The 56,568-nt window shown below is 67.6% G+C and carries 55 protein-coding genes and 4 pseudogenes (1 of these 59 running past the window's edge); 25 read left to right on the top strand and 34 right to left on the bottom strand.

Features of this window, described 5'->3' with window-relative positions; translation table 11 throughout:
• Positions 1–239: 239 nt before the first annotated feature.
• From ACT86A_RS19630 to kstR, 7 genes and pseudogenes are all read right to left on the bottom strand, one after another.
• Positions 240–1,049: an enoyl-CoA hydratase/isomerase family protein gene (locus ACT86A_RS19630; protein ID WP_445093618.1), complete on the bottom strand. Its 810-nt coding sequence runs from the start codon at positions 1,047–1,049 to the stop codon at positions 240–242.
• Positions 1,050–1,102: 53 nt separating this feature from the next.
• A pseudogene (locus tag ACT86A_RS19625) lies at positions 1,103–1,234 on the bottom strand (acyl-CoA dehydrogenase family protein); the annotation flags it as partial.
• A 50-nt stretch (positions 1,235–1,284) separates the two neighbouring features.
• Entirely contained in the window at positions 1,285–2,154 is an 870-nt protein-coding gene (locus tag ACT86A_RS19620) for a metal ABC transporter permease (protein WP_445093617.1), read from the bottom strand.
• A gap of 179 nt (positions 2,155–2,333) precedes the next feature.
• Positions 2,334–3,134, bottom strand: a pseudogene (locus ACT86A_RS19615) (metal ABC transporter ATP-binding protein); the annotation flags it as partial.
• A 175-nt stretch (positions 3,135–3,309) separates the two neighbouring features.
• The gene (locus ACT86A_RS19610; protein ID WP_445093616.1) at positions 3,310–4,134 is read right to left on the bottom strand and encodes a metal ABC transporter solute-binding protein, Zn/Mn family; all 825 of its coding nucleotides are present in this window, start codon (positions 4,132–4,134) and stop codon (positions 3,310–3,312) included.
• Positions 4,135–4,360: 226 nt separating this feature from the next.
• Positions 4,361–6,934 carry a trehalose-phosphatase gene (otsB, locus tag ACT86A_RS19605; RefSeq protein ID WP_445093615.1) on the bottom strand — a complete coding sequence of 858 codons (2,574 nt, stop codon included), beginning with the start codon at positions 6,932–6,934 and terminating at the stop codon, positions 4,361–4,363.
• A 255-nt stretch (positions 6,935–7,189) separates the two neighbouring features.
• On the bottom strand, positions 7,190–7,840 hold the full coding sequence (gene kstR / locus ACT86A_RS19600) for a cholesterol catabolism transcriptional regulator KstR (protein ID WP_445093614.1): 651 nt from the start codon (positions 7,838–7,840) through the stop codon (positions 7,190–7,192).
• 144 nt (positions 7,841–7,984) lie between these two features.
• Between kstR and ACT86A_RS19595 the strand changes: the two genes are divergently transcribed.
• From ACT86A_RS19595 to ACT86A_RS19570, 6 genes are read left to right on the top strand one after another with little or no spacing between them, the layout of a single operon-like run.
• Positions 7,985–10,201 (top strand): acyl-CoA dehydrogenase family protein, encoded by a 2,217-nt coding sequence (locus ACT86A_RS19595; protein ID WP_445093613.1) that lies wholly within the window; start codon positions 7,985–7,987, stop codon positions 10,199–10,201.
• 25 nt (positions 10,202–10,226) lie between these two features.
• Positions 10,227–11,291, top strand: a complete 1,065-nt coding sequence (locus ACT86A_RS19590; protein WP_445093612.1) for an acyl-CoA dehydrogenase family protein — start codon at positions 10,227–10,229, stop codon at positions 11,289–11,291.
• The gene (locus ACT86A_RS19585) at positions 11,276–12,544 is read left to right on the top strand and encodes an acyl-CoA dehydrogenase family protein (RefSeq protein ID WP_445093611.1); all 1,269 of its coding nucleotides are present in this window, start codon (positions 11,276–11,278) and stop codon (positions 12,542–12,544) included. The genes ACT86A_RS19590 and ACT86A_RS19585 overlap by 16 nt, the downstream gene beginning before the upstream one ends.
• 18 nt (positions 12,545–12,562) lie before the next feature.
• A complete protein-coding gene (locus tag ACT86A_RS19580; protein WP_445093610.1) occupies positions 12,563–13,495 on the top strand; it encodes a bifunctional MaoC family dehydratase N-terminal/OB-fold nucleic acid binding domain-containing protein in 933 nt (310 codons plus the stop codon).
• On the top strand, positions 13,492–13,911 hold the full coding sequence (locus tag ACT86A_RS19575) for a MaoC family dehydratase (RefSeq protein WP_445093609.1): 420 nt from the start codon (positions 13,492–13,494) through the stop codon (positions 13,909–13,911). The genes ACT86A_RS19580 and ACT86A_RS19575 overlap by 4 nt, the downstream gene beginning before the upstream one ends.
• Positions 13,904–15,088, top strand: coding sequence for a lipid-transfer protein (locus ACT86A_RS19570; RefSeq protein ID WP_445093608.1), 1,185 nt, complete (start codon positions 13,904–13,906; stop codon positions 15,086–15,088). Before ACT86A_RS19575 ends, ACT86A_RS19570 begins: the two co-directional genes overlap by 8 nt.
• Positions 15,089–15,168: 80 nt before the next feature.
• Here the strand turns inward: ACT86A_RS19570 and ACT86A_RS19565 are convergent, their stop codons facing one another.
• Positions 15,169–15,687 carry a quercetin 2,3-dioxygenase gene (locus ACT86A_RS19565; RefSeq protein ID WP_445093607.1) on the bottom strand — a complete coding sequence of 173 codons (519 nt, stop codon included), beginning with the start codon at positions 15,685–15,687 and terminating at the stop codon, positions 15,169–15,171.
• A 41-nt stretch (positions 15,688–15,728) separates the two neighbouring features.
• Positions 15,729–15,986, bottom strand: a pseudogene (locus ACT86A_RS19560) (hypothetical protein); the annotation flags it as partial.
• Between the two features lie 516 nt (positions 15,987–16,502).
• On the opposite strand from ACT86A_RS19560, the gene ACT86A_RS19555 reads away from it, so the two are divergent.
• Entirely contained in the window at positions 16,503–16,940 is a 438-nt protein-coding gene (locus ACT86A_RS19555) for an NUDIX hydrolase (protein WP_445093606.1), read from the top strand.
• Between the two features lie 13 nt (positions 16,941–16,953).
• On the opposite strand, the gene ACT86A_RS19550 is transcribed toward ACT86A_RS19555, so the two are convergent.
• Positions 16,954–17,532 (bottom strand): TetR/AcrR family transcriptional regulator, encoded by a 579-nt coding sequence (locus ACT86A_RS19550; RefSeq protein WP_445093605.1) that lies wholly within the window; start codon positions 17,530–17,532, stop codon positions 16,954–16,956.
• Between the two features lie 62 nt (positions 17,533–17,594).
• Here ACT86A_RS19550 and zapE point away from each other — a divergent pair, with 62 nt between their 5' ends.
• Positions 17,595–18,620, top strand: a complete 1,026-nt coding sequence (gene zapE, locus ACT86A_RS19545; protein WP_445093604.1) for a cell division protein ZapE — start codon at positions 17,595–17,597, stop codon at positions 18,618–18,620.
• Between the two features lie 235 nt (positions 18,621–18,855).
• Here the strand turns inward: zapE and chsH3 are convergent, their stop codons facing one another.
• Both chsH3 and kstD read right to left on the bottom strand, forming a co-directional pair.
• Entirely contained in the window at positions 18,856–19,752 is an 897-nt protein-coding gene (chsH3, locus tag ACT86A_RS19540; RefSeq protein WP_445093603.1) for an enoyl-CoA hydratase ChsH3, read from the bottom strand.
• Positions 19,753–19,885: 133 nt separating this feature from the next.
• Entirely contained in the window at positions 19,886–21,586 is a 1,701-nt protein-coding gene (gene kstD, locus ACT86A_RS19535; RefSeq protein ID WP_445093602.1) for a 3-oxosteroid 1-dehydrogenase, read from the bottom strand.
• Between the two features lie 113 nt (positions 21,587–21,699).
• On the opposite strand from kstD, the gene ACT86A_RS19530 reads away from it, so the two are divergent.
• The 6 genes and pseudogenes from ACT86A_RS19530 to ACT86A_RS19505 form a co-directional block, all read left to right on the top strand.
• Entirely contained in the window at positions 21,700–23,325 is a 1,626-nt protein-coding gene (locus tag ACT86A_RS19530) for an FAD-binding protein (RefSeq protein ID WP_445093601.1), read from the top strand.
• Between the two features lies 1 nt (position 23,326).
• Positions 23,327–24,112, top strand: a complete 786-nt coding sequence (locus ACT86A_RS19525; protein ID WP_445093600.1) for a 2-keto-4-pentenoate hydratase — start codon at positions 23,327–23,329, stop codon at positions 24,110–24,112.
• 10 nt (positions 24,113–24,122) lie between these two features.
• Positions 24,123–25,061: an acetaldehyde dehydrogenase (acetylating) gene (locus ACT86A_RS19520; RefSeq protein WP_445093599.1), complete on the top strand. Its 939-nt coding sequence runs from the start codon at positions 24,123–24,125 to the stop codon at positions 25,059–25,061.
• Between the two features lie 12 nt (positions 25,062–25,073).
• Entirely contained in the window at positions 25,074–26,120 is a 1,047-nt protein-coding gene (gene dmpG / locus ACT86A_RS19515; protein WP_445093598.1) for a 4-hydroxy-2-oxovalerate aldolase, read from the top strand.
• A 69-nt stretch (positions 26,121–26,189) separates the two neighbouring features.
• Positions 26,190–27,671 carry an AAA family ATPase gene (locus ACT86A_RS19510; RefSeq protein WP_445093597.1) on the top strand — a complete coding sequence of 494 codons (1,482 nt, stop codon included), beginning with the start codon at positions 26,190–26,192 and terminating at the stop codon, positions 27,669–27,671.
• Between the two features lie 98 nt (positions 27,672–27,769).
• A pseudogene (locus ACT86A_RS19505) lies at positions 27,770–27,876 on the top strand (4-hydroxy-2-oxovalerate aldolase family protein); the annotation flags it as partial.
• A gap of 41 nt (positions 27,877–27,917) precedes the next feature.
• On the opposite strand, the gene ACT86A_RS19500 reads toward ACT86A_RS19505, so the two are convergent.
• The 3 genes from ACT86A_RS19500 to ACT86A_RS19490 all read right to left on the bottom strand — a co-directional run bounded on the left by ACT86A_RS19500 (position 27,918) and on the right by ACT86A_RS19490 (position 29,263).
• Complete coding sequence (locus tag ACT86A_RS19500) at positions 27,918–28,154, bottom strand: hypothetical protein (protein ID WP_445093596.1); 237 nt, start codon at positions 28,152–28,154, stop codon at positions 27,918–27,920.
• Positions 28,155–28,265: 111 nt separating this feature from the next.
• Positions 28,266–28,712 carry a DNA-directed RNA polymerase subunit beta gene (locus ACT86A_RS19495; RefSeq protein ID WP_445093595.1) on the bottom strand — a complete coding sequence of 149 codons (447 nt, stop codon included), beginning with the start codon at positions 28,710–28,712 and terminating at the stop codon, positions 28,266–28,268.
• 236 nt (positions 28,713–28,948) lie between these two features.
• Positions 28,949–29,263 carry a hypothetical protein gene (locus tag ACT86A_RS19490; RefSeq protein WP_445093594.1) on the bottom strand — a complete coding sequence of 105 codons (315 nt, stop codon included), beginning with the start codon at positions 29,261–29,263 and terminating at the stop codon, positions 28,949–28,951.
• Positions 29,264–29,436: 173 nt separating this feature from the next.
• Here ACT86A_RS19490 and ACT86A_RS19485 point away from each other — a divergent pair, with 173 nt between their 5' ends.
• From ACT86A_RS19485 to ACT86A_RS19475, 3 genes are all read left to right on the top strand, one after another.
• Positions 29,437–30,867, top strand: coding sequence for a CYTH domain-containing protein (locus ACT86A_RS19485; RefSeq protein WP_445093593.1), 1,431 nt, complete (start codon positions 29,437–29,439; stop codon positions 30,865–30,867).
• Positions 30,868–30,967: 100 nt separating this feature from the next.
• A complete protein-coding gene (locus ACT86A_RS19480) occupies positions 30,968–31,183 on the top strand; it encodes a type II toxin-antitoxin system VapB family antitoxin (RefSeq protein ID WP_445093592.1) in 216 nt (71 codons plus the stop codon).
• The gene (locus tag ACT86A_RS19475; RefSeq protein ID WP_445093591.1) at positions 31,180–31,593 is read left to right on the top strand and encodes a PIN domain nuclease; all 414 of its coding nucleotides are present in this window, start codon (positions 31,180–31,182) and stop codon (positions 31,591–31,593) included. The genes ACT86A_RS19480 and ACT86A_RS19475 overlap by 4 nt, the downstream gene beginning before the upstream one ends.
• A 19-nt stretch (positions 31,594–31,612) precedes the next feature.
• Here ACT86A_RS19475 and ACT86A_RS19470 read toward each other — a convergent pair whose 3' ends face one another.
• The 7 genes from ACT86A_RS19470 to hsaA all read right to left on the bottom strand — a co-directional run bounded on the left by ACT86A_RS19470 (position 31,613) and on the right by hsaA (position 36,902).
• Positions 31,613–32,017, bottom strand: coding sequence for a type II toxin-antitoxin system VapC family toxin (locus ACT86A_RS19470; RefSeq protein WP_445093590.1), 405 nt, complete (start codon positions 32,015–32,017; stop codon positions 31,613–31,615).
• A complete protein-coding gene (locus ACT86A_RS19465) occupies positions 32,014–32,286 on the bottom strand; it encodes a type II toxin-antitoxin system Phd/YefM family antitoxin (protein ID WP_445093589.1) in 273 nt (90 codons plus the stop codon). The genes ACT86A_RS19470 and ACT86A_RS19465 overlap by 4 nt, the downstream gene beginning before the upstream one ends.
• A gap of 130 nt (positions 32,287–32,416) precedes the next feature.
• Positions 32,417–33,238 (bottom strand): HAD family hydrolase, encoded by an 822-nt coding sequence (locus ACT86A_RS19460; RefSeq protein ID WP_445093588.1) that lies wholly within the window; start codon positions 33,236–33,238, stop codon positions 32,417–32,419.
• A 114-nt stretch (positions 33,239–33,352) separates the two neighbouring features.
• A complete protein-coding gene (hsaB, locus tag ACT86A_RS19455; RefSeq protein WP_445093587.1) occupies positions 33,353–33,925 on the bottom strand; it encodes a 3-hydroxy-9,10-secoandrosta-1,3,5(10)-triene-9,17-dione monooxygenase reductase subunit in 573 nt (190 codons plus the stop codon).
• A 20-nt stretch (positions 33,926–33,945) separates the two neighbouring features.
• Entirely contained in the window at positions 33,946–34,851 is a 906-nt protein-coding gene (gene hsaC, locus ACT86A_RS19450; RefSeq protein WP_445093586.1) for an iron-dependent extradiol dioxygenase HsaC, read from the bottom strand.
• Entirely contained in the window at positions 34,851–35,729 is an 879-nt protein-coding gene (gene hsaD / locus ACT86A_RS19445; protein WP_445093585.1) for a 4,5:9,10-diseco-3-hydroxy-5,9,17-trioxoandrosta-1(10),2-diene-4-oate hydrolase, read from the bottom strand. The genes hsaC and hsaD overlap by 1 nt, the downstream gene beginning before the upstream one ends.
• Before the next feature lie 9 nt (positions 35,730–35,738).
• Positions 35,739–36,902, bottom strand: a complete 1,164-nt coding sequence (hsaA, locus tag ACT86A_RS19440) for a 3-hydroxy-9,10-secoandrosta-1,3,5(10)-triene-9,17-dione monooxygenase oxygenase subunit (protein ID WP_445093584.1) — start codon at positions 36,900–36,902, stop codon at positions 35,739–35,741.
• A 280-nt stretch (positions 36,903–37,182) separates the two neighbouring features.
• On the opposite strand from hsaA, the gene ACT86A_RS19435 reads away from it, so the two are divergent.
• From ACT86A_RS19435 to ACT86A_RS19425, 3 genes are all read left to right on the top strand, one after another.
• Positions 37,183–38,370, top strand: coding sequence for a 3-ketosteroid-9-alpha-monooxygenase, oxygenase component (locus ACT86A_RS19435; RefSeq protein WP_445093679.1), 1,188 nt, complete (start codon positions 37,183–37,185; stop codon positions 38,368–38,370).
• Positions 38,370–38,702, top strand: coding sequence for a hypothetical protein (locus tag ACT86A_RS19430; protein ID WP_445093583.1), 333 nt, complete (start codon positions 38,370–38,372; stop codon positions 38,700–38,702). Before ACT86A_RS19435 ends, ACT86A_RS19430 begins: the two co-directional genes overlap by 1 nt.
• A gap of 187 nt (positions 38,703–38,889) precedes the next feature.
• The gene (locus ACT86A_RS19425) at positions 38,890–39,708 is read left to right on the top strand and encodes an MBL fold metallo-hydrolase (RefSeq protein ID WP_445093582.1); all 819 of its coding nucleotides are present in this window, start codon (positions 38,890–38,892) and stop codon (positions 39,706–39,708) included.
• 51 nt (positions 39,709–39,759) lie between these two features.
• Here ACT86A_RS19425 and ACT86A_RS19420 read toward each other — a convergent pair whose 3' ends face one another.
• The 8 genes from ACT86A_RS19420 to ACT86A_RS19385 all read right to left on the bottom strand — a co-directional run bounded on the left by ACT86A_RS19420 (position 39,760) and on the right by ACT86A_RS19385 (position 48,314).
• Positions 39,760–40,512, bottom strand: a complete 753-nt coding sequence (locus tag ACT86A_RS19420; RefSeq protein ID WP_445093581.1) for a DUF427 domain-containing protein — start codon at positions 40,510–40,512, stop codon at positions 39,760–39,762.
• A gap of 260 nt (positions 40,513–40,772) precedes the next feature.
• On the bottom strand, positions 40,773–42,014 hold the full coding sequence (locus ACT86A_RS19415) for an MFS transporter (protein WP_445093580.1): 1,242 nt from the start codon (positions 42,012–42,014) through the stop codon (positions 40,773–40,775).
• On the bottom strand, positions 42,014–42,469 hold the full coding sequence (locus ACT86A_RS19410; protein ID WP_445093579.1) for a MarR family winged helix-turn-helix transcriptional regulator: 456 nt from the start codon (positions 42,467–42,469) through the stop codon (positions 42,014–42,016). Before ACT86A_RS19410 ends, ACT86A_RS19415 begins: the two co-directional genes overlap by 1 nt.
• Before the next feature lie 146 nt (positions 42,470–42,615).
• Positions 42,616–43,671, bottom strand: coding sequence for an acyl-CoA dehydrogenase family protein (locus ACT86A_RS19405; protein ID WP_445093578.1), 1,056 nt, complete (start codon positions 43,669–43,671; stop codon positions 42,616–42,618).
• Positions 43,668–44,699: an acyl-CoA dehydrogenase family protein gene (locus ACT86A_RS19400; protein ID WP_445093577.1), complete on the bottom strand. Its 1,032-nt coding sequence runs from the start codon at positions 44,697–44,699 to the stop codon at positions 43,668–43,670. Before ACT86A_RS19400 ends, ACT86A_RS19405 begins: the two co-directional genes overlap by 4 nt.
• A complete protein-coding gene (locus ACT86A_RS19395) occupies positions 44,696–45,838 on the bottom strand; it encodes an acyl-CoA dehydrogenase family protein (protein WP_445093576.1) in 1,143 nt (380 codons plus the stop codon). Before ACT86A_RS19395 ends, ACT86A_RS19400 begins: the two co-directional genes overlap by 4 nt.
• Complete coding sequence (locus ACT86A_RS19390) at positions 45,838–46,743, bottom strand: enoyl-CoA hydratase (RefSeq protein WP_445093575.1); 906 nt, start codon at positions 46,741–46,743, stop codon at positions 45,838–45,840. The genes ACT86A_RS19395 and ACT86A_RS19390 overlap by 1 nt, the downstream gene beginning before the upstream one ends.
• Entirely contained in the window at positions 46,743–48,314 is a 1,572-nt protein-coding gene (locus ACT86A_RS19385) for a FadD3 family acyl-CoA ligase (protein WP_445093574.1), read from the bottom strand. Before ACT86A_RS19385 ends, ACT86A_RS19390 begins: the two co-directional genes overlap by 1 nt.
• Before the next feature lie 75 nt (positions 48,315–48,389).
• On the opposite strand from ACT86A_RS19385, the gene ACT86A_RS19380 reads away from it, so the two are divergent.
• The 5 genes from ACT86A_RS19380 to ACT86A_RS19360 are packed head-to-tail and all read left to right on the top strand — an operon-like array spanning position 48,390 to position 53,131.
• On the top strand, positions 48,390–49,631 hold the full coding sequence (locus tag ACT86A_RS19380; protein WP_445093573.1) for an acyl-CoA dehydrogenase family protein: 1,242 nt from the start codon (positions 48,390–48,392) through the stop codon (positions 49,629–49,631).
• Positions 49,628–50,458 (top strand): SDR family oxidoreductase, encoded by an 831-nt coding sequence (locus tag ACT86A_RS19375; protein ID WP_445093572.1) that lies wholly within the window; start codon positions 49,628–49,630, stop codon positions 50,456–50,458. Before ACT86A_RS19380 ends, ACT86A_RS19375 begins: the two co-directional genes overlap by 4 nt.
• A gap of 52 nt (positions 50,459–50,510) precedes the next feature.
• The gene (locus tag ACT86A_RS19370) at positions 50,511–51,269 is read left to right on the top strand and encodes a hypothetical protein (protein ID WP_445093571.1); all 759 of its coding nucleotides are present in this window, start codon (positions 50,511–50,513) and stop codon (positions 51,267–51,269) included.
• Positions 51,270–51,313: 44 nt separating this feature from the next.
• On the top strand, positions 51,314–51,922 hold the full coding sequence (locus tag ACT86A_RS19365; RefSeq protein ID WP_445093570.1) for a TetR/AcrR family transcriptional regulator: 609 nt from the start codon (positions 51,314–51,316) through the stop codon (positions 51,920–51,922).
• A gap of 9 nt (positions 51,923–51,931) precedes the next feature.
• Positions 51,932–53,131: an acetyl-CoA C-acetyltransferase gene (locus tag ACT86A_RS19360; RefSeq protein WP_445093569.1), complete on the top strand. Its 1,200-nt coding sequence runs from the start codon at positions 51,932–51,934 to the stop codon at positions 53,129–53,131.
• Between the two features lie 299 nt (positions 53,132–53,430).
• On the opposite strand, the gene ACT86A_RS19355 is transcribed toward ACT86A_RS19360, so the two are convergent.
• The 4 genes from ACT86A_RS19355 to ACT86A_RS19340 form a co-directional block, all read right to left on the bottom strand.
• The gene (locus ACT86A_RS19355) at positions 53,431–54,525 is read right to left on the bottom strand and encodes an NAD(P)H-dependent flavin oxidoreductase (protein ID WP_445093568.1); all 1,095 of its coding nucleotides are present in this window, start codon (positions 54,523–54,525) and stop codon (positions 53,431–53,433) included.
• 198 nt (positions 54,526–54,723) lie between these two features.
• A complete protein-coding gene (locus tag ACT86A_RS19350; RefSeq protein ID WP_445093567.1) occupies positions 54,724–55,482 on the bottom strand; it encodes a CoA-transferase subunit beta in 759 nt (252 codons plus the stop codon).
• A gap of 41 nt (positions 55,483–55,523) precedes the next feature.
• On the bottom strand, positions 55,524–56,399 hold the full coding sequence (locus ACT86A_RS19345) for a CoA transferase subunit A (RefSeq protein WP_445093566.1): 876 nt from the start codon (positions 56,397–56,399) through the stop codon (positions 55,524–55,526).
• A 49-nt stretch (positions 56,400–56,448) separates the two neighbouring features.
• Positions 56,449–56,568: the final stretch of an enoyl-CoA hydratase family protein gene (locus ACT86A_RS19340; RefSeq protein WP_445093565.1), read on the bottom strand. Its footprint extends 645 nt past the window's final position; the window shows 120 of its 765 coding nt (coding positions 646–765); the start codon falls outside the window, past its right edge; its stop codon occupies positions 56,449–56,451.

The following is a 56,568-nucleotide window of genomic DNA, read 5'->3' as shown; positions in this document are numbered from 1 at the left end:
CAGCCCTACAGCGGGGTCGAGCGGGAGGTGAGTTCGGCGCGCGAGCGTGGCGTCCGGCGTAGTCCGTCATCAGCCGGTGGCGGGTCGAACGGAGGCGGAAAGGGCGCCGGTCGGTCCATCGGCAGCCGGGCCGGCGGAGGCTGAGGTAGCCCCCGGAAAGGCGAGTCCGCCGAAGACCGGGGTAGCCGGAGAAGGCGGCCGGATGTAGCCGTGCTGGGGGGCGAAGGCGAGGTAGCCGCCTAGTCCAGGCTGGGCCGTTCGTGTTCACCGGTTGCGTCCCAGGCGGGCCATTCCGTGCTGACACTGCCGGACCAGCTGGGCTGGCGGCGGTCTCGGAACGCGGCCATGGCTTCACCACCGTCGACGCTCTTGGCGGCGTGCTGGTTGAGCTCGGTTTCCAGCTGACCGACCATGGTCGGGTTCATCCTGAGCCCCTCCCATAGCAGCCGCTTGGATAGCGCCACCGGTAGCGGGGCCGAGCCATTGGCTATGTCGTGCGCGACGGCTAGCGCGGTAGGTAGCACCTCGCTGCCGGGCAAAGAGTTGTTGGCCAGGCCCATCGCCTTCGCTTCGTCGCCGTCGAAGGTGCGTCCGGTCAGCATGATGTCGGCGGCATTGGCCATGCCGATCAGGCGGGGCAGCGTCCAGTGGGCGTAGCCGTCGGCCAGGACACCACGGCGGACCTGGTTGAGTCCATAGACCGCGTCGCGCGCCATATACCGCAGGTCGCACTGCAGGGCGAGGGCCAGACCGATGCCGACCGCGTGTCCGTTCACCGCCGCGATCACGGGTTTGCGCACCCGCCACGGGGGCGGATCGATCGTCGCGCTGACCTCGCCGACCCGGCTGGATAGGTCCGCGCCCGCGCAGAACGCGGGCGGGGTTCCGGTGACGACGACGGCACGGATGGCGTCTTCCACATCGCAGCGCTGCAGCGCGGCACCCAGTTCGGCGGCCATCGTGGGGGTGAAGGCGTTCTGCTGAGCAGGCCGGTTGAGCGTGAGCACGGCGACGCCCTTGGTGACGTCGACGTGCAGTTCCGAACTCATGCCACAGGATGTTAGCCGACCGGGGCAGCCGGTCCCAGGTCGGAAAACCTCTGCTATCCGCACCGGACCTGCCACCCGATCGCACATATGCGCGGACCGTCGCGCAGCCGGAAGGCCCGCATGCCCCGGAAGATCATCTGGACCACGGCAGCGTCGCTGATGCCGATTCGGCCGAGCACCCGCACGCCGGTCGGCGATCGAACTCTCGCGCCGCGCTGATCGAGGATGCGGTGTGTCAGCGGGCGCGCGCGAGTTTGCGGTTGCGGGTGGCGAGTACGCGGCAGCCGAGGTAGATCGAGAACGAGATCGTGGTGACAAACGTCGATACCGGGACGCCCGGAGCCAGCGACAGCAGGATGCCGCCGACCGCGGCGGTCTCGGCGAACACCACGGCGAGTACGGTGGCCCGCAGCGGATTCGCGGTGAGCTGGGCCGCGGCGGCGGCCGGTGTGATCAGCAGCGCGAGCACCAGCAATGCCCCGACGATCTGCACGCCGAATGCCGCCGTAACACCGAGCAGCACGGCGAACACAATGGACAGCGCCCGTACCGGGACACCACGTGCCACGGCCACCTCCGGATCGGAGCTGGCGAACAGCAGCGGCCGGTAGACGAACGCGAGCACCGCGAGCACTCCCGCCGTGCAGACGGCGAGCAGCCCGAGACCATTGTTGCCGACGCTGACCACCTGGCCGGTCAGCAGCGAAAACTTCGAGCCGGCCCGGTCCGGTCCGAGCCACAAGAACAGCACCGACAGACCGAGCCCGAACGAGAGCACCACCGCGATCACCGAGTCGCGCTCGCGCGCACGGGTGCCCAGCAGACCGAAGAGCACCGCCGCGACCACGGATCCGGCGATGGCGCCGAGGCCGACTCCGACACCGGCCAGCAGCGCCGCCGCGGCGCCGGTCAGCGACAGCTCGCTGGTGCCATGGACGGCGAAGGACATCTGCCTGCTGATGATGAGCGGACCGATCACCCCGGACAGCAACCCGAGCAGCGCCGCGGCCAGCAACGCCTGCTGGACGAAGCCGTAGGACAGTAGGTGCGCGGTGGTGCCGAAGTCCAGCATCTTGGTGAGGACGCCGGAAAGCTTGTCGATCACGGACGAACTCCGCTCGAATCCGGGTGTGCGGCCGGCAGGGCGGCATTGCTGCTGCCGATGAGGTCGGCGCCACCATTGGCGGAAACAGACTCGGCGTCACCTGAGGTCGCCGGGGCGGTGGCGCCGGCGGACGAGGGCGGTGTGGTTGTCGCCGCTGACGTTCGCTGGACTTCGGACACACTGTGTGCGAACCCGTCGCCCGCCGCACCGTGGCAGTGTCCGCCCGCGGAGCCGAGCGCGTCCATGGTGTCGCCGGTGCCGACGACCACCAGACGCCCGCGCACCCGCAGGACGTCCACCTCGGTGCGGTACAGCTCGGACAGGACCGCCGAGGTCATCACCTCGTCCGGTGTTCCGATCCGGAATTGCCCGTCGACCAGGTACAACACCCGATCCACCAGCGGCAGGATCGGATTGATCTCGTGCGTCACGAACAGCACGGCGGTGTCGTGGGTTCGCCGCCGCCGATCGATCAGTTCGGCGACCAGTCGTTGATTGGCCAGGTCCAGGCTCAGCAGCGGCTCGTCGCACAACAGCACCTTGGGATCGCCGACCAGCGCCTGCGCCACCCGCAGCCGCTGCTGCTCGCCGCCGGACATGGATTCCAGTGGCGCGTAAGCGAAGTGCTCCGCGCCGACGTCGGCGATCGCCGCCGCTACCCGGTGCTTGCGTTCGGCGCGGGATCGCAGGCCGAGCCCCCACCGGTGTCCGTCGACGCCCAGACCGACGAGGTCCACCCCGCGCAGCTGCACCCCGGCGTCGATCGTCTTCTGTTGCGGCACATAGCCGATGTCGGGGTTGCCGGTGCGTGCGGGGGAGCCGGCGATCCGTGCCGTACCCGCACTGAGCTGGAGCTGGCCGAGCAACACCTTCAACAGAGAGGTCTTGCCCGATCCGTTCGGCCCCAGAACGGCGACGAACTCACCCGGCGCAATGGTGAGATCCAGTCCCTGCCAGAGGGGTCGGTCGCCGAAGGACATTCGGGCCGCTTGCAGCAGCACGGCGGCTGAGCCGTTCGCGCGGCCCGGTCGGTACCGGTCCGACTGGTCGCTGTGCTCGGCCGGTGCGGCTACCCGGCTGATAACGCCCCCTCGCCCGCGCTCGGCGTCGTCACGAGCATGAGCTGCTGTGTCTATTGTTCGCTCGGTCATCTGCTCAGCCCAATGCGGAGGCCAGCGCCTGCGCGTTCTTCGTTTGCCACTGAATGTAATCCGCTCCGGCGGGCAGGGTTTCGGTCACTTCGACCACGGCGATGCCCGCGGCTTGCGCGGTGGCGCGCAGGTCGTTGGTGATCTTGTCCTGGGTCTGCGTGTTGTAGATCAGCGCGCGCACCCGCTTACCGGCGAGCAGGTCCTTGGTCGCCGCGACGGCTGCCGGCGCCGGGTCGGTCTCCTGCTCGATGGCCTCCTGGAACTCGTGCGGGGTGCGGTCCTCGGCCCCGGCGGCGACCAGCAGGTAGTGCGCCAGCGGTTCGGTCTGTAGTACCGGCGTTTTCGGGTGCTGGGCGGCGAGCGCGGCGGTGATCGCGGTGACCGCCGCGAGTCGGTCCTTGAACGTTTTCGCGCGTTCGGCGTACGCCGCGGCTTTGTCCGGTTCCAGTTCGCCGAGCTGGGTCGCGATCCCGTCGGCCACCACCCCGACGGTGCGCACGTCGTACCAGACGTGCTCGTTCTCGTCGCTCTTGTCGACCCGGGAGGCGAACGCGTCCACGGTGCGCTTGTTCGTGCCCGCCAGCGCTTTCTCGGCGAACCGGTCGTAACCTCCGCCGTTGTAGATCACCAGGTCGGCGTCGCTGAGCTGGGCCGACTCCACGGCCGAGGTCTCATGCGAGTGCGGGTCGGCGGACGGGTCGGTGATCAGCGATCGGACGGTTGCGTCCGGGCCGGCGATCGCGGTGGCGATATCGCCCCAGACGTCGGTGGAGGCGACGACGATCGGCCGGTCCGGGACGCTCGCGGTACCGCAAGCGGCGAGCGTCATGGCTGAGACGACCCCCACGGCGAGGCCTGCGCATGTCATGGCGAATCGGGTGTTCACGTGGGGGTACTCCTGACAGTCCAGCAGATCATAATGGTAATCGTTACCGATTAACCTTAGCAAAGCAGGTCAAATCGCCGAATGAAGTTCCAAAGGCGAAGGGCCCGTGAACGATTCCTCGTTCGCGGGCCCTTGGGCCTGCGTGCGGTCAGGCCAGCCTTGCGCGCGGTCAGACCAGCGCGGCCTCCACGGGCTGTCCGAGCAGCTGCGCGCACCGCAGCAGGCCGAGGTGGCTGTAGGCCTGCGGGTGGTTGCCGAGCGAGCGTTCGGCAACCGGGTCGTACTCCTCGCTGAGCAGTCCGGTCGGGCCGGCGACGTCGACCAGCTGGGCGAACAGCGCCTCGGCGTCGGAGCGTTTCCCGATCAGCAGGTACGCCTCGACCAGCCAGGCCGCGCAGAGGTGGAACCCGCCCTCGCCGCCGGGTAGGCCGTCGTCGTGGTGGTAGCGGTACACGGTCGAACCGCTGCGCAGCTCGGCTTCGGTCGCCACGACGGTCGCGGCGAACCGCGGGTCGGACGGATCGATCAGGCCGCTGAGCCCGATGTGCAGGGTCGCCGCGTCCAGGTCGGTGCCGTCGTAGGCCGCGGTGTAGGACTGCACCTCGTCGTTCCAGCCCTTGGCCTTCACCTCGTCGGCGATGGTGTCGCGCAGCACCGCCCAGTCCGGGTCGGCCTTGCGGTCGAACTTCTGCGCCAGGGTCAGTGCGCGGTCGATGGTCAGCCAGCCCATCACCTTCGAATACACGTGGTGGCGAGGGTTGCCGCGGATCTCCCAGATGCCATGGTCGGGCTCCTGCCAGCGCCGCTGCACCGCGGAGACCATGGCGCACACCAGCTCCCAATCGGCGTCCGGCAGCACGCCCGCCGGATCGGTGACGCCGCGCAGCTCCCTGGCGTGCGCGAGGGTCGCGATGAGATCGACGATCGGACCGAACACGTCCAGCTGCACCTGCATGTTCGCCGCGTTGCCGACGCGCACGGGGCGGGAGCCCGCGTAGCCGGGGAGCTGGTCGATCGACGCCTCCGGCGGCAGTGTCTCGCCGTAGAGCGTGTACAGCGGGTGCAGGCGCTCGGGACCGGGGATCGTCTCCAGCACCCGGTGCACCCACCCGAGGTAATCCTCTGCCTCGGCGAGCGAGCCGAGCGACACCAGCGCCGACGCGGTCAGCGCCGCGTCGCGCAGCCAGCAGTAGCGGTAGTCCCAGTTGCGCACGCCGCCGATGTCCTCCGGCAGCGAGGTGGTGGCCGCCGCGAGGATCGAGCCGGACGGTGCGTGCACCAGACCGCGCAGGGTGAGCGCGGAGCGCTTCATCAGGTCCGGCTTCAGTGGGGGGAGGGTGAGCTGTGCGGCCCATTCCGACCAGTAGCGCTCCGCCTCCCGTCGCCGCTCGGCCTCACTGGTCTGGGCGGGTTCGAGATCGGGTGTGCCGCAGCGCAATTCGAGCACGATCGGACCGCGAGACGGGTCGACCACGGCCCGCGCGGACTCATGCGTCCCGTCGGTGACGATCTCCCACCGCACGCCGGGGGAACGCAGCACGATCGGATCGTTGGTGCCGTACACCCGCAGGCCGCCCTCCTGCGCTTCCAGGTTCACCGGAACCTGGCCGAACTCCGGCCGCGGGGCGAACGTGACCACCGCTTTCGCATGGCCGGTGATCACCCTGGTCAGATCCGTGCGGGTGGGCGCGGCGTCGTGTGGCAGGTAGTCCACCACTTGCAAACTGGCCCACCGGGTTTCGACGGTCATCGTGCCGTCGACATAGCGCTGCGAGAGCGGAAGCCCGGGCCGCTCCGGCCCGATGGTGAAGTGACCGCCCTGCGGGCCGCCGAGCAGGTGCGCGAATACCGCGGCCGAATCCGGTTCCGGGTGGCAGAACCAGGTCACCGTGGCGTCCGGGGTGAGCAGTGCGACCGAGCGCGGGCTGGCCAGCATGGTCAGCCGCTCGATGCGCGGCGCGCTCGCGCCGGCCAGCCAGGTACGCCGCTCCTCCAGCAGGAAGGCGAGCGCCCAGGAAACGGCCTCGGTGCTGTCCACCCGGAATTTGGCCAGGCTCTCGCCCTCGCCGACCTTGATGCCGACGTCCGGACCCGACAGCACCCGGAACGCTTTCTCGTCCGTGACGTCGTCACCGAAGAACACCGCGGCCGAAGCGCCCGCCTGGTGTCGCACGGTGTCCAGCGCGGTGCCTTTGTCGGTCTGCACCACGGCCAGTTCGATGACGGCCTTGCCCTCGGTGACCTGCACGCCGAACCAGCACGCGGGGCCGAGCCGGACCTGCGACAGGGCGCGATGCCCGATCTCGGGGCTCGCGTTACGCACGTGCAGCGCCACACTGGCCGGTTTGATCTCGACCGTGACGCCGGGATTGTCCGCGGCGATCTGATTCATCGCGGTCTGCAACTCTTGGAGCAGATGCTTGGCGTTGCTGTCGATCGCGTGCACGAAGCCCACGTCGAATTCCGAGCCGTGGCTGCCGATCAGTTGCACTTCGACCGGCAGGCGCGACAGCGCCGCGAGATCTCGCAGCGCGCGCCCCGAGATCACGGCGGCGGTGGTACCGGTGAGGCCGGCGAGTGCCCGTAACGCACTCACCGATTCCCGATGGGGGAAGGCTTTGGCCGGGTCGGACACGATGGGCGCGAGTGTCCCGTCGTAGTCCGATGCGACCAGAAGCCGTGGCACGCGCGCGACCGTCGACAGTGCACGGCGAAGTTCCAGTGGCAGATCCTGTGCGCTCACGCATCCAACCTAGTGATCGGAGGATTTTTTCAGGGGGCGGCCAAAACAATACTGGGTTGAATTTGTGGCACAGAAGAGCGCCGCTGCACCTGCGCACGATAACGCGCATGTCGACCCTGCGGCCGAGGGGTCCGCCCAGCTTGCGGCTATGGGATCGGAGCCGGTGCGCTCAGTCGCAGTACAGGAGCGATTCGCGCGCGGCGCAGCGGCCGGGCGTTGAATTCGCTGAAGATGCGCTGACGTTGCCTGCTTCCTTTACTGGTTGCGTTCGCCGAGCAGGAGGTCGACGGTCAGTTCCAGGCGCTCGGTGACGTCGGTCGCGGAGGCGCGCCGGGTCAGCCAAGCGACCAGATTGGACAACCACACATCGCTGATCACCCGCGCGATGGCCAGTTGCCGTTCGGTGGGCTCGCCGTCGTTCATGGCGCGCGCGAACACTCGGTCCATCACCTTGCCGACCCGGTCCACCTCGGCGGCGGCCGAAGCGTCGGCGAACATGAAGGCGCGCGTCATGGCCTCGGTGAGCAGCGGGTCGCGCTGCATCATCCGGGTGATCTGGGTCAGCAGCCGGTGCATGCGCTCCTGGGGCGTCTGTCCGGCGAGCGGCTTGCGTCTGCCTTCGATCTGCTCGAATTCGCGCGACAGCGCGGAGACCAGCAGGTGCACCTTCGAGGGGAAATACCGGTACAGGGTGCCGACCGCGACGTCGGCGCGCTCGGCCACCGCGCGCATCTGGACGGCGTCGTAACCGCCTTTGGAGGCCAGGGCCAAGGTCGCGTCCAGAATCCGCTTGCGCCGATCGCGCTGCGCCGCCGAGCTCAGTTCGTCCTCACTGAGCGTCGTGACCGTGGCGGCGGGTAGTGCCGCGCCCGGGTCGGCCGGCTGTGCACGGGACGGACTGGCCATCGCTGAAAGTCCTCTCCGGGAACGTCGTTTCGTCGGCCGCGGGTGCGGCCGGCCGCGACGGAGATGGTCTCTTGACTTCCGCCCGGCTAGGATATTAGAACATGTTCTAGGTGTGGGAGTCACGCCGGAGAGGCGGTATGGACTGTGACCATCGCCACCACTGACGAGCATAAAGCCGTTCAGGAGTCGATCTGCGGCTGGGCGGCGACGGTCGGTCCGATTGCAACAATGCGGACCGGCTCGGCCGACTTCTGGCGCGCCTACTGGCCCGCGCTCGCCGAACTCGGAATCTTCCGGGCCGCGGTGGACCAGGACGCGGGTGGCGCCGGTGGTTCGGTCACCGACCTCGCCGTTCTGCTGGAGCAGGCGGCGCACGATCTGGTCGGCGGCCCTGTGCTCACCACGGCGTTGGCCAATCTGATCACCGCGGGAAACCTCGCCGAAGACCTGCCCTGCGGTGTCGCGCTCGGCTTCGTCGTCGGCTCGACGGTGCGCGTACCCGCCGCGCGCGAGATGTTGTTGCTGACAGGTACCTGGGATTCCGTGCTCGGCGCCGCGCCGGGCACCGCCGTGCTGCTCCCGGTGGAACTCCCGCACGGCCGGCGCTGGTGCCTGGTCCCGCCCGACGCCGACGGTCTTCGGCTGGAACCACTCGCGCCGCTGGACCTGAGCACGCCCCTGGCGCGGGTGCAGTGCACGGGCCTGCGCGTGCCCGCCGAGCGGGTGTTCGTCGCGCCGCACCCGGCCGAAGGTCTGCTCGTCGCGCTGGTCGCCGCCGAACTGGCCGGTCTCGCCGGGTGGTGCTTGGAGACCGCGGTCGAATACGCCAAGGTGCGCGAGCAGTTCGGCCGCAAGATCGGATCGTTCCAGGCGGTCAAGCACATCTGTGCCTGGATGCTGTGCCGCACCGAGCTCATCCGCGCGGTCGCGGGTGATACCGCGGCGGCCGTGGACGAGGGCGGCGCGGAACTGCCGGTCGCCGCCGCCATCGCGGCGGCGATCGCGTTGGACGCGGCGGTCGACACCGCCAAGGACTGTATCCAGGTGCTCGGTGGGATCGGCTTCACCTGGGAACACGACGCGCACCTGTATCTGCGCAGGGCGGTGGCGCTGCGCCAGCTGCTCGGCGGCTCGGCGCGCTGGCGGGCCCGGGTCACCGAGCTGACCCGCCATGGCTCGCGGCGCACCACCGGCGCCGACCGGCTCGGCGCGGACACTTTTCGCGGCATGCGCGCGGCCCTCGGTGGTCACGCTCCGCTAGCGCCTGCGGCCCCGACCGCTGACGCTGCGGGTGTAACCGCCGACAACGTTCCCGAATTGGCCGCGAAGATCGTGCGGATCGCGGCGCTGCCCGCCGATCAGCAGCGCCAGGCGCTGGTGCGGGCGGGGTTGGTCATGCCGCACTGGCCGCCGCCCTACGGACGCGGTGCCGATCCCATGACTGGGCTGATGATCTCCGCGGAACTGCGCCGCGCCGGGCTCGCCGCACCGGACCTGGCTATCGGTGGCTGGGCCATCCCCACCCTGCTGCGACACGGCACACCGGAGCAGATCGACCGGTTCGCCTGGCCGACCCTGTACGGCGAGGTTGTCTGGTGCCAGTTGTTCAGTGAACCGGAGGCGGGTTCGGACCTGGCCGCGCTGCGCACCACCGCGAAAAAGGTGGCTGGCGGTTGGGTGCTGCGCGGGCAAAAGGTGTGGACTTCGCTGGGTGACGAAGCGAATTGGGGAATTTGTTTGGCTCGCACCGATCCGGACGCGCCGAAGCACCGCGGAATCACTTATTTCCTGGTCGACATGCACAGCAGCGGGCTGGATATCCGCCCGCTGGTGCAGATCACCAGGGAAGCGCGATTCAGTGCGATTTTTCTCGACGATGTATTCGTACCGGACGACTGTGTAGTCGGCGCGGTGCACAACGGCTGGAAAATCGCCCGCTCGACGTTGTCGACCGAGCGGGTCGCGATGGGCGGCAACGGCATCGGGCCGATACTCGAGGAAATGATCGCGAAAGCGCCCGCAACGGGTCCGGGCGCGGAGCTGGTGAACGACCGGCTCGGCCGATTCGTCGCAGAGGCGACCGCCGGGCTTTTACTCGAGCAACGCGCCACGCTGAACGTGCTGGTCGGCGCGGACGCGGGTGCGCAGAGTAGCGTACGGAAGTTGGTCGGGGTGCGCCACCGCCAAGCGGTCGCGGAATTCGCTGTCGAGATGGCAGGGCCCATCGGTGCGCAGGATGTCGATGTGGTGAAGGAATTCCTGCTCACGCGTTGTCTGTCGATTGCTGGTGGAACCGAGCAGATTCTGCTCACCGTGGCCGGTGAGCGGATTCTGGGGCTGCCTCGTGACGCGGATAACTAGTCATCGAGACAACTGGGAGAAAAGCGTGGATTTCACCAGGGACGAGGGCCAAGACGCGGTGGCCGAAGTCGTCGTGAGCTTGATGGAGCACGAACCCGCACGCGATATGGAGTTGTGGCCGAGACTGGTCGACTCCGGCCTGCTCGCCGTTCCGCTACCGCAGCGCCACGGCGGCGACGGTATGGGTTTGCTCGAGGTGGCCGTGCTGCTCACCGAGCTGGCCACCGACGCTGTCGCCGTGCCCGCCCTGCCTACGCTCGGCTTCGGTGTGCTGCCCCTGGTGGCTTCCGCGCCCGAGAGCGTCCAGGCGCAGGTACTGCCCGAGGTCGCCAAAGGCACCGTGCTCACGGCGGCGCTGAACGAACCGGCGGCGCCGTTCATCGACAAGCCGGAGACCATCGCGGTCACCAGCGGCAAGACGGTGCGCGTCACGGGATGCAAGATCGCCGTGCCCTACGCGGAACAGGCGCGCTGGCTGCTGGTGCCGACCAATGCCGGTATCGCGCTGATCGACGCGGATGCCGAGGGGCTCACCATGACGCCGACGCCGGTCTCCGGGGGCGTTCCGGAGTGCACCGTTTTGCTGGACCAGGTGGAGATTCCCGCCGCCCAGCTGTGGCCGACCGGGCTGGGCGAGCTGCACCGGCTGGCGCTCGCCTCGATCGGTTCGGTGGCCGACGGGTTGCTCAAGGGTGCGATCATCCTGACCGCCGAGCATCTGCGTACCCGCAACCAGTTCGGCAGGCCGCTGGCGCAGTTCCAGGCGGTGGCCCAGCAGATCGCCGACCTGTACATCATCTCGCGCACCCTGCACGTCGCCGCGGCGTCGGCGAACTGGGCTCTTGCCCAGGTTGATTCGACCCAGCAGCACCGCGAGCGCACCGACGACGATCTGGAGATCCTGGCCTACACCGTGGCCGCGGAACTGCCCACGGCCATGCAGAAGTGTCATCACCTGCACGGCGGCCTCGGCGTGGACATCACCCACCCGATGCATCGCTACTACTCGCAGGCCAAGGACATCGCCCGCTGGCTCGGCGGGGCGTCGTTCCGGCTCGATCGCCTGGGGACGCGATGTTCATCGACTTGACCGCCGAGCAGCACCGGTTGCGGGACGAATTGCGTACCTATTTCGCCGATCTCGTGACTCCCGAGCAGGCGGCCGAGATGGCGGTGAACAGGCACGGCGACGCGTACCGCGCGGTGGTGCGAAAGATGGGGCGCGACGGCTGGCTCGGCGTCGGTTGGCCGAAGGAATACGGTGGTCAAGGCTTTGGGCCGGTCGAGCAGCAGATCTTCGTCAACGAGGCGGTCCGGGCCGATGTCCCGCTTCCCCTGGTGACGTTGCTGACGGTCGGTCCGACGTTGCAGCAGTTCGGCACCGAAGCACAGAAGCAGCGGTTTCTGCCCGGAATCCGCACCGGTGACATCCATTTCGCGATCGGCTACTCCGAGCCGGAGGCCGGCACCGACCTGGCGTCGCTGCGCACCGCCGCGGTGCGTGACGCCGAGTCCGGGGACTGGATCGTCAACGGGCAGAAGGTCTTCACCACCGGCGCCCATGAGGCGGACTACGTGTGGCTGGCCTGCCGCACCGGCTCGCCCGAATCGCGCCACCGCGGCATCAGCATCCTGATCGCCGCCACCAGCGACCCCGGCTACTCGTGGACCCCGATCCTCACCTGCGACGGCGCCCACCACACGAACACGACCTACTTCGACAATGTGCGGGTGCCGGCGAACATGCTGGTCGGCGCGGAGAACGAAGGCTGGACGCTGATCACGACGCAGCTCAACCACGAGCGGGTGAGCCTGGGTCCGTCCGGCAAGATCGAGCAACTCTACGACCGATTGCGCGACTGGGCGCAGTCGCACGGCGTGCTCGGCGAGCTGGACGTGCGGCGCTCGCTCGGGCGCATACACGCCATGGTCCGGCTGAACGAACTGCTGAACTGGCAGGTCGCCGCTGCATCTGATGGGCGGACCCCCGCGTGGTCACGCTCCGCTGCCGCCTCCGAGCCCGTCGCTCCCGCCGCTGGGTCTGATGGGCGGCGTCCGCGGGGCCCTCGCTCTGCTACCGATGGTGACCAGGCGCAGGTGATCGCGGACGCCTCGGCGACCAAGATCTTCTCCACCGAATCGCTGCAGCAGGCGGGCCGGCTCGCCGAGGAGGTCCTCGGCCGCTACGGCGACCCAGCCGAGCCGGCGACCGCGGCATTGTCCACCTGGCTCGATCGCAGGACCAAGCAGAACCTCGTCGTGACCTTCGGCGGCGGCGTCAACGAAGTGCTGCGCGAGTTGGTCGCCTCGTCCGGCCTGCGGTTGCCGCGAGTCCCCAGATAGTCAGCGAAGGAGTCGCGCGTGCCGGAAACCAGCCCTGCGGAAGCGATCATCGCCGCAGCCGAGAGCATCCGGGCCGCGGGCGAGTGCGCGCCCCGTTTCGGGCGTGATCCGGTGAACCAACCGATGATCAACAATTGGGTCGAGGCACTGGGGGACACCAACCCTATTTACGTCGACGAGGCGGCGGCTCGCGCCGCGGGACATCCCGGCATCGTCGCCCCGCCCGCCATGGCACAAGTGTGGACCATGTTCGGGCTCAACGGTTCCCGGCCTGCCGACGATCCGATGGGCGCGGCCACCGAACTGCTCGACGCCGCGGGCTACACATCCGTCGTCGCGACCGACTGTCAGCAGACCTACCATCGCTATCTCAATGTCGGCGAACAGGTTTCGGTCTCCAGCAGGCTTTCCGATATCCGCGGCCCGAAGCGAACCGCGCTGGGCGAGGGGTGGTTCGTCACCTTCCGGACCATCTGGCGCGTCGGTGACGAGGTGGTCGCCGAGATGCTGTTGCGGCTGCTGAAATTCGCGCCCGGCGCCGCGACACCGAAACCCGCGGGCGAGCGGGTCAAGCCGCTGGTTTCGTCCGATACCGAATTCTTCTGGCTGGGAACAAAAGTCGGCGAGTTGCGCATTCAGCGGCTGCCGGACGGATCGCTGCGGCATCCGCCCATCCCGGCCATCTGGCAGGACAAGGCGAAGCCGACCGAGTACGTGGTCGCGTCCGGGCGCGGCACCGTGTTCAGTTACGTCGTGCATCACGCGCCGGAGGTGCCGGGGCGGCAGGTGCCGTTCGTGGTCGCGCTGGTCGAACTGGATGAGGGCGTGCGCATGCTCGGGGAACTGCGCGGTATCGACCCCGCCGACGTCCGGGTGGGCCTGCCGGTCGAGGTGGGCTTCGAGAAGCTGGACGACGAGGCGACGCTACCGATCTGGCAGGCCGTCTCGTGAATACCGCGAGGCAACCGCAGGCCGTCCGGGTCGGCACCGTGCTGCCCGAACTGGTGATCACCGCCGATCCGACGTTCGTGATCAGCACCGCCCTGGCCACCCGGGATTTCCAGGACGTCCACCACGACCGGGACAAGGCCGTCGCCCGCGGCTCCAAGGACATCTTCGTCAACATCCTCACCGACACCGGCCTCGTGCAACGCTTCGTCACCGACTGGGCCGGTCCCCGCGCGATCGTGAAATCGCTCGCGTTGCGCCTGGGCGTGCCGCTGTACGCGGGGGACACGTTGACCCTCACCGGTACGGTCACCGCGCTGGAAGACGACGACATTCACGTCGACGTGGTCGGCAAGGACAGCCTGGGTGATCACATCACGGCGACGGCGGTCATCGCGTTGCGGAGGGTTGATGACTGAGCAGGGCATTGCCGGCCGCGCGGCCATCGTCGGCATCGGCGCCACCGACTTCTCCAAGGACTCCGGGCGCAGCGAACTGCGGTTGGCCGCCGAGGCGGTCACCGCCGCGCTGGCCGACGCGGGACTGACCACGGCCGATGTGGACGGCCTGACCACCTTCACCATGGACACCAATACTCAAGCCGCGGTGGCCAGGGCGGTCGGGATTGCGCGACTGACCTTCTTCAGTCACATCGGCTACGGCGGCGGCGCTGCCTGCGCCACCATTCAGCAGGCCGCGATGGCGGTGGCGACCGGTGTAGCCGACGTGGTGGTTGCCTATCGCGCGTTCAACGAGCGTTCGGTGTCGCGGTTCGGGCAGTTCGCCACGGCGCTGGCCGGCACGCCCACCTCGTCGGGGATCGACGCGGGCTGGTCCTATCCGCAGGGGCTGGGCACACCGGCTGCGCAGGTGGCGATGGTCGCTCGCCGCTACATGCACGTCTACGGGGCCACCAGCGCGGATTTCGGCCGCGTCGCGGTAGCCGACCGCAAGCACGCCGCGGTGAATCCGGCCGCGTTCTTCTACGGCAAGCCGATCACGCTGGCGGACCACCAGAATTCCCGCTGGATCGCCGAGCCGCTGCACCTGCTGGACTGCTGTCAGGAGTCCGACGGCGGGGTCGCGATCGTGGTTACCAGCGTCGAGCGCGCCCGCGACCTGCCGCAGCGGCCCGCCGTGATCGCCGCGGCAGCCCAAGGTTGCGGCACCGACCAGTACGTGATGACCAGCTATTACCGCGACGCCATGACCGGTCTGCCGGAGATGGGCTTGGTCGGCGACCAGTTGTGGGAGCAGAGCGGGCTGCGTCCCGAGGACATGCAGGCCGCCATCCTCTACGACCACTTCACCCCGTTCGTCCTGATGCAGCTGGAGGAACTCGGCTTCTGCGCCCGCGGCGAAGCGAAGGACTTCATCGCCGACGGCGCCATCGAGATCGGCGGACGCCTGCCGCTGAATACCCACGGCGGACAACTCGGCGAGGCCTACATCCACGGCATGAACGGCATCGCCGAAGCCGTCCGGCAGATCCGGGGCACTTCGGTCAACCCGGTCGAGAACCTGGAGAACATCCTGGTCACCGCCGGCACCGGTGTGCCGACCTCTGGCCTTGTCCTGTCCGCCGACTCCACATAATCGAGCCCTCGCCTGTCGCGGCGGTGCCGGCGGCGCTGCAGGTCACGCGACCAGCTCGGCCGCTACCCGGAAAGGCTCCGTCATGCCCCAGGGAGTGTCCCGGGCGGTCCAAGCAGAGTGATATGCCGCTTTGCGGCGGCGGTTTGCATCCGTTCTTCGAGGTTCGGAAAGGAGGAGAGGTCTTTAGGTGCTAAAGTCCTGCGCTCTGCTGGGACCGACATCTCGATGACAAATTTTTCGAAACCGGCGGGAGCGAGGATTGTGATCCACCTCGCTTCCTGGTCGGGTGACACCTGGAAGGTATGTGGGACGTGACGCGGCAGGAGGATGAAGTCACCTGGGTGCAGGGTCGCCGTGAAGTCGGCTGCCCAGAAAGTCACTGAGCCTTCCAGGATGAAGAAGCACTCATCTTCATCATCGTGCTCGTGAAGGGGCGGTTGGCCATTGGGCTTGGTGTGAGTATGGAAGAGCGTGAACCGGCCCTCTGTCTGCTCACCAGTTGCGATGATCTCGGTGAGATCACCGAAAAACCACCGACTGTCACGTTCCTCCGCACGCACCACGAGTCGCCGGTCAGTCGATGGTTCACTGTTTGCCATATTTATCTCCATTACTTGTGTGCCGGAAGAAGATTGAACATTTAGCCGGGGCTACGGCATTCTCGTTGAGCAGCCTGTGAACTGCAGATTTCCGGTGTGAGTAGATGCGCGCCGCGGGTTAGGTAGAACGCTGTGGCCCGGCATGCCTCGGCGACGTCGGTGGCCCCGCCGAGCCGGTGCAGGTTCACCGCCGCGTTCCGCAGCGCCGCCATGACCTGCCGGGTGGTCCCGGTCCTCACGGCGGACCTGTCCTGGTCGAAAGTCACATCACGGATATGGTGGATGGAATTCTCGATTCCCCTCTCGGCTAGTGCGGATGCACACGGTGAAAAGAATGCAGTCGGGTTTTATGCAACGCATTGCCTGTCCCATGGTCAAGCGGGCGTTTCGCGGCGCGAAACAGGTCGGCCACCCGGGTCTCCAGCAGAGCGGTGCTGCGTTCCTCAAAGGTCATGTATCTTGTTGCTGGTCTTGATGGTTCGGATGTGGTCGAGGTGGGTTCTGCCGAAGGTTCTGGTTGCGGTCCCGCAGGTTGCGTTGGAGGAAAGGAAGATTCGCAAGCTGGCGGGGTTTGTCATGCGCCCGGTGATTGGTTCGATGGCGTCGACCGCGGTCGTGGACGACGAGCAAGGACCCGTACTTCGTCCCAAAAGAACCCACATCGTTGGTCTCTACACGCAGCCACCCGCCAGGCTACCGCCGCCCTCAACGCCCGCGCACGACCCTGGATCTGGGGACGCCCCGCACCAAAACCCCGCACCCTACGCCGCCGCTTTATCTACCACCTTTGAGGAACGCAGCATTAGGTTGAGGCGGTGGTGGATCGGCATCTGGTGGACGTGCATGTCCTGTTGCTGCGCGGCGCGGACGTGTTGCTGAGCAGGAGGCGCAGCTCGGACGAGTTCGACGGCCTGTGGCATCTGCCCGCGGGGAAGCTCGACGCGGGAGAATCGGCGATCGCCGCCGCGGCTCGGGAGGCGTACGAGGAGCTCGGCGTCGGTATCGACCCCGCCGACCTGCGGCACATCCACACCGCGCATGTCGTCGCACCCGGCCGCGAACCACGCATCGGTCTGTTCTTCGAAACCCGCCGCTGGTCCGGTGAGCCGGTGAACCGCGAGCCCGACAAATCCTATGAGCTCCGCTGGTTCTCCCGCACCGACCTGCCGGAAGCCCTCATTCCCTATTCGAGGGCCGGCATCCAGGGCTATCTGACCGGAATCGCCTACAGCCAGCGCGGCTGGCCCCGGTGAGTCGGACCACGGCTCAGACGGTCAAATGCGGGAGGAGCAGCCGGGTGAGCTGGTCGATGCTGGCCGGTGTGTTCGCCGGGAGTCCGGTGCGGTTGCCCGCGAAGCGATCGAAGACCCCGCCTTCGATGACAGCCACCAAGTCGTCGGCGCGGGCGCCGGGATCGGCAGCTCCCATGGCGCGGAACAGGTCTGTGGCGCGCTCGGTGGAGAAGAGGCAGCGCGCGAGTCCGGCGTGCAGGTCGCGGTCGTCCAGCAGGTCGATGAGCAGGGCGTGGCGGGCGATCAGCTGATCGCGCCGATCGGCCAGTAGCCGGTCGAGCCGGCCGGCGATAGCCGCGGCGACCGATTCGGGCGTGGGCGTGCCGGTCGGCGTGAGCGCAGCGGCGGTGAATTCGTCCCGGGAGCGACTGGTGATCCGCTCCACGATGGCCTCGATGAGCGCGCGTTTGGTGCGGAAGTAGTACGAGGCCGATCCCGCGGGCAGTTCCAGCGCGCTGTCGAGTGCTCGGTGCGTGAGCGCCCGCAGACCCCGGGTCGCGATCAGCGCTATGGCTGTGTCGATGAGGAGTACGCGCCGGTCGCTTGTGGACATGATCACCTTTCCTGGTCACCGTTCGGACCTGCCTCTACAAATGTAGAGGAAGAGGAGGTGTCATGAAAACCGATGTGATCCAGTGGGACTGCGACCAGGCTCGGGCGGCGGCGCGGTTGCGGGAGCTGCTCGATCAGCGCGGCAAACCGATCCGGTGTCGTCGCGGCGTCTACCTGCACGGTGGGCCGGGCCGTGGCAAGACCATGCTGATGAACCGGTTCTTCGCCGAGGTGAATTCGGAACGTAAGCGGCGCTACCACTTTCACCAGTTCTTCGCCCGCTTGCACGTCGCGGTGCGGGAATCCGGCTCGATCGACGCCGCGCTGGCCGCGCTGCTCGGCGATGCTCGGCTGATCTGCTTCGACGAATTCCACGCCCACGACATCGGCGACGCGATGCTGATCGCGCGGCTGTTGGACGCGCTGTTCGCCCATCGTGTCGTCTTGGTGGTGACGTCGAATTACGCGCCGCATGAGCTACTGTCCAATCCGTTGTTTCACGACCGGTTCGTGCCGTCGATCGAACGAATTCTGGCGCGCATGGATGTGGTGTCGGTCGACGGCCCGGTCGACTATCGTATGCTGAACTCCCGCACGCATTCCCGGACAGGATTCGCGGCCGGACGATACATCGTGGCTCCGGGGCGATACACGTCGTGCGGTGCCGAAGCCGCGCTTTTTCGCGGCGCTGAAGACGCCGACGGGGGACAACCGGTCAATGGCTCGGCCGTCGAGATAGTTATCGGTGCGCGCAGATTTCGCGCTATTGCCGCTGATGGGGTGCTTGCCGTAGATTTCGCCGACTTGTGTGGCGCCCCGACATCCGCGGCTGATTATATTGAACTTGCGCAACGCTTTCAGCGGTGGGAAATCCGAGATGTTCCGCTGCTGAGCGAAGTTCCGCCGGACCATGTGATGCGGTTCGTGAACGTGATCGATGTTCTGTATGACGCCGATTGTGAACTCATGTTGGTAGCGCCCGTGCCGGTTGGCGAGCTCGTCCGAGACGTGCGGGGAGTACCGGATATCGCGCGTTTGCAGAGCCGGCTTTGTGCATTGTCCCGATCCGGGCCCGCCGTGACTCGGTAGCCGCCGTTCCAGGGTCGAGCCGCGATGCCATCATTACCGGCGCCGTTGGTGGCCCGTCCTTATCGTGGCGCTGTTCGCCCGGGTGATCCAGGGCCTGGCTGCCAGGCGGGCAGAGGTCGATGTCAATGCACTACGCCCGGAGGATGTCCGGCGTGGCACCGGCATCTGATCAGACAGTGTGCGGCGCGGCGTCGGCACGCGCGGCTGTCCTAGCTGCGTCCTACATCGACCCTTCCTATAGGTCACCCTTCGGGTGCGCCCGGCGTTCGGCGGGCTGGAAGCGCAGGGTGACGTCGTTGAGGACCGGTGCGTCGTCGCGCTCCACGACCGTCGCCGCGACGGTCAGTGTGTTGTCCTGTCGCCAGATGCGGGTGCGGATTGTTTCGCCGGGGTAGAGCACGCCCGCGAATCGGGCGCGGAACCCGGTGACCCGGCTCGCGTCGGCGTCCAGCGCAGTGTCTATCGCGGCTTTGCAGACGATTCCGTAGGTGCACAGTCCATGCAGAATGGGGGCGGGAAAGCCGGCCGCGCGGGCGAATTCGGGGTCGGAGTGCAGCGGATTGCGGTCACCGCACATCCGGTAGAGCAACGCCTGCTGGGGCAGCGTCGGTGTGGTCAGGTCGAAATCCGGTGCGCGGTTGGGCAACTCGGACTTGGTGCGGGGGCCGCGTTCGCCGCCGAAGCCGCCTTCGCCTTTAGCGAAAATAGCTGACCGCGTTGTCCACAGGGGCGCTCCATCGGAACCGGTGACGGTGTTCTCCTGCACCACCACCGCTGCCGAGCCCTTGTCCCAGATCTCCGTGATCCGTCCGGTGCTGGTCGCTTTACCCGCGGCGGGAATCGGCCGATGCACTTCGATCTCTTGGTGGCCGTGCACCACCTTCGCCAGATCGATGTCGATGCCGGGGAAGCTCACCTTCGGCCTCCCGGTCTCGTGCAGCGTCGGCGCCACAGTGGCGAAACTCGGCAGCACCTGCGGTTCCCGATCGTCGAGGTAGCGCAGCTCGGCGAGGTCGGTCCAACGCGCACCCGCGCCGAGGGCGAGGTGATAGAGCTGCACGTCGGAGGGCGTCCAGGTGAACTCCCGGCTGGGCAATCGCGCACCGAGCGCGATCTTCGGGTCGATAGGCATCAGAACTCCTTGTGCATGATTGTGGACGAATCCAGACTGCCCGTGTTTCGCCGACACACACGCTCCACGACGGCGTCACCGCGGACCGATGCGGCTGATGCCGCGTACTTGCGGCCGGGAGCCCGACCCGCCCTCAGGCCCCGGCAGCGGCCGCAGCGTGCCGCGCCTTCTTACGTTCGGCGATATCCAGCACCGCCAGATAACCGAAGGTGAGTGCGGGACCAATGGTGGCCCCGGGGCCCGCATAACTGTGGCCCATCACCGGGGCGCTGACATTGCCGCAGGCATAGAGGCCCTCGATGACGGTTTCGTCCGCACGCAGCACCCGGGCGGCGGTATCGGTGACCAGGCCACCTTTGGTGCCGAGGTCGCCGGGCACCATCTCGGCGGCGTAGAACGGTCCCTTCCCCAGCGCCGCCAGGCACGGGTTCGGCTTGACCGTCGGATCACCGTAATACTTGTCGTAGGCGCTGTCGCCGCGATGGAAGTCCTCGTCCACGCCGACGGCCGCGAAGCCGTTGAACCGTTCGACGGTCGCGGCCAGGTTCGGCTCCGGTATGCCGAGCTTCGCGGCCAGTTCGGCCAGCGTCGGCGCCTGCACGATGCGGTCGTTTTCCATCCAGCGGGACGGAAACCGCCGGCCGGGCCGCAACCCCGCGAAGATGTAGCGGTCGCGGTAGCGCTGGTCGAACACCAGCCAGGCGGGCAGGTTCTCGCCCGGTCCATCGCCTCGACCGTACTGGCCGCCGTACATCGCGTGCACGGCCTCGACGTAGGGCGCGGACTCATTTCCGAAGCGCTTCCCGTCGGCGTTCACGACGATGCAGCCGGGTAGGTTGCGTTCCGCCAGACAGAACCAGGGCTTGCCGCCCTTGAAGATCGTCGGCCCCCACCAGGCGTCGGCCATGGTATCGACGGCCGCGCCGAGTTCGAGACCGGCGTTGATGCCGTCGCCGGTGTTGGCGGCCGCGCCGGTGGTCCATTCGCTGGTGATGGGCTCGCGCTGGTAGGCGTGCCGCATCTGCGCGTTGCGCTCGAAGCCGCCGCTGGCCAGCACGACGCCGTAGCGTGCGGCGACGCGGATGCTCGCCCCCTCGTGTTCGGCCTCGATCCCGGTGACCCGCTCGTCCTCGACGAGCAGCCGGGTCAACGCGGTGTTCAGCAGCAGCGGCACATCCGCGTCCAGCAGTCCCTTGCGCAGCGCCGCGACCAGCGCCTGTCCCATGCCGAGGAGGTGTTTGCCGGTGAGCCGGGCCCAGGCGGTGCGGGCGGCGATCCGGATAGCGCGCAGCAGGCCGCGCGGATGCCGCCGGATGAGGTTGAGCTGCCTGAAATCGGCCTGGGTGACCACGACGTTGCGCGGCGCGCTGCTGTAGGGCGGTTCCAGATCGAACCGCGCCGAACCGAGAACCTTCGCGTCGAACGGCTTCGGTTCGCACGAGCGTCCTTCGGCCCGGCCGCCCGGCGCCTCGGGGTAGTAGTCGCAATAGCCCGGCACCCAGCGCATTTTCAGCGGCGTGTGGTCGAGTACGAAGTCGAAGGCTTCGGCGCCGCGGTCGATGAAGGTGTCGATGCGTTCGGGGGGTACGACGTCGCCGATGATGGCGTGCAGGTAGGTCCGCGCGTCTGCACGGTCGTCGGGCCGACCGGACGCGCGCAGCGCCTTGTTGCCCGGGATCCACACGCCGCCGCCCGAGCGTGCCGTCGACCCGCCGTAGTGCGCGGCCTTTTCGATGACCACCACGCTCAGCCCGAGATGGGCCGCGGTGAGGGCAGCGGTCAGGCCGGCCGCCCCGCTGCCGACCACCGCCACGTCGTATTCCCGATCTTTCATGTAGAACACGTTATAGAATGGACGCGCTATTGGTCTATGTTGTGTGGCAGATGGCTTGCTCGACATTCCATTTGCCGAGAAACTTGTTTCAATTTGAGACCGGAGTGCAGGACATGGCCCTCGATTGGGACCTGGCCGCGGACGTTGTCGTGGTCGGATATGGCACCGCGGGTGCGGCGGCCGCCCTGGAAGCGACGGCGGCGGGCGCCCGGGTGCTCGTCCTCGAGCGGTTCGCGGGAGGCGGTGCGTCGGCGCTGTCCGGCGGCATCATTTATGCGGGCGGTGGCACCTCGGTGCAGCGCGAGGCGGGAGTCGAGGACACCCCGGAGGCGATGTATGCCTATCTGGAACGCGAGGTCGGCGACGTGGTCACCGCCGAGACGCTGCACCGGTTCGTCGATGAGAGCCCAGCCCTGATCGAGTGGCTGAAGGGGCATGGCGTTGCTTTCGACGCCTCGCTGTGCCCGTACAAGACCTCCTACCCCAACGATCACTACTACCTGTACTACTCCGGTAGCGAGAGCTCTGGCGCCTTCCGGGATATTCCGGCCGCCCCGCGCGGACATCGGGTGAAAGGCCGGGGCGCTTCGGGTAAGCAGCTCACCGGCGCGCTCGCCGCCGCAGCTTCCCGGCTCGGCGTGCGCGTCGAAACCCGTACGCGTGCAACTCAATTGATAACCAATAGCGCCGGTTCGGTGATCGGCGTCGAATGCCATACGCTGCGTGACGCGCCCGGCCGAGTTCGGGACCGCTACACCCGCATGGCGAATGTCGCGGCCAAACCGGGTATCTACTATCCGCCGCTGCGCCGACTGCTGGAACGGCGTTTGGCCGGGCTGGAACGGCGGTATGGCACCACGATTCGCGTCCGCGCCCACCGTGGGGTAGTGGTCAGCGCGGGCGGGTTCATCGCCAATCGCGACATGGTGCGGCAGTACGCACCGGCCTATCGCGGAGGTCTTCTGCTGGGCACCACAGCTGACGACGGCGGCGGCATCCTGATGGCACAGCAGGTCGGTGCGGCCGTCGACCGGATGGACAACATCTCCGCGTGGCGATTCCTCTTGCCGCCCAGCGCTTTCACCCGTGCCCTCTTGGTGGATGCCGCTGGTCGCCGGGTCATGGACGAGACACGCTACGGCGCCGCTATCGGTCACGCGCTGATCACCGAACACGGCGGAAAAGGGTGGCTTTTGGCCGACAACGCGCTGATGCGCACCGCGATCGGGCAGATCGGCAAGCAGAGCACGTGGTTCCAGCGCGGGCAGTTCGAGACCATGCGGCGCACCGCGATTCACGGCGTCACGCTCGAGGAGGCCGCGACCAAGGCGGGCATCGACCCCGCTGGGCTGCGAGCGACGGTCGAGGCGCACAACACCGCGATCGCCAGCGGCGCCCCCGATCCGGTCGGCAAGCCCGCCGAGTTCACCCAGCCGGTGGGCACCGGCCCGTTCTGGCTGTTGGATGTGGGCATCAAACCGAGCCGGACCAATCCGTGCCCCATGCTCACCCTCGGCGGCGTCGTCGTGGACGAGCGCACCGGCGCGGTCAGGTCGACCGAAGGTGCGGACATCCCGGGACTTTTCGCGGCCGGGCGAACCGCGATCGGTGTCTGCTCCGAGTCCTACGTCAGCGGTCTGTCGCTGGCCGACTGCGTCTTCTCCGGCCGCAGGGCGGGCCGGTCCGCGGCGGGCGAGCAGGTCACAGCGGTCGATCGAGCAACTGTGGAAGGGGACTAGCGTGCTGTCGGACGCGATACGAACCGAACTGGCCAACGAACTCGAGCGCGCCGAGCGCGAACGGGTAGCGATCGATCCGCTGATCGCCAGGCACCCCGGCATCGACGTGGTCGACGCCTACGAGATCCAGTTGATCAACATCCGGCGCAGGCTCGATAGAGGCGCCCGCGTGGTCGGGCACAAAGTGGGCCTGTCCTCGAAAGCCATGCAGCAGATGATGGGCGTCGATGAGCCGGACTACGGGCATCTGCTCGCGGAAATGGAAGTGTACGAAGATGTTCCGGTCGAAGCGGGCCGCTACCTGTTCCCGCGCGTAGAGGTCGAGGTCGGCTTCGTGCTCGGCGCCGACCTGCCGGGAGCGGACTGCACCGAGCAGGACGTGTTCGCCGCCACGGCCGCCGTCGCGCCCGCGATCGAGCTGATCGACTCGCGGGTCAAGGACTGGAACATCGGCCTGGTCGACACCATCTCGGACAACGCGTCCTCGGCCGGTTTCGTGCTCGGCGCCCAGCGCGTGGCGCCCGCGCAGATCGACGTCACAGCGATCGACGCGGTGCTCACCCGTAACGGTGAGGTGGTCGCCGAGGGCCGCAGCGACGCCGTACTCGGCGACCCCGCGATAGCGGTCGCCTGGCTGGCGCGCAAGGTGGCGGACTTCGGCGTCCGGCTGAAAGCGGGTGACATCGTGCTGCCCGGCTCGTGCACCCGCGCGATCGATGCCCGCCCGGGCGACGCGTTCCGCGCCGAGTTCGCCGGACTCGGTTCTGTCCGTCTGCAATTCAGCTAGGGAGGCTGTCGTGTCCGCGAACAGGACCGTCACCGCCGCGATCGTCGGGTCCGGCAATATCAGCACCGATTTGCTCTACAAGCTGCTGCGTTCGGAGAAGATCCAGCCGCGCTGGATGATCGGGATCGACCCGGACAGCGAAGGCCTGAAGCGGGCGCGCGGGCTCGGGCTGGAAACCTCGCACGAGGGCGTGGACCGACTGCTGGCGCAATCCGAACTGCCCGACCTGATCTTCGAGGCGACCTCGGCGTACGTGCACCGCGCCGCCGCGCCGCGCTATGCCGAAGCGGGCATCCGCGCCGTCGACCTCACCCCGGCCGCCGTCGGTCCCGCCGTCGTGCCGCCGGTGAACCTGGGCGCGAATCTCGACGCGCCGAACGTCAACATGATCACCTGCGGCGGTCAGGCGACGATCCCGATCGTCGCCGCGGTGTCGCGGGTTGTTCCGGTGCCGTACGCGGAGATCGTCGCGTCGGTGGCGTCGGTCTCGGCGGGCCCCGGAACACGCGCGAACATCGACGAGTTCACCAAGACCACCAGCCGCGGTGTGCAGACCATCGGCGGCGCGGCCCGGGGCAAGGCGATCATCATCCTCAACCCGGCCGAGCCGCCGATGATCATGCGCGACACCATCTTCTGCGCCATCCCGGAAGACGCCGACACCGACGCGATCGCCGAATCCATCCACCGGATGGTCACCGGCATCCAGCAGTACGTGCCCGGCTACCGCCTGCTCAACGAGCCGCAGTTCGACGAGCCATCGGTGGTCTCCGGCGGCATGGCGAAGGTGTCGGTGTTCGTCGAGGTGGAGGGCGCGGGCGATTTCCTGCCCCCGTACGCGGGCAACCTCGACATCATGACCGCCGCCGCGACACAGGTCGGCGAGATCATCGCCGAACAGATCTGTGCACAGCGCGGCGACCAATCGGACACCACGGCCCGGGTGTAAGGAGCTTTCGAAATGACCTTTTCAGCGGAACTCGACATCCGCGTCACCGATACCTGCCTGCGCGACGGATCGCATCACAAGCGCCACCAGTTCACCGGCACGGAGGTCCGCGACATCGTGGCCGCGCTGGACGGCGCGGGCGTCCCGGTGATCGAGGTGACCCACGGCGACGGTCTCGGCGGCTCGTCGTTCAACTACGGCTTCGCCAAGACCCCGGAACAGGAACTGGTCACCATCGCCGCCGAGACGGCGAAGCGGGCGAAGATCGCCGTACTGATGCTGCCCGGCGTCGGGGTGACCGAGGACATCAAGATCTCGCAGGACAACGGCGCGTCGATCTGCCGGATCGCCACGCATTGCACTGAGGCCGATGTGTCGATCCAGCATTTCGGCCTGGCGCGCGCGCTCGGGCTGGAGACCGTCGGGTTCCTGATGATGTCGCACACCCAGCCGCCCGAGGTGCTGGCGGGGCAGGCCCGCATCATGGCCGACGCGGGCTGCCAGTGCGTCTACATCGTCGACTCCGCCGGAGCATTGGTGCTGGAACAGGTTTCCGACCGCGTCGCCGCGCTGGTCGCCGAACTCGGCAGCGACGCCCAGGTCGGTTTCCACGGTCACGAGAACCTCGACTTGGCCGTCGCCAACTCCATCTACGCCATCCGCGCGGGCGCCACCCAGATCGACGGCAGCACACGCCGTTTCGGTGCGGGCGCGGGCAACACACCCGTCGAAGCGCTGGTCGGCGTGTGCGACAAGCTCGGCATCGGGACCGGCATCGACTTCTTCGCCATCGCCGACGCCGCCGAAGACGTCGTCCGCCCAACCATGCCGCAGGAATGCCTGCTCGACCGCCAGGCGCTGATGATGGGCTACGCGGGCGTCTACTCCAGCTTCCTCAAGCACGCCGAACGTCAAGCCGAACGCTATGGCGTCTCGGCCGCTGAAATGCTCGTGCGTGCGGGCGAGCGCAAGCTGGTCGGCGGCCAGGAGGACCAGCTCATCGACATCGCCCTGGAACTGCGGCGAGAGCAGGCGACCGTCACCGGCCTGACCGGATGACCTGCCGTCGACTGCGTGGACATTAAGAGTAGTACAGTTATCATAAGTGCATTACTCTTGGGAGGTCGCGTGCGAAAGCCGTCGGATATCTTCGATCGCGACCGGGAATGGGAGGCGCTGGCCCGGTTCGTCGAGGATCCCACACCGGGTGCGTCTCTCGGTGTGGTCTCCGGTCGCCGCAGGCAAGGCAAGAGTTTTCTGCTCGAGGCGGTCTGTGAAGTCGCCGGCGGCTTCTACTTCTCCGCGCAGGAGGCGACCGACGCGGAATCGCTGGCCGCGATCGGGGAGGCGCTCAGCCACCACCTCGATCTTGTCGCTCCCTTCACCCCGGCGAACTGGGGGCAGGTGATCGACGTACTTCTGCGCATGGGCCGCGCGGGGAACACGCCCGTGGTGATCGATGAGTTTCCCTATCTGGCCAGGGCGAATCCAGCTCTGCCTTCGATTGTTCAGGGGGCGTACTCGCCGAGACGCGCCGAGCGCACCGCTTCTCGCACCCGGTTGCTGCTGTGCGGTTCGGCGTTGTCCTTCATGGGAAATTTGCTTTCGGGAAATGCCCCGCTGCGCGGCCGCGCAGCACTCGAGTTGCCGGTCACCACATTGAATTACCGGCGCGCAGCGCAGTTCTGGGGAATCGATGATTCGCGGCTGGCTCTGCTCGTGCATTCGGTGGTGGGCGGAACACCGGCGTATCGGACTGAGATGATCCGCTACGACGCGCCCGCGGATCTCGCGGATTTCGATGACTGGGTGGTTCGAGCGATCCTGTCCCCCGGAAGCCCGATGTTCCTCGAGGCGCGGTACCTGCTCGCCGAAGAGCCCGATCTCCGGGATGGCGCGCTCTATCACTCCGTGCTCAACGCGATCGCCGCCGGCAACACCGGCCGGGGCGGCATCGGCGGCCACGTCGGCCGCCCGGTGAACACGCTGGCGCACCCCTTGACCGTGCTCGAGGACGCCGGTTTCATCACCCGCGAGGCCGACGCCTTCCGCGCCAACCGCAGCGAATTCCGGATCGCCGAACCGCTGGTCACCTTCTATCACGCGATCATGCGGCCGTTCTGGCCTCAGCTGACCTTAGCCACGGACACCGGTCGGATCTGGCAGCGGGCGTCGCATCGGTTCGCCAGCAACGTGATCGGTCCGCACTTCGAGCGAATCTGCCGCGAGTGGGCCATGCTTTTCGCCCAGGAGAGCACCGGCCGCAATCGGCTCGGCGACTTTCCGGTGCGGGTTTCGTCCGGCACGGTCAATGATTCGGCGAACCGTACGACACACGAGGTCGACGTTGTCGCGATCGGTCACGCCGATGACGGCCGCCCACCGCTGCTCGGCATCGGGGAGGCGAAATGGAACGAGGTGATGGGCCTCGGCCACTTGGACCGGTTGCGGCGCATTCGCGAACTGCTCGCCGCGAGCGGGAAATTCGATCTCACCGGTATGCGCTTGCTCTGCTATTCCGGCGCGGGATTCAGCGCAGACCTGCAACGGGCCGAGCGGGAAGGTGAGGTCGAGTTGGTCGGGCTGGACGAACTATATGGCCGCTGGTGAACGCGCGAAGTCAGCTCGCCATCGCGGGCATGCCGTGTGGAGAATGGCAACGGTGATCGGCCCTTTCCGTGCGGTGCCCGGTTCGTCAGCCATGTGGTCGATCCCTGATGATGGGCTACGCGGGCGTCTACTCCAGCTTCCTCGAGCATGCCGAACGGTAAGCCGAGCGCGCTACAGCGTCTCGGCCGCCGAAATGCTCGTGCGCCGCTGCTGCCGCCGATGACCATCGGCAACCGGCGGCCGGTATCAGCGCACAATCGCGGGCAGGCGGTGCGGGGCGAGCAACGGCACGGTGGTCGGCAAGGTCCGCGTCAGCATCCAGGGCTCCGGGGCGGGCGCGGCGGCAACAGCCGGTTCGGTCGAGTGCCCGCAGTGTGGGCAGTGCGATTCCGGACAAACACGGTCGAGGCGGCGCTCCAGCACCGCCATACCGACGAAGTAGCAGGCCGCTGTCCATACGGTGGCGGCGAAAGCAATGAACATCGGGCAGTCCCCCTTGAAAAGAGCGTGGTGCGAATATCTCTCGGCGACGTCGCAGAGAAAGAACGTCGTCATGCGCGACCGGTTCACCCGCGCGACCTGTGTCGGCCATGCTCATCGGCCCATACCCGCAGGGCCGTGACTACCGTGTGACCCGACGGGCGAAACATGTTGCGCGGAGGCTCTATCCAGTGCCGTATGCCTCCAGCCGCCGTGGGCGATGGCAGGGCGATCACCGCCCCCGGTATGGGCGATGGTGACATTCGATCGCCACAGTTCGGCGAACATCGCCACGTCGGCGAGTTCGATATCGGGATCGGTCAGAAATGTCCATCGGCCCGACCGCGGATGCGCGACGATCGGCCCCAGCGCGTCGCCGCGACTCTGTATGTGGGCCTTCACCCGCTGCCCCAGCCGAATCGGCATGGTGACGCCCCACACGCTGCCCGTGCGCAGGATGATCCGGCCCAGTTCAGGTGGGTCGATGACGGCGGGTAAGCCGCAGATCCGCCGGTAGTAGAGGCATCGGGATTGCGGGGTGTCCCCGAAACCGGTCGTCATCGCGATAGCCATAGCTGTTCACACCTCAATCTGGGGTAGTCGGTGTTGCCGTCGAGCACCAGGTGCGCGGCAAGGTGGGGTGAATGACTTCGCCGCCAGTGATGGAGAAAGTTCTCGGCGGCGGTCCGGCAGGCGCACGCGTCGACCGTTTCGCCGGAGCTGTAGGTGAAGCGGATGTGCAGGTCGTCCTCATCCGGCCGCGGCGACGCCGAACGCGGCGGCGTTCGCATGGGTGGTCACCGCGCGGCGCCGTCGGTGTGATTCGCGCCGAATAGGTCGAGCGGGAACCGCCTGGAGCGTCCACCTGAGCGCCAGGGCGAGGCAACCATGGCACGCCCGACAGCCTCGAGCAGCGGCACCCGCAACAGATCGGCCAACCCCTTCGCCTCACCCGTGATCTCCGCGATCCGCATGGCGGCTACCGCCTGCTCCAAGTCGAACGTCCGCCCCGGCATGGACGAAACCACCCACGCCCCTTGCCCGACCGATCGGGCCTGGTGGTCGGTGTAATCGCTGGTCATCAGCGCGCCACGCACTATCTGTATCGCCATCGCTCCCCGATTCTCAGTCCAGCATGCGCGACGCCTTTCGGGCATGGTGGACAGTGCATCCAGTAAGCCAAGGCGCGCATGGATTTTCGATCACACAGCGGGGATATCACCGGCCGACCTGATAATCTCGCGGTGAGATAAACCCTGGTGGGGGGCTCAGGACGGGGGAAGTCGTGCATGGATCCGCGTTCAGGCCGGTCGTCGTCCCCACCGAAATTTGGGCGCGTGAGGAAGCCCGGCGTCTTCTCGCCGATCGTGATGTCGCCGGTATCCTCCGGCTGGTGCAGCAGCACACCGGCGTCAGCCAGCAACGCCTGGCTACCGCGCTGGCCATCTCCCAAGGCCGGATCAACGAACTGATCAACCGGCGCCGGCAGGTCACCAGCCTCAGTTCGTTCCAGCGACTGGCCGACGGCCTGGGGATGCCGGACCCAGCCCGGATCGCCCTGGGACTCGCACCCCAGAACGACCACCCGACCACGTCGGCCGATCACATCGAGATCACCCGCACCTACCCGACCCAGGCCGACGCCGCCGAGGACATCCGCACAGCGGTCCGCAATGCGGCCACCGTCGATGTCATGGCGGTGCGCGGGCTCGGCATCCTGGGATTGAAGGACTCACTCCTACGCGAAGTCATCCCGGTCGACGCAAGGCTACGCGCACTTCTGCTCGACCCCGACTCAGCTGCCGCCGCCTACCGCGCGCAGGAGATCGGCGAATCGGCCGAGTCATTCTCCGCCGGTATTCGTCTGTCCCTCTCACGATTGCGTGAATTGGTCGCTGCCGGACGCCGAGTCGAGGTCTACCTCTACGATCACGTGCCGGTATGGCGAATCATCAGCGTCAACGGGCCCCGCGGAATCATGTTCGTCTCTGCATTCACCGACCACCGCGAAGCCCATGCGTGCCCGACCCAGCGGATCGAACCCAACCCGGCGGGATTCTGCACCACGCCTTTCGCCGAACCGTGGAACAGGCCATCACCACCGCACACCGCGTCGTCTGACCAGCCACAGAGAGGCAGCACCGTGATCGAGGCCGAATACAAAGCCAGGTTGACGAACCCAGGCCGGGTTCGCGCCGCCCTACGCGAGCGAGTCACACCCGATGTCGTGTCCTACCAGGACACCTACTACGACACCCCAAGCGGCGACCTCGACCGCACCGGCCGTGAATTCCGGCTCCGCACGGTGGAAGACCCCTCCGGCAGTCGCCGACATGTGCTCACCTTCAAAGACCCCGCCGTCGATGAGGCGACCGGGTCCAAACCCGAATTCGAAACCCCCGTCGCCGATCGTGACGCCATGCGCGACATCATCGCCCGGCTCGGATACCAGCCCGCCCTGGCCTTCACCAAACGATGCGAAAACTTCGAGTTCACCGCCGTCGGCAGGCACATGCTCGCCACCATCGCGGAGGTCCCGGAAATCGACGGCACCTTCCTCGAATTGGAAACCCGAGCCGAAGAACCCGACCTGCCCCAGGCCTTCACGGACCTACGTACAGTCCTCTCCGAACTCGGCGTCACCTCCGAAGAACTGACCAACGAGCTGTACACCGACGCGGTCCGACAGGCACGCCATCCAACGGATGTTCGCTGATGTCGCGAAGGGATCGGCGGGGTGAGATCCGGGCCTTCTACAGCAGTGCCTGCTGGTGATATCAATTGTTCAGTCTCAGATATCGCTCGGGAGGTGCCGCGTGACTCGGACCGTGATAGACCTCGATGACCAGCTTGTGGCCGATGTCTCCAAGGCGCTGGGCACAAGAACGACGAAGGAGACGGTGAACGCGGCGCTTCGTGAGGTGCTGGAAACGCGTCGCCGCGCGCTGGCTCTCACTCGTCTCCAGGATGCCGTCGCAGACGGTGCGTTCGATCTGGATGTCCTCGGGGACAAGCGGAAATACCGTCGGTGAGCGCGGCTGAGTTCCTCATCGACACGAGCGCTCTGGTCCCGCTCGTCAGAGGTGACGACGAGGCACGCGTGTGGCGGCGCGCCGCCGCTGCCGGACTGATTGCGATCTGCCCGATCACCGAACTCGAGTTCTTTTTCAGCGCACGCTCCGTAGCCGACCGTGAGCGAGCGGTGGAAGACATGCGGTCGCTATTCGGTTGGGAGCCGGTCGATGATCGTGCGTATGACCGGGCCTGGACCGTGCAGGGAGAACTGACGAAACGAGGGCTGCATCGCAGCGCCGGCCCGGTCGATCTGGTGGTGGCCGCTGCCGCCGAGCTGCGAGGGTTGACGTTGCTGCATCGAGACCACGACTTCGATTGCATTGCCGGGGTGACCGGCCAGCCCCATCAGTGGCTCGGTTCCAGCTAGTGCGCCGGAATTGCTCGAGCTAGACCGCGACGATCTCGAGCATGCTTTCCAGCCCGCGAAAATCCGCGCTGTTGCGGGTGTAGAGCGGTAGTCCGCGTGCTGACGCGATCGCCGCGATGAGCAAGTCCATCCGGCGGGGCCGCGGGTCGCGTTTCGCTGTCAGGGTGAGTGCTACCAGGGTGCCGTAGCGTGTCGCGGCGTCCTCATCGAATGGCAGCGGATCGAAATCCACGAGGGCGGCGCCGAGTTGCTCCGATCGTGCTGCCCGGGTGGCGGTGTCCTTCGCCATCGCAACGCCTTGGTGCAACTCGGCCAGCGTGATCGCCGTGATCTCGGGTAATTCGGGCAGGACCGCCGGATCGAGCGCGTACAGGTCGATGTACGTGCAGGTGTCGAGTACACCCGAGGTGTGCCGGTCGCTCATGAACGCGATCCCCAAGCGTCGTCGCCGATGCGATCTTCCGTTCCGAAGAACTCGTCGGCCTCTTGTCGCATTCGGGTGTAGTCGACGCGCGGAAGTTTGCGATGCCGTTCGACGAGCTCTTCGGCGCTTCGGCGGCGCTGGCGGCCGACTGGTCGCACCTCGGCCACCTCGACTCCGTTACGGGTTACGCGAAACGTCTCCCCGGCCTCGACGGCATTCATGACCGCCGCAGAGTTGTTGCGGAATTCCCGCTGCGTGATCACCTTCATGCTGAGATTGTAGCCCCGTGTAGCTCGATGGGCTACGGGCGGCCTTCCCGGTGATCTTGATGCATGGACTACATACCGTCGCGATGGTCTTGCTACCGCTGGGCGACGGGCGCGCAGTGGTGAGCGAAGGTCAGAACCACCGGGTCAGGAGTGTGGCCAGGCCATCCTCGCCGACCGGTGGGCAGACTTCGTCGGCTACAGCCCGAACAACGTCGGGAGCATGCCCCATGGCTACCCCGTGGGCTGCCCAGGCGAGCATTTCCAGATCGTTGACACCATCGCCGACCGCGAGGGTCCCGCTTGCTGGAGCGCCGAGCTGAACGCGCAGCTTCTCCAGTGCGGATGCCTTGGTCACCCCCGGCGGGGTAGCGACCATCCACGGTCCGTCCAGGCTGATTGCATACTGCATCCATGGCGTCGGCGTCGATGCGAGAACGGCGGCAAGCTCAGCACTGGTTCGTCCCCGCCAGTGCACGGTCAGCCGGGTGGTAGGGGTCGAGACCAGTTCGCTGAAGTCGACTCGGCGCTCCGTGCTGCTGATCTCCGGACGCATATCGGTGTGCCCGGTCGTGCGATCGCCGACACCGGCCTCCTCGGCGATGAACACCGCACCAGGGAGCAGCTCACGCAGCACCGCAACCGGTTCGGCCAAGTCGAACGTGATGCGGTCGACAATCCTACCGGTAGCGGCGTCGATCCAGACCGCACCGTTCGAGCAGATCGCGATGCCTGCTGACAAGTCGAGTTCGGTCAGAAACGGCAACACCGACAACACCGGCCGCCCGGTGGACAACACTACGTGCACGCCGGAACGCAACACTGCTGTGAGAGCCGCACGCACCCCAGGGCTGATCGTGGTATGCGAAAGAAGCGGGTGCGCCCCTTCCGCACAGATCGTGCCGTCGATATCCAGAGCAACCAGATCCGGCCGCCAACCCGCAGGGGGAATCATCTTGCGAAACCTGAGCAGTAGCTTGCGGGTTTGTCATGGCAGATCTCGGGATCGGGAGTGATCCGGCTGCGTAGAGACATCCTTCGACTGTAGTGAGCGTGGTAGTCCGCCGGCCTACAACCAGGTGTCCAATGTCGTCGTGGTGAGGAAGTGTTCGAGGTCGGCGCGCCAGGGGGCCGGGGTGGTTTTCTCCGGTTCGATGGCGGTGTACTGGCCGCGGTAGAACAGCAGAGGGCGGCCGGTGGTGGTCGTTTCTGAGAGGGTCCGGACTCGGCCGATGACGATGTAGTGGTCGCCGCCGTCGATGGCGCTGGCGACTTCGCACTGGATGGTGGCCAGGGCGTTGTCCAGGACCGGAAGCTCCAGGTCGGAGGCGTGCCAGGCCGCGCAGGCGAACTTGTCGGTTTCGCGGGAGCCGAAGCGGGCGCACAGTTCGCGCTGGTGTTCGGCGAGGACGTTCACGCAGAAGCGCCCGGATTTCTCGATCGCCGCCCAGGACCGGGACGCCTTGGTGGGGCAGAACAGCACCAGCGGTGGTTCGAGGGAGAGGGCGGCGAAGGATTGGCATGCGAAGCCGATCGGCATGTCGTCGCCGTCGAAGGTGGTGATCACGGTGATGCCGGTGCAGAACTGCCCCAGCACATTCCGGAACCGCCGTGGATCGATCTCGAATCCGTCCGCGGTCATCGTCTCGCTCGTCCGCTCGGTCACCGCTGCCGTTGTCCGATGGTGAAGTCGTGACCCCACAGGCTCACCGCCGTGGATTCCCGCGCGATCCAGTTGTGATCGTCCACTGCCAATCCCTCACAGCCGAATTCGACGTCGAAGTCGCCCGGCGTCTTCATGTAGAAGGAGAGCATCTTGTCGTTGACGTGCCGTCCGAGCGTCGCCGACATCTCGACTTTCCGGCGCAGCGCGCGGTCCAGGGTCAGCCCGACGTCGTCGGCGTTCTCCACCTCGAGCATCAGGTGGACGATGCCGCTCGGCGTCGGCATGGGCAGGAATCCCAGCGAGTGGTGGCGCGGATTGCAGCCGAAGAAGCGCAGCCAAGCGGGCTCGCCGTCGGCGGGCCGACCGACCAGTTGCGGTGGCAGCCGCATCGAGTCGCGCAGCCGGAAGCCGAGCACGTCACGGTAGAACTCCAGCGCCGCTTTGTCGTCCTTGGTCGAGAGCACCACGTGCCCGAGCCCCTGCTCCTCGGTGACGAACTTGTGCCCGTAGGGACTGACTACCCGGCGATGCTCCAGCGCCACACCGTGGAACGCCTCGAGCGTGTTGCCGGAGGGATCGTCGAACGTGATCAGCTCGTACACCCGGCGATCGGCCAGTTCGGCGGCCGCGCCCTCCTTGTAGGGCACTCCAGCCGCGTCCAGCCGGTTGCGGACGTCCTGCAACTCCTCGGCGTCGGCGGTCTCCCAGCCCGAGACCTGCAGCCGGTCCTGCTCGCCGGGGACGATCACCAGCCGGGCCGGAAACTCGTCCATGCGCAAATACAGTGCTTCGGGATCGGCGCCCTTGCCCTCGACCAAGCCGAGAACTTTCAGCCCGTACTCCCGCCAGGCGGCCATATCGGTCGCCTCGATACGTAGATATCCCAGTGCGCGGATTCCCATCACTCCTCCTTGACGCCTGCGAGGAAATCGATGGCCAGCCGGTTGAACTCGTGGAACTTCTCCAGCTGTGCCCAGTGCCCGCAGCCGCCGAAGACGTGCAACTGGGCGCGCGGGATCAGCTTGGTCGCCACCAGCGCGCCGTCGAGCGGGTTGACCCGGTCCTCGCGACCCCAGATCAGCAGCACCGGCTGACGCAGCTTGTAGGCGTCACGCCAGAGCATTCCCTTCTCGAAGTCCGCGTTCGCGAACGATCTGCCCATGGCGCGGGTCGCGGCCAGGGCCTGTGGTGTGCCGGCCGAGGCGAACCGCTCGTCGATCAACTCGTCGGTGACCAACGACTGGTCGAAGACCATGATGCGCAGGAACGCCGCCAGGTTCTCCCTGGTCGGCTCGTAGCTGAACTTGGCAAGCAGTTTCACACCCTCGGTCGGGTCGGGCGCGAACAGGTTGGTGCTCAGGCCGCCCGGGCCCAGCAAGACCAGTTTTCCGGCCCGGTCGGGGTAGTCGAGCGCGAAGCGCACCGCCGCGCCGCCGCCGAGCGAATTGCCCAGCAGGTGCACCCGCGAAGTGATCCGCACGTGGTCGAGCAGGTCTTTCAGCGCGGACGCGCTGTGCACGAAATACTGCGGATGCTCGGTCGGCTTGTCCGAGCCGCCGTATCCCGGCTGGTCCACGGCCAGCACATGGAAATGCTCTGCCAGCACCGGAATGTTGCGGGCGAAGTTCGACCATGCGGACGCGCCCGGCCCGCCGCCGTGCAGCAGGACGATTGTCGGCCCGTTGCCGACGCCCGCCTCGTGATAGTGCAGCCGCAGGTCCGGGCGCACCTGCGCGTAGCTGGAGGTCGATTCGGCGGTGAGTTCCGCGGTTGAGGTCACGACCGCCTCCTACACCATGCCGTCGGTGACCGGAAGACCGAATTCGTGCGTGCCGTACATCAGGTACGCGCGCTCGGGGTCGTTGGCCGCGTGCACCCGCCCGGCGTGCGCGTCACGCCAGAAGCGTTGCAGGGGAGTGTCATTCGCGAGCGCGGTGGCGCCGGAACTCTCGAACAGCTTGTCGATGGCGGCGATCGAGCGGCAGGTGGCGCGCACCTGGTCACGCCGGGCTCGCACGCGCAAGTCGAACGGTATCTGCTTGCCCGCGACCAGCAGTGCGTATTCGTCGGCCACGTTGCCCGACAGCTGCCGCCAGGCCGCGTCGATGTCGCTGGCAGCCTCGGCGATGCGCACCTTGGCGAAGGGGTCGTCCTTGGTCTTCTCGCCCGCGTAGGCCGCGCGCACCCGCTTGCCCTGGTGCTCGACGTGCGCCTCGTAGGCGCCGTAGGCCATGCCGACGATGGGCGCGGAGATGGTGGTGGGATGGATGGTCCCCCAGGGCATCTTGTAGACCGGATCGGTGTTCTGTTCCAGCCCAGGAGATCGTAGTTCGGTCATGGCGCGAAAGCTCAGGAACCGGTACGACGGCACGAAGATGTTCTCGACCACGACGGTATTGGAACCGGTTCCGCGGAGACCGACCACGTTCCAGACGTCATCGATGCGGTAATCGCGGCGCGGGATGAGGAAGCTGCCGAAATCGACCGGTCTGCTGTTCTTGATCACCGGGCCGCCGAGCACCGCCCAGCTCGCGTGATCGCACCCGGACGACCAGGCCCACGCACCGCTGACGATATACCCGCCGTCGACAGCCGTGCCCGCGCCCATGGGTGCATAGGAGGACGAGATCCGCACCTCGGTGTCCTCGCCCCAGACATCTTCCTGTGCCTGTTGTGGGAACAGCGCGAGATGCCAATTGTGCACGCCCACAATGCCGGCCACCCACCCGGTGGAGCCGCACGCGGCGGCGATCTTGCGCACGGTGTCGTAGAAGACCACCGGATCGGCGGCGTGACCACCCCACTGCTCGGGCTGCAGCAACCGGAAGAAGCCGGTCTCTTGCAACGCCTTCATGGATTCGTCGGGGATGCGCCGCAGGTCCTCGGCCTCCTGCGCGCGTTCGCGCAGCATCGGCAACAGCGCTTCGACCCGTTCGGTCACTGCTCGCGTCATCTCGGGACCCGCTCCTGCCTGGTCGGTGGACAACCGAAGTCGTTCGCCTCTGAGATTAGAACAGGTTCCTATTTATGTCGAGCACCGGTGCCGGCTGCGGGTCGGGTGTGCGCTCATGCGGGAAGTGGGGTGAATCGCTGGCGTCCGAGGCGGCAATTTTGTAACGTGTTCTAGTATAGCGGGAGGAAGGATCGCGATGGCAGTTACCTCACCGCCACCGAGCGACGGGCCCGGCGGCAGCGTGCGCAATCACGGCGGAACCAGCGCGGCGGCCCGTCCGATGCCGCGCAGCTGTGCGCGGGTGCGAGAGCTGGACGTCGGCTCCGTCCCCACCCGGTATGCGCGGGGATGGCATTGCCTGGGTTTGGCCGAGACCTTCCGAAACGGCAAGCCGCACGCGGTCGACGTGTTCGGCGGCAAGCTCGTCGTCTGGGCCGATAGCAACGGTGAACTGCGGGTGCTGGACGCCTACTGCAGGCATATGGGCGGCGACCTGAGCATGGGCGAGGTCAAGGGCGACGACATCGCCTGCCCGTTCCACGACTGGCGCTGGTCGGGGATCAGCGGCAAGTGCACCGCGATTCCGTATGCGCGCCGCGTGCCGCCGTTGGCCCGCACCAGGAACTGGACAACACTGGAGCGCAACGGTCAGTTGTTCATCTGGCACGACGTCGAGGGCAGCCAGCCGCCACCCGAGGTCACCATTCCCTACATCAAGGGCCCCTATACCGACGCCGACGGCAACCCGGCCGAGGAATTAGACGGCCGGTGGACCGACTGGACCTGGAACTCGATGCTGATCGAGGGCGCCAACTGCCGCGAGATCATCGACAACGTGGTGGACATGGCTCACTTCTTCTACATCCATTTCGCCTTCCCGACATACTTCAAGAACGTTTTCGAGCGCCACATCGCCACCCAGTTCCTGGAGACCAAGGGCCGGCCGGATATCGGCATGGCCGCCAAGTACGGGGGCGACACGCTGCTGAAGTCCGAAGCCTCCTACTACGGCCCTGCGTACATGATCAATCCGCTGGTCAACATCTACAGCGGTTACGAGGTCAAGAGCGTGCTGATCAACTGTCACTACCCGGTCACCCAGAACTCCTTCGTCCTGCAGTGGGGCATCACCCTGCAGAAGCCGCAGGGCGTCGACGGTGCCGCCGCCGACCGGCTGGCGAAGAAGATGACCGAGGGCATCAGCGTCGGCTTCCTACAGGACGTCGAGATCTGGAAGCACAAGTCCAAAGTGGACAACCCGCTGCTGTGCGAGGAGGACGGACCGGTTTACCAGCTGCGTCGCTGGTACGACCAGTTCTACGTCGATCTGGCCGACGTCACCGAGAAGATGACCCAGCGCTTCGAATTCGAAGTGGACACGACCAAGGCCAACGAGGCGTGGACGGCCGAGGTTGCCGAGAACCTCCGTCGCAAGCGCGGGGCCGCGGAAACCGAGGCGGGCGTCTGATGGCCGCCACCTGGGCGAAGGCAGCCGATTTCGCCGACCAGCCCGCTCGGCGAGCCGAACTGCGCGCCCAGACTGTGGCCGACGAACACCGGTATCTGGAGGAGGGCCTGACCCCGCTGCGGTGTCAGGCCTGCCGCAATCAGGTGCTGGTGCGCAAGAGCAGTACGCACCAGACGTCGGTGCAGTGGACCGGTGACCCGGCCGAGCACTGCCCGGTTTTCGCCGAACCGAGCGCGAGCGGCTACCAGCCGGGCCGCCCGGAAACCTGCCCTCAGCTGGAGCGCACCATCGCCTGGGCGGTGCACGAGGGCATCCTCGAAATCCCGGAATAGGCACCGCCTTCGGCGATCGGTCGGCCTGTTGATCGCCATGACGGCGAGCGTCGGTGTCGCGGCCGAGTCAGGATCGGGCTATGTTGACCGGAGTGACGCCGACCGGAGTGACGCCGACCGTAACGACACAGACCTTCGTGCCGGATCGGATCGGTCCGATCCGGTGCCGCAGGAGGGAGTTTCCGCGATGCTGGTGCGCCATCTGGACTGCGCGATGATGTGCCCGGTCGGCGGACGCGCGCTGCTCGGCAGTGGGGGCCTGTTGAGCGGCAGGTTGGTCGGACACTGCCTGCTCATCGAGACCGACGATGGACTAGTGCTGGTGGACACCGGATTCGGGATGGCCGACGTGCTCGACCGCAGCAGGCTCGGCTTCGGCACCGCGCAGCTGTTGCGGCCGCAGTTGCGTCCCGAACTCACCGCGCTGCACCAGATTCGCGCGCTCGGCTATCGCCATGCGGACGTCCGCCACATCGTGCTGACCCATTTGGACCTCGACCACGCGGGCGGCCTGTCCGATTTCCCCGACGCTACCGTGCACGTCTTCGCTGACGAACTCGATGCGGCGACGCAGCGGCCGACGATCGGCGAGCGCTGGCGCTACCAGCCGCGGCAGTGGGAGCACGGGCCACGCTGGCTCGCCCACGAGACCGGCGCCGACTCGTGGTTCGGTTTCACCGCGGTACCGGTGCTCGAGGACATCCTGCTGATTCCCCTGATCGGGCACACTCGCGGGCACAGCGGCGTCGCGATCCGGCAGAGCGACGGGTGGCTGCTGCATTGCGGCGACGCCTATTTCCATCACCGCCAGCTCGAGTCGGCCGATGCGCGCCCACCGGTCGGGCTCGGGCTCTTCGAGGTGCTCGCCGGCACCCTGGGGCGTGAGCGGGTGGAGAACCTGGAGCGGCTGCGGACGCTGCGCGCCGAACACGGCGACCGGGTCCGGATGTTCTGCGCGCACGATCCGCATGAACTCACCGCGTTCGACGCTGCGCCGGCCCGCTGAATCCGCTCCGGCCGGCCGGAAATCCGCGAAATCGGATGAACCCGGGGCCGCTCAGCTGAACGGTGAGCGGGGGCGCTCCTGGAGTTCGCCGTCCAGGTAGATGTCGACCTTTTCGTTGTAGAAGCACACCAGCCCGGCCACCTTCTGGCTCTCGGGCAGCGGGGTGCGGTAACCCCACACGTAGTCCGGGTATTCCTTGCCCTCGATGCGGACCGACCAGTAATCGGCGGTGCCTTTGTACGGGCAGCTCGTATGGGTGGCCGACGGGTGCAGCAGATCCATGCGAACGTCCGTCATGGGCAGGTAATACCGTGCGGGCAAACCGGTTTCGAACAGGATGCGCGGCGCGTGCGAGTCGGCGACCGGCACGCCGTCGATCTCCACCCGCACATGCCGCGAGCCGGCCAGGATGTCGACGCGCGAGTACGGATCGCGCGGGTGGACGTAGATCGGCTCGTCCTCCTCGAACCACTCGTCCATCGCGCCCCACTCCAACCGGACCAGGTCACGCAACTCGGGGATCGGCGAATCGTGATACCGCAGCGCCGCCGCACCGGCGGTCGTGCCGTCCACCGAGACGTCGTACACGGTCGCGTCGCCACGGCTGGGGGAGTGCTGGGTGGTTCCGTGCGGTTCGAGCTTCGCGCGCAAATCCGCGACCGGCAGATAGTAGGTCGGGTAGTGCGGGCCCTCCCATACGAGCACCGGCCTGATGCTGTCGGCCACCAGGAATCCACCCAGATAGACCCGCACCCGCTTCTGGCTGGTCTCCACGCGCACGCGGCCCCGCTTCGCTTCGGTCATACCTCCTGACCGTACTCCGCCAACGGACTTCCTACCGGCGGGCTTTGCATAGTTTTGCGTCGAAGTCACCGGTACACACACATGCATGTAAAAGTATGCGTACAACTCGCCTCGACGGTGGACTGCTCCGGTTGGGGCGCACTGCTGCCTCTATCCGATCCGAAGCACAGACCTGATCCAGCAGGAACAGATGGTTCTCCGGTATGTGGATGCGTACGCGTGCGATCACGCGCTCGATACGTTGCCTCGGATCACGGCGGTTAGTCGTCGCCGACGGTGATGGCCTGGGCTTCCTCGACGCTGTGCGGGGCGGGGTCATGGTCGTCGATGTGGGCCAGGACCGAGCGGCCGGCCAAGAGGACGACGACCGATGCCGCCGTGCCTGCCGCGCCGACCCAGAACGGCAGCGCCATGCTGTGCTCGCCGAGTTTGCCGGCGAGGTAGGGCGCGGCGGCGCCGCCGGCGAAGCGGACGAAGCTGTAGGCCGCCGAGGCGGTGGACCGCTCGACCGGTGCCGAGACCATCACCGCTTCGGTGATCAACGTGTTGTTCACGCCGAGGAACAGACCGGCCAGCACAGTGCCCGCGATCAGCACCGGCTTGTGCTCGGCGAACATGCCCATCACGGCCAGATCCGCCGCGAACAGGCCCAGCGACACTCCCATCATCGGCAGCGAACCGAACCTGCGCTGCAGCCGAGGAGCCAGAAACACCGACGCGATCGCCAGCAGCACACCCCAGCCGCAGAAGATGAAGCCGATCGCGTGGGCGTCCATGTCCAGCGGGAACGGGGTGTACGCGAGCAGGGTGAAGAAGCCGTAGTTGTATAGCAGGGCAGTGATGCTCACGATGAGCAGCCCGCGATGGCGCAGTGCCCGGAACGGCGCGGTGATCGAGGTGCGGTGGGTGGGCTGGGGGCTTTCCGGCAGCAATGTGACAATGCTGACCAGTGCGATCGCCATCAGCACCGAGACGCCGAAAAATGGTCCACGCCAGCTGATTCCCCCCAGCGCGCCACCGACCAGCGGTCCGGTCGCGATTCCGATACCGAGTGCCGCCTCGTACAGGACGATCGCGCGGGCGACACCGCCGCTGGCCGCACCGACGATGGTGGCCAACGCGGTGGCGATGAACAGCGCGTTCCCCAGACCCCAGCCCGCCCGGAAGCCGACGATCTGGGCGACCGTGTTCGACATCCCGGCCAGCGCCGCGAACACGATGATGACGGCGAGCCCGGCCAGCAGCGTCTTCTTGGCGCCGAAGCGGCTGGACACCACGCCGGTGACCAGCATGGCCACGCCCGTTACCAGCATGTAGCTGGTGAACAGCAGCGACACCTGTGACGGCGAGGCGTGCAACTGTTCGCCGATCGGCTTCAGAATCGGGTCGACCAGGCCGATCCCCATAAAAGCGATCACACTCGCGAACGCGACCGCCCATACGGCTTTCGGTTGCCTGGTGTTGGCGGCGGCGTGTGCGCGAGTGGCAGCCACAGTACTCATCAGTGTTCCCTCGGGGTTGGAGTGCGCTGTCGCGCAGCTGTTTTCAAGGCCTCCAGGAGGTCGTGCAATTCGGCGTCCAGTCGGGTCAGACGTTCGGTGTCGAAGCCGGGAAGACGTTCCGCCGTCGCAGCGGCGACGGTCCGGCGGAATCGGCCGAGACGTTCGCGTCCGGCCGGGGTGAGTTCGACCATGACGGCCCGGGAGTCCTCCGGGTCCCGGCGCCGTGCTGCGAATCCTTCCGCGACCAGCTTGCCGATCAGCGTCGTCGCGGCCGGCTGGGAGCACCGGTCGATCCTGGCGAATTCGCTGACCCGCACACAGCCGTGTTCGTCGAGCACCGCGAGTGCTCGCGCCATGGCTCGCGGCAGGTCGTCGCCGCTGACGGCCCCGGCCAGCCGAGTGAGCCTGCTCGCGGTGACGAGAAGGTCGACGACGATGTCATCCGCTGCGTTCACCGGGGCATGCTGCACGGGAACATTATTACATAGGCTAACTATTTATTTCCCGGGGCCGCATCGCCTACGTGTCGGGTATCGGCGTTCGGGGCGGGGCCGGCGATCGAGGCCGCCGCACCATCGGTGGATCGGTGCACCCGCCTCGCTCAGGCCGACCGGGTCGACGGCCGTTGCGGTGTGCCGAACAACTGCGCGTCCGCGTGGGCGCGTTTGAAGAACAACTGCGCGTCGTGCTCCCAGGTGATCGCGATGCCACCGTGCAGCTGGATGGTCTCGGCCGCGATCGTGGTGAGCGCGTCCGAGCAGTGCACACGGGCGACCCACACGTCCTCGGCGGCCGACGGGCGGTTCGCCGCGACCGAGGCCGTGGCGGCGGCGGACGCGGATCTGGCCGATTCCAGCAGCACATACATGTCCGCCATCCGGTGCTTCAGTGCCTGAAAACTGCCGATCACCCGCCCGAACTGCACCCGGGACTTGGCGTAGTCCACGGTCATCTCCAGGCAGCGGTCCGCCGCGCCGACCTGCTCGGCGGCTACGGCGGCCCAGGCGATGTTCCGCAGCCGGGGCAGGACCGGCGCCGGATCGCCGGAACCGAGTCGGCGGGCGGGCGCCTTCGCGAAGGTGATCTCGGCGAGTTTCCGAGTGGGGTCCATGGTCGGGGCCGACCGCCGGGTGACGCCTGCCGCCCTCGGTTCGACCTCGAAGAGGCCGCTCGCGGTCACGACGACGAGGGTGTCCGCGGACATCCCGTCGAGCACGTAGTGCGCGGTCCCGGTGAGCACGCCGTCCGTCTCGTGCACGCCTCGCTCGTCCCAGCCGCTCTCGCTGGCCCAACAGACCGCGACCGTCCTGGCGCCCGCGGCGACCTCGGGCAATAGCCGCGCGCACGCCGTGGCATCACCCGACAGCAGCACGGCCTGCGCACCGAGCACGGCCGATCCGAGCATCGGCACCCCGGCGAGTGTGCGACCCAATTCGCCCACCACCAGCAGTGATTCGACCAGGCTCGCGCCGAAACCGCCGTACTCCTGGGGAATCGCCAGCGCGGCGACGCCGGTCTGCTCGCACAGCAGCCGCCACAGGACTGGGTCGTAACCGAGTTCGGTGTTCATCGCGGCGCGCACTGCCGCGGATCCCGCATGCTTGGTCAGCAGCGCTCGGACCGAGGCGAGGAATTCCTGGTGTTCGGCGGTGGTCATGCGATTCCTTGTGCGGTGCGGTCCTGCTCGGTCTCATCCCGCAGCGCGCGAGCGATCCGGGAGCGGTGTAGATCCGTTGTGCCCCACGCCGAACGCAAGGCGGTCACCTTGGTCAGCCACAGCGACAGGTCGTATTCGGCGGTGTAGCCGATCGCGCCGTGCACCTGAAGGGCGGCGCGGGCCGCGCGGTAGGCCGCGTCGCCACAGGCGATCACGGCGGCCGACACATCCCGGCTGCGGGTGGGCCCGGTCATGGTCAGCGCGGCGCGGTAGAGCAGTGGCTCGGCCAGATCCAGCGCGATCAGCACGTCGGCGAGCTTCTGTTGCACGGCCTGGAATTCACCGATCGGCTTGCCGAACTGCCTACGCTGCCTGGCGTACTCGGTCGAAGCGCGCAGCAAAGCCCGGCCGGCGCCGAGCAGTTGGGCCGCGCAAGCCAGCGTGCCGGCATCGAAACCGGCGGCCGCGGCGGCGCGGATCGTTTCGCCCTCGGCGATGATGTCGTCGGCGGCTACGGCGAACAAGCGGCGGGCCGGATCGATCGACCGCACCAGGCCGGTGCGGTGTCCGGTGCACAGTTGCGTTCGGTGGGCCAGGAGTACGACCTCGGCAGTGTCGGCATCCAGCGCGGTGCCGCTGTGGCCGGGCGGCTGGAAAGCTACCGTGCCCAGTGCCTTACCTGCGGCGAAGCCCGGCAACCAGCGTGCGGCCAGACCTGGGTCCGGAAGTGTCTGCAACAGGATCGGAATCGCGGCGACTGTCTCCACCAGTGGCCCCGGCACGGCCGCACGGCCGATTTCCTGGAACGCGACGACCAGATCGATCGGCTCCGCGCCGAGGCCGCCGTGGCGCTGCGCGACGAGCAAGCCGAGCGCTCCAACGTCGGCCAGCTGCCGGATCAGGGCGCGGCCGGGCGTGGGATCGCCCGAGGCCCACGCGCGCACGGCGGCGGGAGTGCGGCCCGCTTCCAGAAGTTTGCGCAGGCTCGCGGCGAAATCGAGCTGTTCGGAACTGAGCGCGAATCTCATCGGCTGTTTCCTCTCGGTAGCCCGAGCAGCCGTTCGGCGATGATATTGCGCTGGATTTCGTTGGTGCCCGCGTAGATCGGGCCGGACAACGCGAACAGGTATCCATCGGTCCACGCCCCGCAGTGCTCGGCCGCCGCGCCGAGTATCTCGAGCGCGCTCTCGTGCATGGCGATATCGAGCTCGGACCAGAACACCTTGGTGATCGAGGATTCCGCGCCCAGCGTGCCGCCCTCGTCCAGCCGGGTGAGGGTGCCGAAGGTGTGCAGCCGGTATGCCTCGCTGCCGATCCAGGCATCCACCACCGTGTCGCGCTGTGTGGTGTTGTCCTGGTCGCCGATGTCGAGCCACAGATCGATCAGTCGTCGTGCGGTGGCGCTGAACCGGCCCGGGCTGCGCAGTGCGAGTCCCCGTTCGTTACTGGAGGTGCTCATCGCCACCTGCCAGCCCGCGCCGGGCGCGCCGATCACGTCACGATCGGGGACGAATACGTCGTCGAGGAAGATCTCCGCGAAGCCGGGCTCACCGTCCAGTTGCGGGATCGGACGCACCGAAACCCCGTCGGCGGTGAGCGGGAACATGATGTAGGTGAGGCCCCGGTGCCGCTCGGCCCGCGGGTCGCTGCGGAACAGCCCGAACGCCCAGTCCGCGAAAGCGGCGCGCGAACTCCACGTCTTCTGGCCGCTCAGCAGCCAGCCGCCGGTGGTGTGCCGGGCGGTGGACCGGATGCCGGCCAGGTCGCTGCCCGCTTCGGGCTCGGACCACGCCTGCGCCCAGATATCGTCGCCACGCGCCATCCGCGGCAGGACCCGCGCCAGCTGTTCCGGCGTGCCGTGCTCGAAAAGAGTTGGAGCCAGCAGGGATATGCCGTTCTGGCTGACGCGGCCCGGCGCGCCCGCCGCGTAGTATTCCTGCTCGAACAGTACCCAGTCCAGCAGCGCGGCGTCGCGTCCGCCGAACTCCTCGGGCCAGGTGACTGCCGAGAGCCGGGCGTCGGCGAGGGTGCGCTCCCAGGCGCGGTGCGCCTCGAATCCGGCCTTCGTATCCATCGAGGGCAGCGGCTTCGCCGGTGTGCCTGCCGCCAGGAATGCGCGAACCTCCCGCTGGAATTCGCGCGCCGCCTGGTCGAGATCCAGATCCACTACGTCGTTCCGTTCTGCTCCGCGGTGCTCGCGGCAGCCTTCATCGACTCGGCGTTCATGCCGCCCAGCGAGTCGCCGCCGACTTCCGCGTTGTGCGCATGTGCGAAGTGGTGCAGACCGAAGACCGAGTCCATGCCCGATCGCATGCCCATCAGGTCTTCGGCCTGGTTGACCGCTTTCTTGGTCAGCGCGAGACCGAATTGGGGCATGGCGGCGATCTTTTCGGCCAGTGCCAAGGTCTCGGCCGCGAGGTCGGCGCGCGGCACCACCCGGTTGACCATGCCCCACTCCCTGGCCCGCGCCGCACCGAACCGGTCGCCGGTGAACAGGAACTCCTTGGCCGCGCGCGGGCCCATCACCCAGGGGTGCGCGAAATATTCGACGCCCGGAATACCCATGCGGACAACCGGATCGGCAAAGAACGCGTCATCGGAGGCGATGATCAGGTCGCAGACCCAGGCCAGCATGAGCCCGCCCGCGATGCACGCGCCCTGCACCATGGCGATGGTGGGTTTGGGAATCTCCCGCCAGCGACGGCACATGCCGAGATATACCTCGAGTTCCCGGGCGAAGCGCTGATCACCGCCGACACGGTCGACGTGGTCCCACCACAGCGCGGCTTTGTGCTCATATCGCACGTGCTGGTCGCGGCCCGGTGTGCCGATGTCGTGCCCGGCGCAGAAGTGCTTTCCGTTGCCGGCCAGCACGATCACCCCGACGGCGGGGTCCTGCACGGCGCGCTCGAATGCGGCATCGAGCGCGTAGGTCATCACCGAGTTCTGTGCATTGCGGTAGTCCGGCCGATTCAGCGTGACGATAGCGACGCGCCCCCGCCGCTCGTAGGTCACCACGTCCCCCTCGTCCGGGATGGCCGGGCCCTCGTCCGGGGTTGCCGGTTGCGGCATTACGACTTCTCCTCACGTAGTTGACGTTTGAGCACTTTCCCGGCGGCGCTGTGCGGCAGCTGGTCGCGGAATTCCACGAACCGCGGCACCTTGAAGTTGGCCAGCACGGTGCCTGCGTGCGCGAGCACCTGGTCCTCGGTGAGCGTCGAACCGGCCCGGCGTACTACGTACGCCTTGCCCACTTCGCCCATCCTGGTGTCGGGCACCCCGATGACGGCGGATTCGGACACGCCGTCCAGCCGGGCCAGGGCCTGCTCGATCTCGGCCGGGTAGACGTTGAAACCGCCGCAGATGTACATGTCCTTGAGCCGGTCGGTGATCGTCAGGTACCCGCGCTCGTCGAGCGTGCCGACGTCACCGGTGTGCAGCCAGCCGTCGGCGTCGATGGTCTCGGCGGTGCTGTCCGGGTCGTCCAGATACCCGAGCATGACGTTGGGCCCGCGCAGCAGCACCTCGCCCGCCGCGCCGAGCCGCAGTTCGAAATCCGCGATCGGCCTGCCGCAGGTGTGCGCGATGGTCTCGGCGTCGTCGTCGGCGCGGCACATGGTCCCGAAGCCGGCGGCTTCGGATAGGCCGTAGGCGGTGATGACCACATCGAAGTCGAGTTCCGAGCGCATCCGCTCGATCAGTACCACCGGCACCGTCGCCGCGCCCGTGACAGCCACCCGCAGGCTGCTCAGGTCGAACTCGTCGCGCTCCGGAAAGTCCAGAATCGTCTGATAGATGGTCGGCGGGCCGGGCAGCACCGTCACTTTCTCGGTGCCGATCAACCGCATCGTCTCCGGCACGTCGAAGCTCGCCTGCGGAATGATCACGGACCCGGTGACCAGGCAGGCCAGCATGCCCGCTTTGTAACCGAAATTGTGGAAGAACGGGCTCACCACCAGGTATCGGTCGTCGCGGCGTAACGTGGCGCACTCCGCCCAGGCCCGCACCACCGAGAGCGCCTGCCGGTGCGTGACCAGGGTGCCTTTGCTGCGACCGGTGGTACCGGAGGTGAACAGGATGTCGGAGATGTCCTCTGGCCGCACCACCTCGGCGCGTTCCTCGGCTTCGGTCGTCGTGACTTTTCCGGCGACGGTTGCGAGTTCTGACCAGTCCAGCGCGGCTATATCGGTGTTCGCGGCTGTATCGGTGTTCTCCGAACCCGGCTCGACCGGAATCACCACCACCGTGTCGATGGCCAGATCCGGCGCAGCGGCGCGTAGTTCGGCGAGCCGGTCGCGGCCGAGGAAAGTCCCGGCGATGAACAGCGCCCTCGCCTGCACCCGGCTGAGCACGTCGGCGGCTTCGGCGGCGACAAAGCGCGTGTTCAACGGCACCAGCGCCGCGCCCGCATAGTGCGCGGCGAGTGCGGCGATCACCCAGTGATGGGTGTTGGGCGCCCAGATGGCCACCCGGTCGCCCGCCTGCACGCCGCGAGCGATGAGCGCTCGGGCCACCTGTTGGACCGACTCGAGCAGTTGCACCCAGTCCAGCCGGACCGCGCCGTCCGCGATTGCGGGGGCCCCGCCGAAGGTGCGCGCGGCGTGCCGCAGTGCCAGCGGTGTGGTCTGCGCGGGGATTGTCACGGTTGTCCTTACCGTCGGCGAGCCGCTTATGCGCACACGCTACAAAGCAAGTGCTTGGTAGGTTATTCTACCGGCGTGGGTGCGATCCAGACCTCAGAATCCGGCGCCGCCGCGCCGGACGAGCGATTCGCCACCGAGCAGGGCGAGCGATTCCACACCGAGCAGGACGAGCGATTCGCCGCCGAGGTGCGCGAGTGGCTGGAGGAGAACCTCGACGGAGAATTCCGCACGCTGCGCGGACTCGGCGGCCCGGGCCGCGAACACGAGGCGTTCGACGAGCGCCTGGCCTGGGACCGGCACCTGGCCGCCGCGGGCTGGACCTGCCTGGGCTGGCCGGAAGAATACGGCGGCCGCGCGGCCACGGTGCGCAGGCAGGTGATCTTCCACGAGGAGTACGCCAAGGCCGACGCGCCCGCGCGGGTGTCGCATGTCGGTGAGGAGTTGCTCGGCCCGACTCTGCTCGCCTTCGGCACCGAGGCCCAGAAAGACCGGTTCCTCCCCGGCATCCGTACCGTCACCGAACTGTGGTGTCAGGGCTATTCGGAACCGGGCGCGGGTTCGGACCTGGCCGCGATCAGCACCTCGGCGCACCTGGACGGGGACGAATGGTCGATCAATGGGCAGAAGACCTGGACTTCTCTGGCCCAGGTGGCCGATTGGTGCTTCGTCCTCGCTCGCACCGAGCGTGGCTCCACCCGGCACAAGGGTCTGTCCTATCTACTGGTTCCGATGCGGCAGCCGGGCATCGAGGTGCGCCCGATCATCCAGCTCACCGGGACTTCGGAATTCAACGAGGTTTTCTTCGACAACGCCCGCACCGCCGCTGACCTGGTGGTCGGCGAACCCGGTGCCGGCTGGCGGATCGCCATGGGCACGCTCACCGTCGAACGCGGCATCGCCACCCTCGGCCAGCAGATCCGGTTCGCCCGCGAACTGGCCGGCATCGAGGCGCTGGCCCGCCGGACCGGTGCGACCGACGACCCGCTGATCGCCGACCGGATCGACAAGGCATGGGTCGGGCTGCGGGTGCTGCGTGCGCACGCCATGCGCACGATGGCGGACGCGGGCGTGGACGACGGTGGCGGCCAGGCATCGGTGGCGAAACTGCTGTGGGCCAACTGGCATCGCGGACTAGGCGAGCTGGCGATGGCCGTGCTCGGCGCCCGCGGCCTGGTGGCGGCCGAGAACGATCTCGACGAATGGCAGCGGCTGTATCTGTTCACCCGCGCCGACACCATCTATGGAGGTTCGAACGAAGTGCAGCGCAATATCATCGCCGAACGCGTGCTCGGACTGCCGCGCGAGGCGCGCCCGTGACGACCGGCGCCCGTCCGACCGGCCCCAGCCGTTCAGGGCCGCTGTCGGTCGCCCCCGCGCCCGTTCCCGGGCACGGTCTGCTGGCGGGGCGCACCGCCGTGATCACTGCGGCGGCAGGCACCGGTATCGGCTCGGCCACGGCGCGCAGGCTGCTGGCCGAGGGTGCGGATGTGGTGATCTCCGATTGGCACGAGCGGCGGCTGGCGCAGACGGCCACCGAGCTCGCCGGCGAGTTCCCGGACCGGCGGGTCGCCTCGATGGCCTGCGACGTCCAGCGCACCGAGCAGGTGAACGCGCTGGTGCGAGGGGCAGCCGAGGCCATCGGCCGGATCGACATCATGGTCAACAACGCCGGTCTGGGCGGGCAGACGCCGGTGGTCGACATGACCGACGAGCAGTGGAACCGCGTCCTGGACATCACGCTGAACGGCACGTTCCGCTGCACCCGCGCCGCACTCGGCTACTTCCGCGACGCGGGCCACGGCGGTGTGATCGTCAACAACGCCAGCGTGCTCGGCTGGCGCGCGCAGCACGGCCAAGCGCATTACGCCGCGGCGAAGGCGGGCGTGATGGCACTGACCAGGTGCAGCGCGATCGAGGCCGCCGAACTCGGCGTCCGGGTCAACGCGGTGGCCCCGAGTATCGCCAGGCACGCTTTTCTCGACAAAGTGAGTTCGATCGAACTGCTGGACCGATTGTCCGAGCGGGAGGCGTTCGGCCGTGCCGCCGAGCCGTGGGAGGTCGCCGCGACGATCGCGATGCTGGCCAGTGACTACACCTCCTACCTGACCGGCGAGGTGGTTTCGGTCAGCAGCCAACGCGCCTGATCGGCGGCTGATCAGGTGGAAAAGGGCGCGCCGGACAGCGCACAGGTGTGCCATGCTGGACGGGATCGAAACCGCGTTCTCCAAGGGGGCGATGGCTATGGGCCTGGATCGCCCAGCTGCCAGCGAACAACTGGAACTCGACTCGGCCCGAGACCTCGCGCTGGCCAGGCGGCGATCGGACAGCCTGGTGCTCTCGGCGCTCACCCTCGGTGCCGAGCTCATCGAGCACACCTCCGAACGCGCGGTCGCGATGGCGGCCGCCCGCATTCTCCGGCAGTACGCCGTCGACGAGGGTGTAGTCGCGCGCGGCGCGCTGAGCGCGGATCTGGCGCGCGCCGAGCGTATCGGGCTCGGCTCCCTGTCCGGTGATTCCGAAACCGAAGACGAGCGGCGCAGGCGGCGTCAGACGGCTCTGCTGTGTGAGGTGCGCGCGGATCTGCTCGCGGTACTCGCGAAATGCCGGAAACTCCGTATCGACGGGGTGCGGTTCGCCGAGGAGATCGCCCGGGGGTTGTGCGCGGCCACCGACAAGTTGGTGATCGACGCCGACATGGAGACCTATCGGGCTTGGCAACGCGGCATGCTGCTGGAACTGAGCGAGGAACCCGTCCTCGGCGGCCCGCCGCGGGTGCTGGCCACCGTGGACGCGGGACCGGACCGTGGCCGGCTCACCGTGGAATGGGACACCTGCGAACGCCGTCTCGCGCTCGTCGCGCGGATGGCCCGGGCGGGTGTCTCGCCGGTGGAGATCTGCGATCGACTGCTCGCCGACCTCTCGGTTTCCTCTCCGCTGCGCTACTCGGCGCGTTGAGCTGATCGTTCTGCCAAGCAAATGCTTGGTTGTATGATTGCCGCGTGACCGCACCAGAGGCCTCGAAATCAGCACGGCGCAGTGAACTGCTCGCCCTGGCGGCCGAATTGTTCGCCGAGCGGGGATTGCGCGCCACCACCGTGCGTGACATCGCCGACGCGGCCGGGATCTTATCGGGGAGCCTCTACCATCACTTCGATTCCAAAGAGTCGATGGTGGACGAGATCCTGCGCGGCTTCCTCGATGACCTGTTCGGTCGATACCGCGAGATCGTCGCCGCCGGACCGAGTTCACGCGACACCTTGGCAGCCCTGGTGCTCGCGTCCTACGAGTCGTTCGACCGCTGGCATGCCGCGGTGGCGATCTACCAGGCCGAGGCCAAGCGGTTGCGCACCGCCGAGCGATTCACCTACATCGCCGACTACAACCGTGAATTCCGGGAACTCTGGCACCGGGTGCTGACCAACGGCGTACAGGACGGCAGTTTCCGGCCGGAACTCGACGTCGAACTGGCCTACCGATTCCTACGGGACACGGTGTGGGTCGCGGTGCGCTGGTACCGGCCCGGTGGGTCCGTCACCGTCGACAACCTCGCCAAGCAATACCTGACCATCGTGCTCGACGGGCTCACGCTGCCCGAGCACACCACGTAGGAGTCCGTCATGTCCGCATCTTCCGGGTCTTCCGGGGCCCGTCCATACGCCCCGGTGCGGGACGCCTACGTGATCGATGCGGTGCGCACCCCGGTCGGCAAGCGCGGCGGCGCGCTGGCGGGCGTGCATCCAGCCGATCTGGGGGCGATCGCGCTGCGCGGTCTGCTGGACCGCACCCCGATCGACCCTGGCGATGTGGACGACGTCATCGTGGGGTGCGTCGACAACATCGGTCCGCAGGCGGGCAATATCGGCCGCACCATGTGGCTTACGGCGGGCTACCCCGAACAGGTTCCCGGCGTCACGGTGGACCGGCAGTGCGGCTCCAGCCAGCAGGCGATCAATTTCGGCGCCCAGGCCATCATGAGCGGCACCGCCGAAATAATCGTGGCCGGTGGGGTGCAGAACATGAGCGCGATCCCGATCTCCGCGGCGATGCTCGCGGGCGAGGAATACGGCTTCGACTCGCCGTTCGTCGGCGCGGAAGGCTGGGACCACCGCTACGGCACCGGCGCGGTCTCGCAATTCCGTGGGGCCGAGTTGATCGCCGAGAAGTGGGGCATCAGCAGGCAGGACATGGAGCGCTGGGCGCTGCGTAGCCATGAGCGGGCCCGCGCCGCGATCATGAACGGCCGCTTCGACAACGAGATCGTGCCGGTCGGCGATTTCTGGCTCGACCAGGGCCCCCGCGAGACCAGTCTGGCGACGATGGCCGCGCTGCCGCCACTGTCCGAGGGCAGCCCGCTCACCGCGGCGGTAGCCGGCCAGATTTCCGACGGCGCCGCCGCCACCCTGCTCGCTTCCGAATGGGCGGTGCGGGAATACGGCCTGACGCCGCGGGCGCGCATTCACCATGTGAGCGCGCGCGGCGCGGATCCGATCTTCATGCTGAGCGCGCCCATCCCGGCGACCAAGTGGGCGTTGGAGAAGTCCGGGCTCACCATCCACGACATCGATGTGGTCGAGATCAACGAGGCGTTCGCGCCGGTGGTGCTGGCCTGGTTGACCGAGACCGGGGCCGACCCGCAGCGGGTCAACGTCAATGGCGGAGCGATCGCCCTCGGCCATCCCCTTGGCGCCACCGGCGCAAAGCTTTTCGCCACGCTGCTCAATGAACTGGAACGGATCGGAGGCCGCTACGGCTTGCTGACCATCTGCGAGGGCGGCGGCACCGCCAACACCACCATCATCGAGCGTCAGCCGCGCTGACCGAGACCGACCAGCGGCGCGGCGGCGACTTCGGGTCGGCCGAGGTACCGTACGAAGCGATCAGGCCGGATCTCTTCCACGTGGCGTCTACCGTCGCGGTGGCTTCTCCGGCGATCAGTGCCGCAGCGGCCTGGGCTCCCACGGGTGCCGCGAAAATCGATACCGTCGTCCGCGGGTCGTGGGCCGGGAGTCCCGCTACGCCCGCTCATGGCGGCGCTGCGCCGGTGTCCCCTGCACGAGAAGGGTGATGCGCGGTCGGAATACCGACGGCGGCGGCCGCGCTCTCCGGTCGGAGGGGGTCACTCACGCCGGAGCGCCGCCGACTGCTTCTTGTCCCGCAGCGCGCAGAGCGCATCGATCCGGGCGACCGCGTCGGCGATGATCCGATCGATCAACTCCTTGCAGGTCGGCAGGTCATCGATGATCCCGGTGACCTGTCCGGCGGCGAGGACACCTGCCCGGGTATCGCCATCGACCAGACCTGCGCGCAGCAGCATCGGCGTGTTCGCGGCCATCACGACCTGGGACCAGGTGAGGTCCTTGGTCTTTCGCATAGCCAGGCCGTCGCGGACCATGGTCGACCACTTCATGCCGGTCATGCTTTTGAACCGGGCGGCATTGCCGAGCGCCGCCGTGAGCCCGCGCCAGCGGCCCGACTGTTCCAGGCGCTGGACCAGCTCGGTGTTCAGCACCCGGTGCGGCATGCCGTCGACCTTGACCGACACCACCGTGTCCTGGAGTTGCCTGCGCAGGTACTCCTGCTTGACGGCGTCCGGGACCGCGCTCTCCTGGGTGAGCAGGAACCGGGTGCCCATCGCGATCCCCGCCGCGCCGTAGGACAGGGCGGCGGCCAGGCCGCGTCCGTCGAAGAACCCGCCCGCCGCGACCACCGGAATGTCGACCGCGTCCAGCACCGAGGGCAGCAGCAAGGTGGTGGCCACCGGGCCGGTGTGCCCGCCGCCCTCGCCGCCTTGCACGATCACCGCGTCCGCACCCCAGGACGCCACCTTGACCGCGTGCTTGGCCGCGCCGATCGACGGGATGACCACCACGCCCGCGTCTTTCAGGCGCGCGATCAAATCGCGGTCGGGCGCGAGCGCGAACGAGGCCACCGCCACCTTCTCCCGGATCAGCAGATCCATCCGTTCGCGGGCGTCCGCGGCGTCGGCGCGAATGTTGACGCCGAAAGGTTTCGCGGTGCGCGCCTTGGTCTTCGCGATGGCGGCCTCGAGCTCCGCGAGGGTCATGGTGGCGGAGGCGAGGATGCCGAGGCCGCCCGCCTGTGCTGTCGCCGAGACCAGCCCGGGACCCGCCACCCACCCCATACCGGCCTGGACGATCGGGTGCTCGATACCCACCAGATCGGTCAACGCGGTGCGCAGATGTGCGGTCATGTGGTGTCCTTTCGCGCATGTGCGGGACCCTGCGTGGTGATGCTGCGCTGCCGCCTTCGGGTCTGACCGCTCATGCGGTGTCCTCGGCATTCGCGGGCGTCTACGTGGTCCGGCCGGACGCCGCCGTCGAGCCCGGCGGTCATTGCCGTTGCCTCGCTGATGCTCGGCGGGGTTGTCGTGTGTCGATGGCTCGCTCATTCATGACGGGACCTCGGTTTCCCGCACCTTGTGGGGGTCGAGTACCTCCCGGATCAAGCGCAGCTCCTCGGCGGTCGGCGAGCGGGTCTCGTCCGCGCCGGCGAGTCCGGCGATCTCGAACGCGGTGTTCTCCGCGACCTCATCGGCGGTGACGCCGGGGTGCAGGCTGCGGGCACGCATGGTGTGGCCGGGACCTTCGAAATCGAAGACACCCAGGTTGGTCACCACGCGGTGCAGATGAAAGAAACGGTAGGCGGGATCGGCGGGGTCCACCTTGTCGTATCCCACACCCGAGACGATGTCGACCCGATCGGTGAACACGCGCCTGGAGTGTCGTGCGATCCAATAGCTGGTGGCGTGATTGAGGGTGTTGCCCGGCGCGCCACGCACACCGAACATCTGCCGGGTCGGCTGTTGCAGCGGACCGAACGCCGAGAGGTTCTGGTTGCCGAAGCGGTCGATCTGGTTGGCTCCCATCACCACATGTCTGCGGCCGGAGGCCACCACGTCGAAGACCTTCCGGAACGGAAGCCAGCCCTCGATCGGCGCCTTCGCGCCCAGCGGGGGAGTCTCGGCGAGCAACAGCGCTTCGCCGTCCGAAAGCAGCAGATCCGGCTCGGTGGTGAGCCTCGCCAGCCGGGCGCCGAGGACGGCCATCGGCGACATCGGACTGGCCACGATTTCCCCCGCACCCCAGAAGATCTCCGCGCAGGCGACCGCGCACACCTCGGCGCGGGTTGCGGTCTCGGTGCCGGTCATCGTGCCCTACCTCGCTTCCTGGATCTCGCCTACTTGCCCCATTACCCCTGCTCGGCGAATCGGCGCACGGCCGCTTGGTATTGCTCCTCGGACCCGGACAGGTAGGTGGCGACGAACCGCTGCCAGGTTTCCGATGTCCCGGCGGACTCGACGTAGTGCTTCTGGAACTTCTCGTCGCGGCCGTAGCTGTCCGCGGCCAGGGTGAAATGCGCCCCGCCCGGGGCTTCCACCACGCCGTCGACCATCATGCGATTGAGCAGCAGCGCTTGCAGGGGGACGCTTTTCACCAGTTCATCGGTCGCCACGACCCGTTCCACCGAGACGTAGCGCCGCTGCGCCGCCAGGCAGAACAGATCGTCGAAATACGGGTCCACGCCGGTGTAGGCCGCATTGCCGTGCGGGTCGCCGAGGTTCAGGTGGACCAGCGCGACATCGAGGCGTAACGCGGGCATGGCGATCAACGTCTCGGGTGTGCCGTCCACCGAGTATGGCGATTCGACCGTCTTCAGCTCGCCTGCCCAGAAGGTCGGGACATCCGATCCGAGTCCAGCTCGGATCGGCAGGAACGGCAGCCGTGCCGCGGCCGCCTCCAGCCCGCACTTCAGCATGCCCTCGTCCAGCTCGCGGGCGACCAGCGCGCCGGAGGTTCGTGCCTTGGCGAACCACGGGTCGTAGAACGGCGGCGAATCCAGTGACACGAAGCCGTAATACGCCTTGCGTACCTTTCCCGCCGAGCACAGCAGCCCGAAGTCGGGTCCGCCGTAGCCGACCACGGTCAGATCCGTGAGGTCCGATCGCACGATGGCCCGAACCAGCGCCATCGGCTTGCGCCGCGAACCCCAGCCGCCGATGCCGATGGTCATCCCGCTGCGCAGCTCGCCGACGACCTCCTCGAGCGACATCCGCTTGTCCCGCATCCCTTTTCGCTCTCTGTTCGATGGGCGGACCGTTGTCCCCGCAAGCTGTTCACCGCTCGGTCTTGCGCGCCGCGAGATCGTCGTCGAATCGCGCGCGGATCTCGTCGGCGACGCCCGCGAGCGCGAGTTCGAAGGTGAACCCCTGCTCGTACCGGTAGCTGCGGTGCAC

Source organism: Nocardia glycosmidis (assembly GCF_052545115.1).
This window is presented reverse-complemented; position numbering and strand designations above follow the sequence as displayed.

Bases quoted from the DNA above. Each gene is read 5' to 3' on its own strand.
- ACT86A_RS19630 (WP_445093618.1), bottom strand. From the start codon at position 1,049: ATGAGTTCGGAACTGCACGTCGACGTCACCAAGGGCGTCGCCGTGCTC.
- ACT86A_RS19610 (WP_445093616.1), bottom strand. From the start codon at position 4,134: ATGACGCTCGCCGCTTGCGGTACCGCGAGCGTCCCGGACCGGCCGATC.
- kstR (WP_445093614.1), bottom strand. From the start codon at position 7,840: ATGGCCAGTCCGTCCCGTGCACAGCCGGCCGACCCGGGCGCGGCACTA.
- ACT86A_RS19585 (WP_445093611.1), top strand. From the start codon at position 11,276: ATGTTCATCGACTTGACCGCCGAGCAGCACCGGTTGCGGGACGAATTG.
- ACT86A_RS19570 (WP_445093608.1), top strand. From the start codon at position 13,904: ATGACTGAGCAGGGCATTGCCGGCCGCGCGGCCATCGTCGGCATCGGC.
- ACT86A_RS19565 (WP_445093607.1), bottom strand. From the start codon at position 15,687: ATGGCAAACAGTGAACCATCGACTGACCGGCGACTCGTGGTGCGTGCG.
- ACT86A_RS19550 (WP_445093605.1), bottom strand. From the start codon at position 17,532: ATGTCCACAAGCGACCGGCGCGTACTCCTCATCGACACAGCCATAGCG.
- zapE (WP_445093604.1), top strand. From the start codon at position 17,595: ATGAAAACCGATGTGATCCAGTGGGACTGCGACCAGGCTCGGGCGGCG.
- chsH3 (WP_445093603.1), bottom strand. From the start codon at position 19,752: ATGCCTATCGACCCGAAGATCGCGCTCGGTGCGCGATTGCCCAGCCGG.
- kstD (WP_445093602.1), bottom strand. From the start codon at position 21,586: ATGAAAGATCGGGAATACGACGTGGCGGTGGTCGGCAGCGGGGCGGCC.
- ACT86A_RS19530 (WP_445093601.1), top strand. From the start codon at position 21,700: ATGGCCCTCGATTGGGACCTGGCCGCGGACGTTGTCGTGGTCGGATAT.
- dmpG (WP_445093598.1), top strand. From the start codon at position 25,074: ATGACCTTTTCAGCGGAACTCGACATCCGCGTCACCGATACCTGCCTG.
- ACT86A_RS19500 (WP_445093596.1), bottom strand. From the start codon at position 28,154: ATGTTCATTGCTTTCGCCGCCACCGTATGGACAGCGGCCTGCTACTTC.
- ACT86A_RS19495 (WP_445093595.1), bottom strand. From the start codon at position 28,712: ATGACGACCGGTTTCGGGGACACCCCGCAATCCCGATGCCTCTACTAC.
- ACT86A_RS19490 (WP_445093594.1), bottom strand. From the start codon at position 29,263: ATGGCGATACAGATAGTGCGTGGCGCGCTGATGACCAGCGATTACACC.
- ACT86A_RS19470 (WP_445093590.1), bottom strand. From the start codon at position 32,017: ATGAGCGACCGGCACACCTCGGGTGTACTCGACACCTGCACGTACATC.
- ACT86A_RS19465 (WP_445093589.1), bottom strand. From the start codon at position 32,286: ATGAAGGTGATCACGCAGCGGGAATTCCGCAACAACTCTGCGGCGGTC.
- ACT86A_RS19460 (WP_445093588.1), bottom strand. From the start codon at position 33,238: ATGATTCCCCCTGCGGGTTGGCGGCCGGATCTGGTTGCTCTGGATATC.
- hsaB (WP_445093587.1), bottom strand. From the start codon at position 33,925: ATGACCGCGGACGGATTCGAGATCGATCCACGGCGGTTCCGGAATGTG.
- hsaC (WP_445093586.1), bottom strand. From the start codon at position 34,851: ATGGGAATCCGCGCACTGGGATATCTACGTATCGAGGCGACCGATATG.
- hsaA (WP_445093584.1), bottom strand. From the start codon at position 36,902: ATGACGCGAGCAGTGACCGAACGGGTCGAAGCGCTGTTGCCGATGCTG.
- ACT86A_RS19435 (WP_445093679.1), top strand. From the start codon at position 37,183: ATGCCGCGCAGCTGTGCGCGGGTGCGAGAGCTGGACGTCGGCTCCGTC.
- ACT86A_RS19430 (WP_445093583.1), top strand. From the start codon at position 38,370: ATGGCCGCCACCTGGGCGAAGGCAGCCGATTTCGCCGACCAGCCCGCT.
- ACT86A_RS19425 (WP_445093582.1), top strand. From the start codon at position 38,890: ATGCTGGTGCGCCATCTGGACTGCGCGATGATGTGCCCGGTCGGCGGA.
- ACT86A_RS19420 (WP_445093581.1), bottom strand. From the start codon at position 40,512: ATGACCGAAGCGAAGCGGGGCCGCGTGCGCGTGGAGACCAGCCAGAAG.
- ACT86A_RS19415 (WP_445093580.1), bottom strand. From the start codon at position 42,014: ATGAGTACTGTGGCTGCCACTCGCGCACACGCCGCCGCCAACACCAGG.
- ACT86A_RS19405 (WP_445093578.1), bottom strand. From the start codon at position 43,671: ATGACCACCGCCGAACACCAGGAATTCCTCGCCTCGGTCCGAGCGCTG.
- ACT86A_RS19400 (WP_445093577.1), bottom strand. From the start codon at position 44,699: ATGAGATTCGCGCTCAGTTCCGAACAGCTCGATTTCGCCGCGAGCCTG.
- ACT86A_RS19390 (WP_445093575.1), bottom strand. From the start codon at position 46,743: ATGCCGCAACCGGCAACCCCGGACGAGGGCCCGGCCATCCCGGACGAG.
- ACT86A_RS19370 (WP_445093571.1), top strand. From the start codon at position 50,511: ATGCTGGACGGGATCGAAACCGCGTTCTCCAAGGGGGCGATGGCTATG.
- ACT86A_RS19360 (WP_445093569.1), top strand. From the start codon at position 51,932: ATGTCCGCATCTTCCGGGTCTTCCGGGGCCCGTCCATACGCCCCGGTG.
- ACT86A_RS19355 (WP_445093568.1), bottom strand. From the start codon at position 54,525: ATGACCGCACATCTGCGCACCGCGTTGACCGATCTGGTGGGTATCGAG.
- ACT86A_RS19350 (WP_445093567.1), bottom strand. From the start codon at position 55,482: ATGACCGGCACCGAGACCGCAACCCGCGCCGAGGTGTGCGCGGTCGCC.
- ACT86A_RS19345 (WP_445093566.1), bottom strand. From the start codon at position 56,399: ATGCGGGACAAGCGGATGTCGCTCGAGGAGGTCGTCGGCGAGCTGCGC.